The 57158-nt window shown below is 66.0% G+C and carries 55 protein-coding genes and 2 tRNA genes (1 of these 57 running past the window's edge); 21 read left to right on the forward strand and 36 right to left on the reverse strand.

The features are described 5' to 3' along the window. Both ABD53_RS12055 and idi read left to right on the forward strand, forming a co-directional pair. Positions 1-341: undecaprenyl-diphosphate phosphatase (locus ABD53_RS12055; protein WP_047866065.1), on the forward strand; the 341-nt coding region annotated here is incomplete at its 5' end. A gap of 170 nt (positions 342-511) precedes the next feature. Then, complete coding sequence (gene idi / locus ABD53_RS12060) at positions 512-1069, forward strand: isopentenyl-diphosphate Delta-isomerase (RefSeq protein ID WP_047866066.1); 558 nt, start codon at positions 512-514, stop codon at positions 1067-1069. Positions 1070-1104: 35 nt separating this feature from the next. On the opposite strand, the gene ABD53_RS17025 is transcribed toward idi, so the two are convergent. The 10 genes from ABD53_RS17025 to ABD53_RS12100 all read right to left on the reverse strand — a co-directional run bounded on the left by ABD53_RS17025 (position 1105) and on the right by ABD53_RS12100 (position 7411). Next, positions 1105-1296, reverse strand: coding sequence for a P-loop NTPase family protein (locus ABD53_RS17025; protein ID WP_152670759.1), 192 nt, complete (start codon positions 1294-1296; stop codon positions 1105-1107). A 125-nt stretch (positions 1297-1421) separates the two neighbouring features. Continuing rightward, positions 1422-2243, reverse strand: coding sequence for a hypothetical protein (locus tag ABD53_RS12065; RefSeq protein WP_047866067.1), 822 nt, complete (start codon positions 2241-2243; stop codon positions 1422-1424). Between the two features lies 1 nt (position 2244). Continuing rightward, positions 2245-2673: a hypothetical protein gene (locus tag ABD53_RS12070; RefSeq protein WP_047866068.1), complete on the reverse strand. Its 429-nt coding sequence runs from the start codon at positions 2671-2673 to the stop codon at positions 2245-2247. After that, positions 2615-2749: a DUF2256 domain-containing protein gene (locus tag ABD53_RS18025; RefSeq protein WP_407690113.1), complete on the reverse strand. Its 135-nt coding sequence runs from the start codon at positions 2747-2749 to the stop codon at positions 2615-2617. The genes ABD53_RS12070 and ABD53_RS18025 overlap by 59 nt, the downstream gene beginning before the upstream one ends. Positions 2750-2804: 55 nt before the next feature. After that, positions 2805-3233: a single-stranded DNA-binding protein gene (locus tag ABD53_RS12075; protein ID WP_047866069.1), complete on the reverse strand. Its 429-nt coding sequence runs from the start codon at positions 3231-3233 to the stop codon at positions 2805-2807. Between the two features lie 103 nt (positions 3234-3336). Continuing rightward, positions 3337-4251, reverse strand: a complete 915-nt coding sequence (locus tag ABD53_RS12080; protein ID WP_053058016.1) for a ComEC/Rec2 family competence protein — start codon at positions 4249-4251, stop codon at positions 3337-3339. Positions 4252-4312: 61 nt separating this feature from the next. Further along, a complete protein-coding gene (locus ABD53_RS17740) occupies positions 4313-5134 on the reverse strand; it encodes a hypothetical protein (RefSeq protein ID WP_053058017.1) in 822 nt (273 codons plus the stop codon). 41 nt (positions 5135-5175) lie between these two features. Further along, positions 5176-6090, reverse strand: coding sequence for an ATP-binding protein (locus ABD53_RS12090; RefSeq protein WP_084709617.1), 915 nt, complete (start codon positions 6088-6090; stop codon positions 5176-5178). Next, positions 6026-6904, reverse strand: a complete 879-nt coding sequence (locus tag ABD53_RS12095) for a DnaD domain-containing protein (protein WP_047866070.1) — start codon at positions 6902-6904, stop codon at positions 6026-6028. Before ABD53_RS12095 ends, ABD53_RS12090 begins: the two co-directional genes overlap by 65 nt. 114 nt (positions 6905-7018) lie before the next feature. Next, positions 7019-7411, reverse strand: a complete 393-nt coding sequence (locus tag ABD53_RS12100) for a hypothetical protein (protein WP_047866071.1) — start codon at positions 7409-7411, stop codon at positions 7019-7021. Between the two features lie 156 nt (positions 7412-7567). Between ABD53_RS12100 and ABD53_RS12105 the strand changes: the two genes are divergently transcribed. From ABD53_RS12105 to ABD53_RS12115, 3 genes are all read left to right on the forward strand, one after another. Continuing rightward, positions 7568-9028 carry a circularly permuted type 2 ATP-grasp protein gene (locus ABD53_RS12105; RefSeq protein WP_084709618.1) on the forward strand — a complete coding sequence of 487 codons (1461 nt, stop codon included), beginning with the start codon at positions 7568-7570 and terminating at the stop codon, positions 9026-9028. A 23-nt stretch (positions 9029-9051) separates the two neighbouring features. Continuing rightward, complete coding sequence (locus tag ABD53_RS12110) at positions 9052-10032, forward strand: hypothetical protein (RefSeq protein WP_047866073.1); 981 nt, start codon at positions 9052-9054, stop codon at positions 10030-10032. Between the two features lie 157 nt (positions 10033-10189). After that, complete coding sequence (locus tag ABD53_RS12115) at positions 10190-10933, forward strand: SDR family NAD(P)-dependent oxidoreductase (protein WP_047866074.1); 744 nt, start codon at positions 10190-10192, stop codon at positions 10931-10933. Between the two features lie 43 nt (positions 10934-10976). Here the strand turns inward: ABD53_RS12115 and ABD53_RS12120 are convergent, their stop codons facing one another. Next, entirely contained in the window at positions 10977-11882 is a 906-nt protein-coding gene (locus tag ABD53_RS12120; protein WP_047866075.1) for a DUF1385 domain-containing protein, read from the reverse strand. A 243-nt stretch (positions 11883-12125) separates the two neighbouring features. On the opposite strand from ABD53_RS12120, the gene ABD53_RS16075 reads away from it, so the two are divergent. Continuing rightward, complete coding sequence (locus tag ABD53_RS16075) at positions 12126-13250, forward strand: AI-2E family transporter (protein WP_053058019.1); 1125 nt, start codon at positions 12126-12128, stop codon at positions 13248-13250. On the opposite strand, the gene accC is transcribed toward ABD53_RS16075, so the two are convergent. Together accC and accB are read right to left on the reverse strand one after the other, a co-directional pair. Next, on the reverse strand, positions 13207-14601 hold the full coding sequence (gene accC / locus ABD53_RS12130; protein ID WP_047866076.1) for an acetyl-CoA carboxylase biotin carboxylase subunit: 1395 nt from the start codon (positions 14599-14601) through the stop codon (positions 13207-13209). The two genes, ABD53_RS16075 and accC, sit on opposite strands and share 44 nt — an antisense overlap. Before the next feature lie 61 nt (positions 14602-14662). Beyond that, on the reverse strand, positions 14663-15271 hold the full coding sequence (accB, locus tag ABD53_RS12135) for an acetyl-CoA carboxylase biotin carboxyl carrier protein (RefSeq protein WP_200900377.1): 609 nt from the start codon (positions 15269-15271) through the stop codon (positions 14663-14665). 104 nt (positions 15272-15375) lie between these two features. Between accB and mutL the strand changes: the two genes are divergently transcribed. After that, on the forward strand, positions 15376-17268 hold the full coding sequence (gene mutL / locus ABD53_RS12140) for a DNA mismatch repair endonuclease MutL (protein WP_047866077.1): 1893 nt from the start codon (positions 15376-15378) through the stop codon (positions 17266-17268). Between the two features lie 130 nt (positions 17269-17398). On the opposite strand, the gene ABD53_RS17030 is transcribed toward mutL, so the two are convergent. After that, positions 17399-18103: a septal ring lytic transglycosylase RlpA family protein gene (locus ABD53_RS17030; protein WP_152670761.1), complete on the reverse strand. Its 705-nt coding sequence runs from the start codon at positions 18101-18103 to the stop codon at positions 17399-17401. A 612-nt stretch (positions 18104-18715) separates the two neighbouring features. On the opposite strand from ABD53_RS17030, the gene ABD53_RS12150 reads away from it, so the two are divergent. Beyond that, positions 18716-19849 (forward strand): glutamate--cysteine ligase, encoded by a 1134-nt coding sequence (locus tag ABD53_RS12150; RefSeq protein ID WP_053058020.1) that lies wholly within the window; start codon positions 18716-18718, stop codon positions 19847-19849. On the opposite strand, the gene ABD53_RS12155 is transcribed toward ABD53_RS12150, so the two are convergent. The 3 genes from ABD53_RS12155 to ABD53_RS12165 form a co-directional block, all read right to left on the reverse strand. Then, a complete protein-coding gene (locus tag ABD53_RS12155; protein ID WP_047866078.1) occupies positions 19846-20379 on the reverse strand; it encodes a GNAT family N-acetyltransferase in 534 nt (177 codons plus the stop codon). The genes ABD53_RS12150 and ABD53_RS12155 overlap by 4 nt on opposite strands. A 7-nt stretch (positions 20380-20386) precedes the next feature. Continuing rightward, a complete protein-coding gene (locus ABD53_RS12160; RefSeq protein WP_047866079.1) occupies positions 20387-20671 on the reverse strand; it encodes an Lrp/AsnC family transcriptional regulator in 285 nt (94 codons plus the stop codon). A 42-nt stretch (positions 20672-20713) separates the two neighbouring features. Further along, positions 20714-20797: transfer RNA gene (locus ABD53_RS12165), tRNA-Leu, on the reverse strand. Between the two features lie 139 nt (positions 20798-20936). Here ABD53_RS12165 and ABD53_RS16080 point away from each other — a divergent pair. From ABD53_RS16080 to pknB, 6 genes are read left to right on the forward strand one after another with little or no spacing between them, the layout of a single operon-like run. Beyond that, a complete protein-coding gene (locus ABD53_RS16080; protein ID WP_160309689.1) occupies positions 20937-22634 on the forward strand; it encodes a serine/threonine-protein kinase in 1698 nt (565 codons plus the stop codon). A 6-nt stretch (positions 22635-22640) separates the two neighbouring features. Continuing rightward, the gene (locus ABD53_RS12175; protein WP_047866080.1) at positions 22641-23666 is read left to right on the forward strand and encodes an FhaA domain-containing protein; all 1026 of its coding nucleotides are present in this window, start codon (positions 22641-22643) and stop codon (positions 23664-23666) included. Positions 23667-23670: 4 nt separating this feature from the next. Beyond that, positions 23671-24201, forward strand: coding sequence for an FHA domain-containing protein (locus ABD53_RS16085; RefSeq protein ID WP_053058023.1), 531 nt, complete (start codon positions 23671-23673; stop codon positions 24199-24201). 11 nt (positions 24202-24212) lie between these two features. After that, complete coding sequence (locus tag ABD53_RS17525) at positions 24213-25733, forward strand: Stp1/IreP family PP2C-type Ser/Thr phosphatase (protein WP_053058024.1); 1521 nt, start codon at positions 24213-24215, stop codon at positions 25731-25733. A gap of 12 nt (positions 25734-25745) precedes the next feature. After that, positions 25746-27053 carry an FtsW/RodA/SpoVE family cell cycle protein gene (locus ABD53_RS12190; RefSeq protein ID WP_047866081.1) on the forward strand — a complete coding sequence of 436 codons (1308 nt, stop codon included), beginning with the start codon at positions 25746-25748 and terminating at the stop codon, positions 27051-27053. 58 nt (positions 27054-27111) lie between these two features. After that, positions 27112-29652: a Stk1 family PASTA domain-containing Ser/Thr kinase gene (pknB, locus tag ABD53_RS12195; protein ID WP_047866082.1), complete on the forward strand. Its 2541-nt coding sequence runs from the start codon at positions 27112-27114 to the stop codon at positions 29650-29652. 48 nt (positions 29653-29700) lie between these two features. Here the strand turns inward: pknB and ABD53_RS17040 are convergent, their stop codons facing one another. After that, positions 29701-29994, reverse strand: a complete 294-nt coding sequence (locus ABD53_RS17040) for a hypothetical protein (protein ID WP_152670762.1) — start codon at positions 29992-29994, stop codon at positions 29701-29703. 159 nt (positions 29995-30153) lie between these two features. Here ABD53_RS17040 and ABD53_RS12200 point away from each other — a divergent pair, with 159 nt between their 5' ends. The 3 genes from ABD53_RS12200 to ABD53_RS12210 all read left to right on the forward strand — a co-directional run bounded on the left by ABD53_RS12200 (position 30154) and on the right by ABD53_RS12210 (position 34346). Further along, positions 30154-32844: an MBL fold metallo-hydrolase gene (locus ABD53_RS12200; protein WP_047866083.1), complete on the forward strand. Its 2691-nt coding sequence runs from the start codon at positions 30154-30156 to the stop codon at positions 32842-32844. Further along, positions 32844-33200 carry a hypothetical protein gene (locus ABD53_RS12205; RefSeq protein WP_047866084.1) on the forward strand — a complete coding sequence of 119 codons (357 nt, stop codon included), beginning with the start codon at positions 32844-32846 and terminating at the stop codon, positions 33198-33200. The genes ABD53_RS12200 and ABD53_RS12205 overlap by 1 nt, the downstream gene beginning before the upstream one ends. A gap of 309 nt (positions 33201-33509) precedes the next feature. Then, positions 33510-34346, forward strand: coding sequence for a PRC-barrel domain-containing protein (locus ABD53_RS12210; protein WP_047866085.1), 837 nt, complete (start codon positions 33510-33512; stop codon positions 34344-34346). Between the two features lie 238 nt (positions 34347-34584). Here the strand turns inward: ABD53_RS12210 and ABD53_RS12215 are convergent, their stop codons facing one another. Continuing rightward, positions 34585-35214 (reverse strand): hypothetical protein, encoded by a 630-nt coding sequence (locus ABD53_RS12215; protein WP_047866086.1) that lies wholly within the window; start codon positions 35212-35214, stop codon positions 34585-34587. Between the two features lie 3 nt (positions 35215-35217). Continuing rightward, positions 35218-36027 carry an SDR family NAD(P)-dependent oxidoreductase gene (locus tag ABD53_RS12220; protein ID WP_047866087.1) on the reverse strand — a complete coding sequence of 270 codons (810 nt, stop codon included), beginning with the start codon at positions 36025-36027 and terminating at the stop codon, positions 35218-35220. A gap of 32 nt (positions 36028-36059) precedes the next feature. On the opposite strand from ABD53_RS12220, the gene ABD53_RS12225 reads away from it, so the two are divergent. Then, positions 36060-36641 carry a flavoprotein gene (locus tag ABD53_RS12225; RefSeq protein ID WP_047866117.1) on the forward strand — a complete coding sequence of 194 codons (582 nt, stop codon included), beginning with the start codon at positions 36060-36062 and terminating at the stop codon, positions 36639-36641. Here ABD53_RS12225 and ABD53_RS12230 read toward each other — a convergent pair. Continuing rightward, entirely contained in the window at positions 36638-40033 is a 3396-nt protein-coding gene (locus ABD53_RS12230) for a pyruvate carboxylase (protein ID WP_047866088.1), read from the reverse strand. The genes ABD53_RS12225 and ABD53_RS12230 overlap by 4 nt on opposite strands. Positions 40034-40227: 194 nt before the next feature. Beyond that, on the reverse strand, positions 40228-40737 hold the full coding sequence (locus ABD53_RS12235) for an NUDIX hydrolase (protein ID WP_047866089.1): 510 nt from the start codon (positions 40735-40737) through the stop codon (positions 40228-40230). 53 nt (positions 40738-40790) lie between these two features. Between ABD53_RS12235 and ABD53_RS12240 the strand changes: the two genes are divergently transcribed. Continuing rightward, positions 40791-40863, forward strand: a tRNA-Gly gene (locus tag ABD53_RS12240). A 57-nt stretch (positions 40864-40920) separates the two neighbouring features. Next, positions 40921-41337: a hypothetical protein gene (locus tag ABD53_RS12245; RefSeq protein WP_047866090.1), complete on the forward strand. Its 417-nt coding sequence runs from the start codon at positions 40921-40923 to the stop codon at positions 41335-41337. A gap of 47 nt (positions 41338-41384) precedes the next feature. Here ABD53_RS12245 and ABD53_RS12250 read toward each other — a convergent pair whose 3' ends face one another. The 4 genes from ABD53_RS12250 to ABD53_RS12265 all read right to left on the reverse strand — a co-directional run bounded on the left by ABD53_RS12250 (position 41385) and on the right by ABD53_RS12265 (position 45847). After that, entirely contained in the window at positions 41385-42164 is a 780-nt protein-coding gene (locus ABD53_RS12250) for a succinate dehydrogenase/fumarate reductase iron-sulfur subunit (protein WP_047866118.1), read from the reverse strand. Positions 42165-42226: 62 nt separating this feature from the next. Next, complete coding sequence (locus ABD53_RS12255; RefSeq protein WP_053058026.1) at positions 42227-44014, reverse strand: FAD-binding protein; 1788 nt, start codon at positions 44012-44014, stop codon at positions 42227-42229. 47 nt (positions 44015-44061) lie between these two features. Next, positions 44062-44760 (reverse strand): succinate dehydrogenase, encoded by a 699-nt coding sequence (locus ABD53_RS12260; RefSeq protein WP_152670763.1) that lies wholly within the window; start codon positions 44758-44760, stop codon positions 44062-44064. A 682-nt stretch (positions 44761-45442) separates the two neighbouring features. Further along, complete coding sequence (locus ABD53_RS12265) at positions 45443-45847, reverse strand: hypothetical protein (protein ID WP_047866092.1); 405 nt, start codon at positions 45845-45847, stop codon at positions 45443-45445. A gap of 140 nt (positions 45848-45987) precedes the next feature. Between ABD53_RS12265 and ABD53_RS12270 the strand changes: the two genes are divergently transcribed. Further along, positions 45988-46284, forward strand: a complete 297-nt coding sequence (locus ABD53_RS12270) for a hypothetical protein (protein WP_152670764.1) — start codon at positions 45988-45990, stop codon at positions 46282-46284. A gap of 38 nt (positions 46285-46322) precedes the next feature. On the opposite strand, the gene ABD53_RS12275 is transcribed toward ABD53_RS12270, so the two are convergent. From ABD53_RS12275 to dnaA, 10 genes are all read right to left on the reverse strand, one after another. Further along, positions 46323-47603 carry an NYN domain-containing protein gene (locus tag ABD53_RS12275; RefSeq protein WP_084709622.1) on the reverse strand — a complete coding sequence of 427 codons (1281 nt, stop codon included), beginning with the start codon at positions 47601-47603 and terminating at the stop codon, positions 46323-46325. Between the two features lie 134 nt (positions 47604-47737). After that, positions 47738-48226 carry a hypothetical protein gene (locus ABD53_RS12280; RefSeq protein ID WP_152670765.1) on the reverse strand — a complete coding sequence of 163 codons (489 nt, stop codon included), beginning with the start codon at positions 48224-48226 and terminating at the stop codon, positions 47738-47740. Continuing rightward, positions 48219-50822 (reverse strand): DNA gyrase subunit A, encoded by a 2604-nt coding sequence (gyrA, locus tag ABD53_RS12285; RefSeq protein ID WP_047866096.1) that lies wholly within the window; start codon positions 50820-50822, stop codon positions 48219-48221. Before gyrA ends, ABD53_RS12280 begins: the two co-directional genes overlap by 8 nt. Then, positions 50812-51060, reverse strand: coding sequence for an SHOCT domain-containing protein (locus tag ABD53_RS12290; RefSeq protein WP_047866097.1), 249 nt, complete (start codon positions 51058-51060; stop codon positions 50812-50814). The genes gyrA and ABD53_RS12290 overlap by 11 nt, the downstream gene beginning before the upstream one ends. Next, complete coding sequence (locus ABD53_RS12295) at positions 51053-51304, reverse strand: hypothetical protein (RefSeq protein WP_047866098.1); 252 nt, start codon at positions 51302-51304, stop codon at positions 51053-51055. The genes ABD53_RS12290 and ABD53_RS12295 overlap by 8 nt, the downstream gene beginning before the upstream one ends. A gap of 29 nt (positions 51305-51333) precedes the next feature. Continuing rightward, positions 51334-53289, reverse strand: coding sequence for a DNA topoisomerase (ATP-hydrolyzing) subunit B (gene gyrB / locus ABD53_RS12300; RefSeq protein WP_235401578.1), 1956 nt, complete (start codon positions 53287-53289; stop codon positions 51334-51336). Between the two features lie 180 nt (positions 53290-53469). After that, on the reverse strand, positions 53470-54570 hold the full coding sequence (recF, locus tag ABD53_RS12305; protein ID WP_047866100.1) for a DNA replication/repair protein RecF: 1101 nt from the start codon (positions 54568-54570) through the stop codon (positions 53470-53472). Next, positions 54567-54773 carry an RNA-binding S4 domain-containing protein gene (locus tag ABD53_RS12310; protein ID WP_235401580.1) on the reverse strand — a complete coding sequence of 69 codons (207 nt, stop codon included), beginning with the start codon at positions 54771-54773 and terminating at the stop codon, positions 54567-54569. Before ABD53_RS12310 ends, recF begins: the two co-directional genes overlap by 4 nt. 34 nt (positions 54774-54807) lie before the next feature. Beyond that, entirely contained in the window at positions 54808-55998 is a 1191-nt protein-coding gene (gene dnaN / locus ABD53_RS12315; protein ID WP_084709623.1) for a DNA polymerase III subunit beta, read from the reverse strand. A 559-nt stretch (positions 55999-56557) separates the two neighbouring features. Continuing rightward, positions 56558-57158: the end of a chromosomal replication initiator protein DnaA gene (gene dnaA, locus ABD53_RS12320; RefSeq protein ID WP_047866122.1), read on the reverse strand. The gene runs 794 nt beyond the window's last position; only the last 601 of its 1395 coding nucleotides appear in the window; the start codon falls outside the window, past its right edge — the gene reads right to left on this strand; the stop codon is at positions 56558-56560.

Raw genomic sequence — 57158 nt, forward strand, 5'->3', positions numbered from 1 at the left:
CGATCTCGCTGCTGTACGGCGTCTCCCGCTCCGGGGCGACGATAGCCTTCGGCCTCTTCGCGGGCCTCCGGCGCACGGAGGCGGCGCGGTTCTCGTTTCTCCTGAGCATCCCGATAACCGCCGGGGCGATCCTCTCGGAGTTGCCGGGGGTGGCGGGCGCGGGCCTGCCGGAAGGGGCCGCCGGGGCGTACCTGACGGGGCTCGTCTCCTCGGCGGTGACGGCGTACCTCTCGATCAAGCTCCTGCTGGCCTTCTTCGCGCGCTACAGCCTGAAACCTTTCGCCTACTACCTGATAGCGGCGGCGGCCCTGATCGGGCTCGCGCTCCTGCTCGGGCTCTGATCCCGGCTCCCTGGTTCCGGCTCTCCGGCTACGGGCCCCTAATTGTCTCTTATTACAGGAAAGAGGCTCCAGGCCTGACAGAATCTACTTATATAGAGTAGTAACAGACGTAGTAATACAAGAGCCGAGAAGAGCCGAGAAGAGCCGGGCGGAGCACGGAGGTGAGTCACATGATAACCAGTAACCCTAGACGGGCCGGACGGGCCGAAGAGGTGGTGCTGGTGGATGAGGGAGACCGTGAGCTGGGCCCCGCCGGGAAGCTCGCCGCGCACGAGGCCGGCGGCAGCCTCCACCGGGCCTTCTCGGTCTTCGTGTTCGACGCCGGGGGCAGGCTGCTACTTCAGCGGCGGGCGGAGGGCAAGTATCACTTCGGCGGGCTGTGGACCAACACCTGCTGCGGGCACCCGAGGCCCGGAGAGACGGTCGAGGCCGCAGCGGGCCGCAGGCTGTTCGAGGAGATGGGCCTGAGCCTCGAACTCACGCCGGTAACGAGCTTCGTGTACGAAGCCTCGGACCCGGAGAGCGGCCTGACCGAGCGCGAGTACGACCACGTCCTACGTGGTCTCTACGACGACCGCGTAGGCGTACCCGACCCGGATCCGGCAGAGGTCTCGGACTGGGCGTGGATCTCCCGAGAGGAGCTATCCAGGTACCTCGCCGAGAACCCGGGCACATTCACCCCCTGGTTCCCGCTGGCCGTGGCCCAACTCTATGGCGAGGGTATTTAACACAGAGAAGTCTGGTTAGCCCATTCTACCCGGCCCTAAGAGCGCCGGATGCGGGACCGCATTTCGCCGGGCTCGCGGGAGATGTCGTACCCGGTGGCCTCGGCTCGCTTGGCGCTCGAGGCGAGTAGGGTCACGGGCATCTTGACGGTTGCGGTCTTGCCCGCATCGTTCGGCCCGGGGCAACCGTAGGTCTTACCAGGAGCCACCGAGAGAGCAACGCAGGCCACAACACTTCTCGTCCGAGGCGGCGAACGAGTCCCCTCGGCCGGGATAGCGGCACCGACCGCCCCTCCCGCTACTCCGTGGCGGAGCCGTCTCCGGGCTTCTGGTCTCGGATATCCCGGTCCCGCGCTTACCGGACGGTCCCGGGCCTGCGGGTTTTCCTCCGGGTCTCGCGCGTCACGCTGATGAGAACCAGGATCACACAGACCGCCGTTACCGCCGCGGCCCCGGTGGTGAGGACAGAGTCTCCGTACCGTCCCACCATCACGGCGACGAGCGCCCACAGAAACGCGGCCGCGTAGGCCAGGTACCCGAGCCTCGGCCCGATACCGCCCGTTAGCAATACCCCGGATGCCACCAGCCCGCCCAGAAAGAGCAGCAGGCTGCCGAGGGCCGCCTCGAAGAGGCCGCCGTCCAGCACGCCAAGCCCGGCGAGCGTCGAGGCGAACCCCACGAGCGCGGCAGCGGTTACCCACCCGAAGAGAAGTCCTACGGTTGGCGCCACGAGAAGAGCGCCGGAGGGCGCGACGTTTGCGCGGGTGTCCGAGATCTGGCGCTGCACGATCAGATACGCCGCCCCGGAGGTCAGGAAAACTCCCAAGAGCACCACCTGCGCGGCAACGAGCAGCCGCGCGGGAAACAGGATCTCCCACAGCCCGTTCAACAAGAACGCGGCGGCGGTAAACCACCCGATGCGCCGCAGCAGCGGGTCCTCCCGTCTCGCGGGGAACGCCGCGTACACGGCGTAGAGTAGTGAAAGCGCGAAGATCGGGGACCAGATCGCGAACGCGTAGCCCGCCGGCGTCGCGTAGGTTGCGTAATCGTCCGCGACCCGGCCCACGGCGGGCCCGGCGATGGCCGCAGCCACGATCTGGAACAGAGCGCCGGCCACGTTCGCCGCCTGCCGCACCACGTCGGAGGTTTGCCCGTCTCCCGGGCCTCGTCGCGCCACCCTAGGCTCCCCCGCCGCGCACGCGGCTCGTTTTTCGGGCCAGAGCCCTTTTCAGGAAGACTCCGACCATCTCGGGGGCCATCCGGACGCCGCCCCTGCCGGAGCCTGTGGCGGCCACTGCCCGCGCGTCGAGCAGGCCGGAGATCGGCCCGAGAAAGGTCCTGGTCATGGCCTCCGGGTCTCCATCCCGGGACTCGCCAGAGCCCACGGCTCCGGCAACGGTCTCGTGTGCCGAACCGGAGAGCGAGCAACAGCTTCCCTCGGCGAGCGCGACGTGGCCCGCCTCTCTTCGGGAGAGCATCACGGCGCGCATCTCGTTCATCGGACGCCCGAGCTCCTCCTGCACCAGCCGGCGCGCAGCCTCTCCGAGATTACCGGGCTCGCTCTCCAGAGCGGCGGATACGGCGGGCTTCGCGGCGGCAACGGTCACTGCAGTACACGACCGTCTCCCAGTCTCCGGCCCATTTCCTGCGCCAGGAGAAGGGGCGGCCGCACACGGGGCACACCTTGTCCGGCGGGTGCCCTTTTGCCGTGGTCCGGGCCTCCTTGTGTGAGTCAGGGCTAGAAAGGTATGTCGTCGAAGTCCTGCTCGTTGAACTCCACGTTATCCCGGGAGCCCTGGGACTGGCTCTGCTGGCCGCCCTGACCCCCGCCGGAGCCGTCTCCGCTGCCGTCGGAGCGGCCCAGGAACTGGATGTTGTCGGCTACCACGTCTACCTTGTTGCGCTTGGATCCGTCCTGGGCCTCCCAGGAGCGGAACTGGAGACGGCCTTCTATCAGGATGGGGTCGCCTTTTTTCTTGTAGTTGGCAATGGTCTCGCCGAGCTCGCGCCAGGCGCTGATGTCGAAGAAGTCGACCTCTTCGTTCTTGGAGCGTACCCGGTTTACCGCTATGCCGAAGCCGCAGACCGGCACGCCGTTGTTGGTGAACCGGAGCTCCGGGTCCCTGGTTAGGTTGCCCGCGAGTACCACCCTGTTAAAGCTGACCATGCCGCTCCTCCCGCGTCCGAGTGTTTCCGAGCTTAGTATTGTCAGTCTACAGAAACGACGGTGACTCACAAGGGTCAAGGACCCCGGCCGTGGATGGTACGGATCAACCATCCCCGGAGACGGCGACCTCGAGCTCACCCTCGTGCAGGGTGACTATCACGTCGCCCTGCTCGTCCGTGCGGAAAACCTCGGATCCGACCGTCCGCAGCCGGCGCAGGGTCTGGGGGGTGGGGTGGCCGTAGCCGTTATCCTCCCCCACGGAGATGACTGCTACCTGGGGCCGGAAGCGGCTCAGGAACAGCGGGGTGGTGCTGGTGCTGGAGCCGTGGTGGCCCACCTTCAAGACGGCGAGCGGTCCGGTTTCCGGGCCCTGACTCATGTACTCCTCGGCCCTGGCCTCTGCGTCCCCGGTCAGCAGGACCCTGCCCGTCTCCGGGTCCGGGCCGTGCTCTATTAGTGTGGCGACGGAGTTATCGTTGTCCTCGGAGAACCCGCCCTCGGGCGGCGAGAGCACCGTTATCTCGGAGGCTCCCCAGACGAGCTCGTCCCCCGCGCCGACCTCGGTGAGTTCCGCCTCTTCCTCCTCGACGGCCTCGAGGAATGCGGCCTCCAGGGAACCGCCCGGGGATCTGTCGGAGACGTAGACCTCTTGTACCGGCATCGCGCCGAGCACCTCGGGCACGCCACCGATGTGATCGGCGTCCGGGTGGGTCACCACGAGGCCGTCGAGCTCTTCCACCCCGCGGCTACGCAGGAAGTCGACCACCTCCGGCCCCTCCTCCGGACGTCCGGCGTCGATCAGAAAGCTCTCACCACCGCTCTGGACCAGCGTGGATCCACCCTGCCCGACGTCTATGAAGCTGAGTACCAGGGCCCCGGACGGCGGCGGCTCGGCGGTGGCCGGACCTACGGCAAGGGCGCCGCATCCCGACGGCAACCCCAGGAGCGTCACCATGAGGATAACGGCTGCAACTACGCGGGCCAGATGCCCGCGGCGGGCGTACGCGCCGTTGCTCACGGGCTCGCCGTCATCCCAGCGGCCCGGGAGACGCGGGACGCAAGGTCTTCTACCGAGCGTCCTACCGGCCGTCCGCCTCTTCCTTGGGGGTGAGGCGGTCTATCCACTGCTCGGCCTCGTCGCGGGTGAGCTCGGAGAGTGGCTTGCCTATCCTGCTCTCCAGACGCTCCACACCCTTCTCGCCCCGCCACTCCTCTGCGAGGGTCCTGATGAGGTCGATCTGGCTCTTAGGAGCCTTCGTGCCGCCGCGCTCCCGGGTCTGCCCACTGCTCTGGTCGCCGCCATCTTCGACGGGCCTCGGCCCCGGCTTCTCGGGGCTCTGCCCGGAGGTTCCGGCGTCAGAGGCGTCAGGGGCTCCGCCCTCCCCGGTACCCTTTGTGTTGGCGCCCCTCGTCTCCGCGCCTTTCGCCTCTCGCAGGTTTGGTGCCTGGTTGGACGCTTCCTTCTGGGCTCCAGCGTTTTTGGGACTCCTGGGATTCTGGTTATTCTGATGGCTCTGGGCGGGGGCGTCGTCGCCGTCTGAGAGCTCTTCGAGGGCGGTCGCGCCGACGTTTACCGCGTCGCGCAGGGCGCGGGCCTTGGCGCGGGTCTCGGCCATGCGGATGAGGTGCGGCACGATGTTGCGCGAGACGTTCTGCGGGCTGGCGTCGCCGATGCCGGAGAAGGTGCGGAGGCTCGAAGGCTCGCCGGAGCCCTTTCCGCTCTCGGACTCCTCTATCTGCACCGTGGCCTTGACCACCGCGACCTGGCCATTGGTCTCTTCGGGGACCTGGATCAACTCCGTGTCTATGCCGACGAGGCCGCGGCTGTGGGCCTCGTCCAGCAGGCCGGCGAACAGGACGTACTGCTTGCCCTGCCGGGTCATCATGAACTCTTCGCGCATCTAAATCCCCATCTCTTCTGTATCTCTGCTGTATCTCTGCTCTATCTCGTTCCGGAGCCGCGTCCGGCGTCCCGGGCCTGCGTCTCCCGGGAGGTCTTGCGGTAATCGTCACCTTCGAGCTCGACGCCGGTACACATCGAGAAGATGCGCGAGGCCGTGCGTTCGCCGAGCTGGGACGGCAGATCCTTTGGCCGGGTGTTAGAGGTTATGAGCGTCGGCAGCGTCTCCCGGTAGCGGTGGTTGATGATGACGAACAGCCGCTCCTGCACCCAGTGGGTCGCTTTCTCCGATCCGAGGTCGTCCAGTATGAGGAGGTCGGCGTTCTTGACCGCCTCCATCCACTCGTCCAGGTTCTTGGCCGGGTCGTTATAGGCCCCGCGCAGGTTGTCCAGAAGCTCGGGGACGGTCACGAAAAGCGCCGGGACACGCTCGCGCCGGATCAGGTCGTTCATCACCGCGACAGCCAGGTGGGTCTTGCCGGTCCCCACGCCGCCGCCGAAGTACAGGCCGTTCCCGTTCTCGCGGTTCTCTTCCCAGTTGTTCAGGTACTCCTCGACCTTCTCGACGGCCTTGGTGGCGCTGTGGCTGGTGAAGGGCTTGAAGTTACTTAAAGAGTAGCCGCGCATCCTCTTTGAGAGGCCGCTACGGTCCTGGAGGCTCTCGATCTTGGCCTCGCGGCGCATCTTCTCCCACTCGCGCTGCTCGTTCTTCTTCTCGCACTCGGGGGTGCAGGGCTGGTAGTCCCACTCGCCGGTCTTGCCGAACTTGCGCTGCAGCGCCGGGGGAAACTCCACCCACTGGGCCTCTAGCTCCCGGCCGCAGTGCGGGCAGACCTGATCGTCGAGTCGGAGAACGGGGCCGGACTTGCCACGGCCGCCGTAGCTATCCTGACTACTCCCCGAAGAACCACTCGTACCCTTCCTTGAATCCGGCAGCAGGCTGTCTATCCGTTCCATCGCTCACCTCCCTTCCTCTCTGCGGAGTATCGTAGCCTCCAGAGCCCCCAGAGCCCCCAGAACCACCCTCGGCGACGAGGCGGAGCTTGCGGTCCTGCTCGAAGAGCTCCACGTCCGCGACGGTCTTGACGCCACGCTCGACCCACCGCTCCAGGATGGATCGGACGTAGCCCATTTTGCGGGCGTCGCGCTCGGAGGCGATCCTGAGCGCCTCCCGCACCACGTCGGGCTCGACGCCGTCGCGGCCACAGTAGCCGTTTAGGAACTCCAGTATGTGTGGCGCGGGCAGGCTGCCCATGTAACGGAAGTAGTCGTCGGCGGAGACTCCCTCGGGCTCGGCCCTGACGATCTCGATCTCCCTGGCTCCCGGCGCGGCCTCGACTGCACCCGACTCCTCGGGTGCCTCCCGTTCCCTTAGTTCCTGTGGTTCCTGCGATTCTCTCGGCTCTTCTAGCTGTTCTAGCTGCTCTGCCTCCGGCGTCTCCTCGGCTTGCCGGGGTCCATCGGTCGCTCTCCGCGGGCTCCCGGAGCCGGGCGGCAGGGGGTGTACCTCGATCCAACCCTCGTGCCCGGTCGCAAAGCCGTTGTCGAGCAGCGTCTGGAGAGCGTCCCCGGCTCTCTCGGGCGTGGTGCGTAAAAGCTCCGCCATCTCCACCGTCTCGACCGACTCTATACCGGCGTCGGGCAGGGCGCGCAGGAGCTCGTACAGCGCCACGGCCTCCGCCCCCAGCCGCGGCATCCAGCGTATGTACAGCCGCGCCTTCTCGCCCCGCGCACGACGTTCATCCGGGGGTGTGAGCCGAACCCGCTCCATAGCACCCCAGTATAACCGTAGCGGCGGACGCTCTCTATGGGAGATTATCCCGGACGTCCCCGTCTTTCGTCAGGGTTATCAAGGTTTTGCTGGTTTTATTAGGTTTGTTCTCTATTAGGGTTGCTGGTCGCCCGGGGGGCCCTCGAAGAGGTTCTGCTTGCCCTCGGGCGCTCCGGGCACGATCCCCTGCGTGGCCGCCAGGCTCAGGAACGCGGCCAGCAGGCCGAGGACCGCGACCACGAGGCCAAGCCTCCGGGCGCCCATGAAGTAGCCGACCGCGCCGAGCGCGATCCCGATCACCCCGGGGGAGATGCTCGCGACCGATGCGTCCTGTCCCACGAACACTGAGATTATCCCCGCCACCACGACCAGAAGCCCTATAGACGCCGATACCCTGCCCAGCAAGAGCCTGAACTGCTGCCCGCCGCCCTCGGAGCCCGTCGGTGCCGCATCCCGGTCCCTGCGCTCTTTCTGGTTTTCCTGCTCCGAGTCTCGTTTCTCGCCCACTCTAGGCTCCTATCGAAGATGGTGGTCCTTGCGTAGTTTACGTCGTTTGCGCGGTGTGACGGTCGTGTAGGGGTCCTCGGGTAAAGCTCGTCTATCTACCGCTCTACCCGTTGCTATCCGTTGCTATCCGTAACGGCTCTGTATAATCCCGGTCCTATGAGTTCCACTGGTTATCCGAGGTTCGAACGCTCACTGTCGGCCACCAACGAGGTCTTTCTCCCAGATAATAACCCGCGCCCGGTGTACCGCGAGGTGCTCGCGGAGCTCGGGGGTCTGGGCCCCGGGAAATGGCGCGAGCGCCTGGACCTCGCCCACCGCCGGCTCCTGGATGAGCAGCACGCCTTCGGCCTCGCCGACGGCGACATGACCCACCCTACGGACTGGGTTCCGCGCATCATCCCGGCCGAGGACTGGGAGAGGCTCGAAAAGGGCGCCGCCCAGCGACTGCGCGCCATAAACGAGTTTCTGCGGCGGCTGGAGGCCGGGACCGAGGAGATAGTGCCACGGGAGGTACTCGAGACCAGTGTCCTCTATGACACCGGGACGCCGAACCGCTTCGGGCCGGTGCCGGTGCGTCAGATCTCCTTCGACATAGTCGCCGTCGAGGGCGAGAGGGATGAAAGCGGCATCGGCCCCCTGGAGTACCTCGTAATAGAGGAGAACGCGAAGATGCCCGTCGGGCTCGCCCCGATGACCCGCCGCCGCCAGATGACGCGGGACGTGTTCTTCCCCGAGGCCTACGAGAAGCTGCCGGTGCGCTCGCTGGACGGCTGGCTCGCCCGCCTCGGCGACGCCCTGCGCGCCGCCGCCCCACAAGGTAGACCGGAAGAGGCGACGCTCGCGGTGGTTTCCGGCGGGCCGGAGGATCAGTTCTACCTCGACCACCACATCTACGCCGCCGAGATGGGCGCGATTCTGGCCGAGCCGGGGGACCTCGACTTCGACGAGGCCGGGTATCTCGTGCAGCGCGCCACGGGCCGACGGATAGACGTGATCTACGAGCGCGTGGACGAGGACCGGCTCTACTCCGAGCTGCCGCGCCTGCTGAAGAGTCACCTCGAAGGCAAGGTCCACGTGCTCTTCGCCCCGAACTCAGAGGTAATAGACGACAAGGGCGTCTACCCCTTCGTGCCCGAGATGATCCGGCGCTACCTCGGCGAGGAACCGATAATCGGGAACGCCAGGACCTACTCGCTCGCCGTGGAGTCGGACCGCGAGTACGTCATGGACCATTTCGACGAGCTCGTGATAAAGAGCCGCGGAGGCTACGGCGGCAAGGACGTCCTTATAGGACCCTCGGAGCCGCCGGAGACGATACAGAAGTTCCGCCGCCAGGTGGAGGAGAACCCGGTCGAGTACATCGCCCAGGAGCTAATAGACTTCTCGACCCACGTCCTCTGCGAGCCGGGTGATTCGGAAGGTTCGGACAAGGCCGGCCCAGAGCTGCGCGACTCCCACGCGGACTACCGGCTGCTCGGGCTCGCCCCGGACCCGGAGGACCCGTCGGTTGTGGAGGTCGTGCCGGGCTCGCTCTCGCGGGTGGCGGCACCCGGCAAGTACATAGTGAACATCTCCAGCGGCGGCAAGATGAAGGACACCTGGGTGCTCGAAAGGTGAAACAGGAGTAGAGTGTAGGGGCGATGGACTACGGTGCCCTGATCGGTGACTCGCTCCGCCTGACGCTGCGTAACCGCTATCTGTGGTTTTTCGGCTTTTTCGCGGGCGGCACGGGGACGAACCTCGTCTTCCAGGTACCCTCTAACCTCTCCGACTTGCAGAACATGCCGGACGGTCTGGATAGCCTGGACCCTACTCCCGCCCTCGTCTCCCCGGCGCTCCTGCTGCAGACGGGCCCGGGGGGCGTAAACGTGGCGCTGGTGGCCGCGCTGGCGCTGCTGGTTATATTGCTGGTGTTGGCGTTTATCGCGCTCTCCCTGATCTCGCACGCTGGGCTGGTGCGGGGCGCGGCGGCCATCGAGCGTGACGAGGTCTCCGGGGGTAGCCGGTTCGCCGCCACGTGGCGCTCGGGCGTGAACGGCATGTGGCGGGTGCTCGGCTTAGTCGTGCTGCTCTTTCTGCTCGGTCTCGGCATCCTGCTGGCGGCCGGGGTTCCGGCCGGGGTTTGCATCGGCCTCGTCTTCTTGCTCACGCAGTCGGTGGCGGCGCGGGTGGTGGTCACGGTGCTGGTCTCGCTGGTCGTGATGATCCTGCTGGTCGCCATCTTTATCCCGCTCGTCATTATCGGTCAGCTCGCCCTGCGCCGGACCCTCCTCGCCGGAGACGGCATAACGGGCTGCATCGGCGGCGGGTACGGGGTGTTCCGGCGCAACCTGGGCCGCAGCCTCCTGGTGTGGCTCATACAGATCGTGGTCGCGTTCGGCCTCGGCATAGCCCTGCTGATAGCGGCCATTATCGTGGGCGTCGTGCTGTTCTTGCCGACGATGATCCTGGCGTTCGCCGGGCTCACCACCGCCGCCGTCGTCACCGGCGCGGTCGCGGGCTTCCTGCTGCTCGCGCTCTTCATAGTCGCCTCGGGCGCTCTGGGCACCTTCGGCTCGGCCTACTGGACCCTCGCATATCTACGGCTCGAAGCGGCGGAAGCGCACAGCGGAAGCGCATAGCGGCGGGGCCATGGCAGCCTCCTGAGTCTCCCGAGTCTTCTGAACCCCTCGAAGCCGGCAGGGTGGTACAGGATGGTATATTCAGCCGGCCGCAAGATTCCGACGAGGGTCGCGGAAAGTAACCAAAAGTAACAGAGAGTAATGAGGAGAGCCTATTATGGCGAAGCTTGACGGCAAGGTAGCGGTGATCACGGGCGCGTCGAGCGGCATCGGCGAGGCCACGGCGGAGGCGCTCGCCGCCGAGGGAGCGAGCGTGGCGGTCGCGGCCCGCCGCAAGGACCGGCTGGAGAGCCTGTCGCAGCGCATCGAGGGTAACGGCGGTCGGGTGCTCACGGTGGAGTGCGACGTCACCGACGAGGGGCAGGCGCACGACCTGATCCGGCAGGTAGAGCGGGAGCTTGGCCGGGTGGACATCCTGGTAAACAACGCGGGCGTGATGCTGCTCTCCCGGATAGACAAGAGCCTCTCGGACGAGTGGCGTCAGATGTTCGACGTGAACGTGCTCGGCCTCCTGTACGCCACCGACGCCGCCCTGGAGGTGATGAAGCGCCAGCAGAGTGGCCACATCGTGAACATCTCCAGCGTGGCGGGCAGGGTCACCAACCCGAGCAGCGGCGTCTACTCCGGCACCAAGTTCGCCGTCAACGCCATAAGCGACGGGCTGCGCAAGGAGAACGTGGACGATCATCTGCGCGTTACGGTAATAGAGCCCGGCGCGGTCGCCACCGAGCTAACCGAGCACATCTCCGACGACGAGGCGAAGGACGCCATAGAGGGCATGGTCAACCGGATGGACCCGCTACAGAGCGAGGACGTCGCGAACGCCATCGCCTACGCCGTCACCCAGCCGGCCCGGGTAAACGTGGACGAGATCCTCATAAAGCCGACGGATCAGGCATAGAAAGGACTCCGGGGTCGCCCGCTTCTAGCTAAACCGTGGGTAGCTAGAAGCGGGCCGGGATCTGGAGGGTCTTGCCGATCTCGCCGTTCATCTCTCCGGCTTCGGCCTTTACGAGCCTCTGGAGGGACTCCACCGCGACCTCTAGCTCGGCCCGGCGGGGCTCGGAGGTCGTGAAGTAACGCTGCAGGAAGTTTCCGGCGGCTATGGAGGCTCTGGTGTCACCGAGGACGTACCAGGCCTCGGAGATCAGGACGAACTGCAGCACGGCGTACGGCGGCCAGCTAATCACGGGGGCCAGCAGCGAGGCCAGGATTATGTAGATCAGGATATTCGTGCCGCAGCGGGGGTGGATGCGGCCGCTGCGCTTCGCGCCCGGCAAGGTCACCTCGCCGTCGCGCTCGTAGGCGGCGACCGCCTTGTGCTCGGCGCCGTGATAGCGGCCTATGGCGGTGAACTTCATGCCCGCGAAGAGCAGCAGTAGCAGCGGCAGCACGGGGAATGTGGCGAACAGGTTGAGGGCGTCCCCGAAAAGGCCGTCCCCACCGACCCTCCCGCCGAACTCCAGCAGGAGCGTAAAGAGCCACAGCACGAGCAGTGTCAGCAGGAGCGCGATCACCCCGCGCACGGAGCCCACCAGCTGCAGGAGCAGCCGGCCCCAGAAAAAGCCGGATCTCACCAAAGGCCACCGGGAGACGCGCCGCACCAGCGGGGAGCGCGGAGGCCCGGAGCGGGAGTGGTCTATGCGGAGCTCGATCTCGCTCCCGCGACGGTCGGCGACGCTCATGTAACCCGGGCCGAAGAAGTCTATCCCGTGCAGGCGGGCCATGCCTCCGAAGGCCAGCGGCTCCCAGTCTCCGCCCCGGTTATCCCGGGACTCGCCGCCCTCCGGCTCTCCCGTTGCTCCAGAGGCCCTGGACTTCCTCGATGACCGCTCACCCGCGCGGGCCAAGTGCTCTCCTTCTTCTTTGTGGAAGGTTGCTCTACGTCCTGCTCTACCGTACTGCTCTGCGCCTCCGGGTCCGGGCCCGGACAGGGCTAAACGATAGCACGGGATAGCGCGACACCGCGTCCTGGACCTCTTCCGCCCCTACCGTGCCGCTCCAGAGGACCGGGCTTGGGTAGAATATACCCTTGCCACCGCACTTCGGACCCGAGACATCAGGGAGGGACCGTGCAGGAGCCGGCCAGAGGCTTGAAGAACAGGACCGTGTACCTGGCCGTAGCGCTGGCGTTCGCGCTCGCGGTTTTCTCGTACTTCGTGTACGAGATCCGCACCATAGTCCTCGTCCTGCTGCTGACGATGCTGTTCTCGATAATAATCAGCGGGCCGGTAGACTACCTGGCCCACCGGGGCCTGCCGCGCGGTCTAGGCATCCTCGTCGTGCTCGGCGTCCTGGCGGGCGTTTTCTGGCTCGGCGGAGTCGCCGTCGCGCCGGTAGTGGAGCGGCAGGCCCGGGAGCTCGTCCAGAACTTTCCGGCGCTGCTGTCCCAGGCCGAGGGCTTCGCAAACCGGGTGCAAAACTTCTTCGGGGTGGACCTCGGGGGTTTTCTACAGCCGCAACGCCTCTCGGAGACGATCTCCGGCGCGCTCTCCGGCGACACGTTCAACGTGGTGGCGAACATCGGCGGCTCCATAGCCAACGGCCTCTCGCTGGCGCTGGTGGCGCTCATAGGCACTATCTACCTCGTTATACGCCCCGCGCCGCTGGTAAACGGGTTCGTCTCGTTCTTCCCGGCGGAGCGCCGGCCCCGGGTGCGGGAGATCCTGACCAAACTCTACGGCACGGTGCAGCGGTGGTTCCTGGGCCAGTTGACCACGATGGTGCTTATAGGGGTGCTCTCCGCGATCGCTTTTTCCATTATCGGGGTGCCCTTCGCGGTTCTTCTGGGGGTCTTCGGCGGGCTCGTCGCCTTCGTGCCTTTCATAGGTCCGACCATCGCCGTCATACCGGCGATACTCCTGGCCCTGAGCGAGAGCCCGGTGCAGGCGATCTGGGTGCTCGTCGCCTACCTGGCGATACAGGCCGTGGAGTCCAACGTGATACAGCCCATAGTGATGAGTCAGGCGGTCGAGCTCCACCCGGCGGTCGTGGTCTTCGGCCTTCTCATAATGGGCACCCTGTTCGGCTTCGTCGGCCTGCTCTTGGCCGTGCCGCTGGTGGCGGCGATACAGGTGCTAACGCGGGAGCTGTGGGTAAAGCGGATGGACCGGATAGGCACCGACCCGGCTCCCCCCGCCCCCAGGGCCAAACCAAGACACCCGACCAAACGCTTCAGCCGGGCTTGGAGAGCCTTAAAAGGCCTCTTTCGCTCGTAAGCTCCCGGTCGGAGAGAAAGCTCGTGGTCACGCCGCCGCGCCGAAACTCCGCATCCTCCAGGATAGCCAGGTGCAGCGGCAGCGTCGTCTCCAGCCCGGCGACGGCGAACTCGTCCAGGGCCCGCGCCCCGCGCTTTACCGCCGCCTCCCGGCTCGCGGCGTGGACCACGAGCTTCGCCAGTAGCGAGTCGTAGTGCGGCGTGACCTTGTAGCCCGGATACAGATGAGAGTCCACCCGCACCCCGGGGCCGCCCGGCGGGTTGTAGAACTCCACGGGGCCGGTCTGGGGCAGGAAGTTTCTGCGGGGGTCCTCGGCGTTGATCCTGAACTCCATGGCGTGGCCCTCTGAGACGACCTTCCTCCTCTCCGAGAGCCTCTCACCGGCGGCGACCCGGATCTGCTCGGCCACGAGATCCACGCCCGTAACCATCTCCGTGACCGGATGCTCGACCTGCAAGCGCGTGTTCATCTCTATGAAGTAGTACTCGCCGCCCGAGTACACGAACTCCACCGTCCCCGCGCCCTCGTAGCCCAAAGAGTCCACGAGCCGGGCGCTGGCCTCCATCATGCCGCTGCGCGCCTCCTCCGGCAGGCCGGGGGCGGGAGACTCCTCGACGAGCTTCTGGTAGCGGCGCTGCACGGAGCAGTCGCGCTCGGGGAAGGCGGCGGAGTTGCCGTGGGAGTCAGCGAGCACCTGCACCTCGACGTGGCGCAGGCTCTCGAGGTACTTCTCGACGTACACCGACCCGTCGTCGAAGCTCGCCCCGGCCTCCCGGCTCGCCGCGGCGTGGGCGTCGGCGACCTCGGCCTCGCGGTAGACGACCCGCATCCCCTTGCCCCCGCCCCCGGCGCTGGCCTTTATGACCAGCGGGTAGCCGACCTCCGCCCCGACGCGCTTTATCTCGGCCGCGTCGTTACACAGGCCCTCGGAGCCGGGGGTTATGGGCACTCCGGCCGCGCTCGCCACGGAGCGGGCGGTCGCCTTGTCCCCCATGCGCGAGATCGTCTCCGAGGAAGGCCCGATAAACTTTATGTTGCAGGACTCGCAGATCTCGGCGAACCGGGCGTTCTCCGAGAGAAACCCGTAGCCGGGGTGTATCGCGTCCGCCCCGGTGAGCTCCGCGGCGGAGATGATCGCCGGTATGTTCAGGTAGCTAGCCCGCGCCAGCGCCGGCCCGACACACACGGCCTCGTCGGCCAGCAGCCGGTGCAGCGAGTCGGCGTCGGCGGTGGAGTAGACGGCGACGGAGGGTATCCCGAGCTCGCGGCAGGCCCGGATGACGCGCAGCGCGATCTCACCCCTGTTCGCGACGAGCACCTTGCTGATGCCGCCCTCGCGGGACCCGGCCATTAGCGTCTCACCGGCCCGATTCCGCCCTCACCCGGGACCTTCCAGCCCCTCACTCAGATCCTCACTCGGAGTCGGGCTGCAGCGCGAAGAGCGGCTGATCGTACTGCACACCTCCGGTGTTCTCGGCCAGCACCTCCACGACCTCACCGGAGACGTCGGCCGGGATCTCGTTCATCAGCTTCATCGCCTCGACGATGCACAGGGTCTGTCCCTCGCGCACCCTGTCGCCGACCTGCACGTAATCGTCCTCACCGGGGGCGGGGGCCCGGTAGAAGGTCCCCACCAGCGGCGAGCGCACCTCGTGCAGCCCGTCCTGCCCGGCGGCCTCCTCCGTCTCCGCCGGGGCCGGCTCTGGGGCGGCAGTCCGAGCGGCGGGCTGCGCGGGCGGGCCGCCCTCCGGTATCGCGGTCTCCCGGGCGCGAACCGTCACCTCCAGCTCACCCTGACGGACCCGGATCTCACCCACCCCGCTCTCCTGGACGAGCTCGACCAGCCGGCCGACCTCTTCCAGCGGGAGCGCGCTCTCCGGCCCCGGATCTCCGGCATTCTCTCCGGAGGAGCCGCCGTTGCCCGCGTTGTTCACGTTGTCTACGTTATCTACGTTGTTCATGCCGCGCGCCCCGATGCGGGCCCGGCGGTCTCGTGTATCTCGCTCTGCATAGCCCGGCATTGTACACCCACTCTCGCGGCTCGTGGGGGCCGCTGTAAAAGAGGGGCGCCGGGGCGGATGCGCCCTGTGGAACGCGCCGGGCCGCGTGTAGAATCTCTGCGAATATGGCGGACTCTGCGAGCCAAACCACGAACGTCCGGGTCCTCGACCCCCGCGTTGCCCAGCAGGTGGCGGCGGACGAGGTCGTTGACCGTCCGGCCTCGGTGGTAAAGGAGCTCGTCGAGAACGCCCTGGACGCCGGGGCCACGCGGGTAGAGGTGGAGCTCGGCGACGGCGGGACCTCCCACATCCTGGTGCGCGACGACGGCTCCGGCATGAGCGCCGAGGATGCCCGCGCCTCCGTGCTGCGCCACGCCACGAGCAAGATCCAGAATCTCGAAGACCTCGAAGCCGTTACCACGCTGGGCTTTCGCGGCGAGGCCCTGCCATCCATAGCCAGCGTCTCGGCCTTCCGGCTCACGACCTCCACGGGCGAGGGAACCGCGACGAAGGTCACCGTGGACGGCGGCGGACCGGCGGAGGTAACGGGGGCGGCACACCCGAAGGGCACCACCGTCCTCGCCGACCGCCTGCTCTACAACGTCCCGGCCCGCCGGGCGTTCCTGAAGGGCACCCGCGCCGAGCGAGCCGCCATCATAGAGGCCGTTACCCACCTGGCCGTCGCCCATCCGGAGGTGGCGTTCCGGCTTTCGGAGAAGGGCCGGGACTACCTATCCCTCCCGGAGGCCGGGGAGCTACCCGTGAGGCTGGCCCAGATCCACGGCGTCGCAAAGGCCCGGGCCATGCGCGAGGTCCACTACGAGTCCGGGGCCTTCGAGGTGACCGGCTACGCGGCCCTGCCCTCCGTAACAGAGGGCAGCCGCTCGGCCCAGACGGTCGCGGTGAACGGCCGCTGGGTGCGCGGCGAGAGCCTGCAGCGCGGCCTGGACGACGCCTACCGGGCGACGGTGCCCGGCGGACGCTACCCGCCGGTGGCGATCCAGGTCACGGTGGACCCCCGCCGGGTGGACGTGAACGTCCACCCCACCAAGCAGGTGGTCCGCTTCTCCGAAGAGCGTGCCGCCCGGGACGCGGTGGCCGCCGCCGTCCGCGACGCCATAGAGTGGCACCCGGCCGCGCCGGCCACCACGCCGAGCCACCCCGAGCCCCGCTTCCAGCAGGACCGTATCGGGCCCCCGGAGGGTAAAGCGCCCCGCGTCGCGGAGCGCGGAGCAGATTACGGCGCCCAGACCCAGCCGGCAGAGCGCCCGCAGCGGGACCTTGCGGCTTTCCGAGAGAGGATCTCGGACGCCTCCACCCCGCTTTCGGAGCTTTCACGCTCTTCGGAGCCCGGGGCGCGAGAGCCGGAGGCCGGACACGCCGGCGGGCTGCCCGAGCGGGGCGCGTTGCCGCCGCTCGAAGGGTCGCGCGTGATCGGCCAGCTCGCCGCAGGCTACATCCTGCTCGAAGAGCCCGCGGCCCTGTGGATCGTGGACCAGCACGTGGCCCACGAACGCGTCCTGCTCGACCGCCTGAACGACGCCGGCAGCCGGGAAGCCCCGGACCCGGCGGACCCAGACTCGACAGGCCCGGCGACGATGCAGGGGCTCCTGATGCCACACGTCGTCGAGCTCTCGCCCGCCGAGGCGGAACTGGCCGTGGATCACCTCGAAGAGCTGGCCGTCTACGGCTTCGAGGCCGAGCCATTCGGCCCCCGCTCTTACCGCGTTACCGCGATAATCTCCACCCTGGCCGACGCCGACGTGTCCCACGCCTTCAAGGACGCGCTCGCAGCCGTCTCCGGCACCGGCTCCGGACGCCACCGCGAGGACCGCATCCTCGCCACCATCGCCTGCCACTCCGCCGTCAAGATGGGCGACCGGCTCTCACAGGAGGAGATGCAGCGGCTCATCCAGGACTGGCTCACCACCCGCCTCCCGGCTACCTGTCCCCACGGGCGCTCCATCTGCTACCGCACGGATCTCTCAGAGATCGCCCGCAAGCTCGATCGCCACTAGTCCACTGCGGGCGAGAAGGCGCCGGGCCCGGTGCCCGGATGGGACACGAAAGAGCGCGAGCCCGGCGTAGTGCCGACCCCGCGCTCTTCTGGGCGGCCCACTTTATGCGGGCCTCGCCATGATGGATCTACTAGATAAGGCCGGCCGCGGCGTTTGCCCGCTGCTGGGCGATCTCCATGGCCTGCTGATAGGCGGCCTGGTAGCCCTCGGGGCCAACCGGGACCACGACGTTCGAGATGAAGACGCCCGGGCTCTGCTCGAAGACGTTCACGTTGGTGGCCTCGGTGCTCTGCTCCACCTCTTGGCTCAGGTTCTGGACGTCGGAAGCCTGCGGCTGGGCGGCCTGCTGAGGCTCGGCGGCCTGCTGCGGCGCGGCCTCTTCCTGGGCCGGCTCCGGTGCGGGAGCGGGCTCCGGCGTCGGCTCCGGTGCGGGCTCGCTGGTCCCACCACCCTGGCCGAGGACGGTCGCGTCCACGGTGCCAACGCCGACGGCCTTCAGGCCGATGGCATCCGCCGCGGCGGAGGAAAGATCATACTCCGCACCGTTGGCGTACGGACCACGGTCGTTGATGGTGACGGTCGTGCAGCCGTTGAAGCAGACCTCGACCTGCGTGCCAAACGGCAGAGACTTGTGGGCGGCGGTCAGGGCGCCCGGGTTGAACGGCTCACCACTCGCGGTCGGGTTACCGGCGAAACCGGGACCATACCAACTCGCGGTGGTCGGCGCGGCCTCGGCTTTACCGGAAGAAACAACGGCGATGGCCAGCGCAATAAACAGCGCACCCACCATATACAACGCCTTCTTGGCGCGCACTCCTACTACTACGTTCGACATAAGCCCCCCTCCAGAAGCGGCTAACAATTAACAACGGGCAGAAAGTAACAGCACGCCACTGACTTTGCAATCCGATATTACGAAAATTTTACGATTTTGTTGAGATTTCTTTAAGATCAGGCCCTGAACCGCCCCCGAAAGGGTCTTCTAGGACCGTCCAGAAGTCAGGAGGCGACGAGCAGCTAACCATATGTAGCATACATTCCTCTAGCATTCATACTACATTCCGTGCCGCCCGACGGCGATCTTACAAGCCGACCCGGCATCTTGCGAGGTATTACAAGGTTGTGGCCCAGGGGAGCCTGCAACCTCTCTTTTGCGCCGGATTTTCGTGTGTCCCGGTACAATCTCCCGAGTGTAAGAGCCTGGGAGAGCCAATTGCAACGCCGCCGGGGCCTGTTCTGGCTCTAAAGTGTAACAACGGGTAAGATACCGGTCTGCATGTGTAGCACGGTTTACGAGAGCGGCGCTCCAGTGTCCCCTGTATCGCCCCGCGTGCAGACGCGGGGGTGCTCTTCCGGAGATTGGGATGATCCTGCACCGGGGATACAGGCGCTTGGAAGTTTGGAGTATTCTTGATGTTTCCGGGCGTAAACCGGGAGGGAGGGTGCCGTGCCGATACAGTTTAGGGGCGACTGGGAGAGCCGGGGCTACAGCCTGGGCGTCGAGGAGGAGCTGTGCCTCGTGGACGCCACGAGCGGCGAGCTGGTGCCCCGGATAGAAGAGGTGATGTCGCGGCTACCCGGGGAGCTTTCGGAAGCCGTCTCCTACGAGCTCTTCCAGTCGGTGCTGGAGACCAAGACCCCGGCCTGCGCCACGGTCGCGGAGACCGAGCGGCATCTCAGGAGCCTCAGGAACCGGGTGGGGTCGTGGACGGCGGCCTGCGGGGCCTCACTGGCCGCCGTCGGCACCCATCCCTTCTCCCGGTACGCGGAGCAGAAGATCACGGCCCAGGAACGTTACGAGTACGTTATCGAGACGCTGCGGTGGGTGGCAGAGCGGGAGGTGATCTTCGGCCAGCACGTACACGTCGCCGTGCCCGGTCCCGAGGAGGCCATACTCGCCCACAACCGGCTCTCGGAGCAGGCCCCGCTACTCCTGGCGCTCTCGGCAAACTCGCCGTTCTGGCAGGGGATGGACACGGGCTTCGAGTCCTCGCGGGTCAAGATCTTCGAGACCTTCCCCCGGGCGGGGCTGCCGCCGGCCTTCGGCTCCTATGAGGAGTTCGAAGGATACGTGGACCTCATGGTAGAGGCCGGGGCGATGGACGACTACACGTTCTGCTGGTGGGACATCCGGCCCCACCCGAAGATGGGGACCATAGAGCTGCGGATACTGGACGCCCAGACCAGCCTGACCGCCGCCAGCGCCCTGACCGCCCTTACCCAGTGCATGGTCGCCCGGGCGCTCGCCGAAGAAGGTCCCCTGGTCCCTTACGACCGCGAGCTCGCCCAAGAGAACAAGTGGCGTGCCTCCCGCCACGGCCTCGACGCCAGCTTCTTCGACGACAGGCGCCGGGAGAACGTCCCGGCCCGCGAGATGGCCCGGAACCTGGTCGAGGAGCTGCGCCCGGTCTCCCAGGACCTCGGCTGCGAGAACGAGCTGGGAGACGTGCTGGAGATAGTCGAAGGCGGCACCGGCAGCCAGCTGCAGCGCCAGGTCTACGGGCGGAGTGGGGAGCTCCTAGACGTGGTCGCCTACCTCATAGAGGGCACGCGCCCCGCCCTGGCCGGAGAGCCCGGCTAGACCTCCATATATTCCCAGTCCTCATAATCTATGGCGTACCACACCATGTCGTGGCCCCTGAAGCGGACCTCGCCCTGCAAACAGAGCCCAGACTTCTCCATGATCCGCCTGGAAGCCAGATTCTCCGGCTTTACGATACCGATTATCCGCTCTAGTCCTACCTCTCTGAAACCGTAACGGTAGGCCGCCGCCGCTCCCTCGGTCGCGAGCCCCCGACTCCAGTAAGCAGGGTCCAGCAGCCACCCAACCTCCGTCTTGTACTTCCCCTCGGGAAAGTCTTCGTAGTAGTTCAGGCCGATCCTGCCGATAAGCCCGCCGGTGGCCCTGTGCTCAACCGCCCACGGCCCGAATCCCCACTCCTCCCACCGGCGCGTGAAGCTCGCGATCTGCCCCGCGCTCTGCTCGCGAGTCAGTGGGCCGCCGTTACCGCCCAGCAGATACCGCATGGCCTCGGGATCGGCGCAGATACGGGCGTAAGGCTCAAGGTCCTCTTCCCGCCAGGGCCGCAGCCGGAGGCGAGGGGTCTCTATGGCGCGGCTATTCCTCCTCGAAGCCGAGCGACCACACCCGGTCGAGGTCGTAGTTGGAGTAACAGCGGAAGGCGACCATCGTCTCGGTACGGGAGACGCCGGGGACTTGGGCGAGCCTCTCGGGGACCACGTCGGCCAGCCGTTCGAAGTCCGTGAGCCGGACCATCGCCACCAGGTCGTGCGGCCCGGTCACAGAGTAGACCTCCGTTACACCCTCGACCTCCAGCATCGCCTGAGCGGTCTCCTGGACCCGCTCGGACTCGGTCGTTATCAGGACCACCGCCGTGACCAACCGTGCATCCTCCCGCTATCTTCCGTTAATCTCCCCGCGTCGTGGGCGAGGGGGGACTCGAACCCCCATGTCCTCTCGGACACTAGACCCTGAACCTAGCGCGTCTACCAATTCCGCCACTCGCCCGTGGCCCCGCGGATTGTACCAAGCCGGCCGAGGGATAACTAGCTCGTGGCGGGCCTCGGCAGCAGACCTCTGGTAACAAACGGGTAACAAAGTAACCATTTGCCGGAGATCGCCCGTAAAAGCCTATAAAATGCCATTCGTGGCCGAGACACGATACATCGAGGGCCAGGGCAGTTACGAGCTTCTGGAGATGATCGGGCGCGGCGGCTTCGCCAACGTGTGGCTCGCCCGCTCGCTGGGGCTCCCCGGAGGCTCTCCGGGCGGCGAGGACGTCGCGATCAAGATCATACCCGTCGGCAGCATGAAGGAGCGTTCGCGGGCGCTGCGGGAGGGCCAGATCGCGGAGGGCCTCAAGCACCCCAACATCGTCGAGCCGCTGGAAGTGATCGCCGCGGACTACGAGGTCTGCATAATCACGGAGTTCGTGGATGGGCTGCCGCTGGACGTGGCGGCCCGCAGCTACAGCCCGGAAGAGGTGGTGGACGCGCTGGCCCAGATCCTGGAGGCGCTCGACTACGCCCACGGCAAGGGGATAATCCACCGCGACATAAAGCCCCAGAACGCCCTGGTGGACGCCCACGGGCGGGTTAAGATCACGGACTTCGGCATCGCCTACCGGGCCGGGGACACGCGCCTGACCCAGATCGGCTACGCGGTCGGCACCCCGGGCTACATCGCCCCGGAGCTCGTGGAGGGCGGCGAGCCCACGGCGCTCTCGGACATCTACGCCGTCGGGGCGACCGCCCGGTCCATGCTCGCCCACCAGCCGGACGAGCCGCCGCCGGATATCCAGGAGTTCGTGAACCGCGCAACCTCCCCGAACCCGGCGCACCGTCCGCAGAGCGCCGAGGAGGCCCTGCGGCTGCTCACCGGCCAAAGTTTTACGAGATGGCCTCTCATGTCTCCGGAGAGCGGGAAGAGGGGGCTGCTCCGCAAGTTCCGCAGACCTCACAAACCCCGCAACCTCCGCAAAGCGCGCGAGGATGTCTTCACGGACTACGACACGGGAGAGCTGGAGCCCTATGAGGGTTACGAGCCTTACGGGCCGGACTGGCAGGTCCCCAAGCACTACGCGGAGTATGTATCACGCGGGATAAACGGCGTCGTGGCGGGGTGGCTCGGGTACCTCGGCGGCGAGGCGCTCCTGAGCGGCGGCGGGGCCCTCGTGGTCGCCGCGGGCTTCGGGCTCGCCGGGTATTTCCTACCCAGGCTCGGGGCGCTCGGCGTGATCGTGGCCCTGGCGGTCGCGCTTGCGCGGAGCGGGGCGGGCTTTGGTTTCGCCGCGCTGGTGCCGGCAATCGGGGTGATATGGATAGTCTTTGTCCAGGGGAGCATGCGGAGGCTGCCTCTGGGGCCGGTGCTGGCGATTCCGCTGGCTGCGGTCGGGCTCGGCGCCGGGCTGCCGTTGCTGCTCGGGGGTTTGATGCGGCCGCTGGGCGCGGCGGTTTCGGCGGCGGCCGGGGCGGCGACGCTGGCGGGCTACAGCCTGACCAGGGGCGCGGGCAGGCTGGATTACATAGGGATCAGCCTCGGGAAACTTCCGCAGGGGCTTGGCGCGACGCAGCTCGCGGGGCGCACGGAGTTTCTGCTGCTGCAGTACCCCGGTCTGTGGCTGCAGGCGGCGCTGTGGGCGGTAATGGCCGCGCTCGTCTCCGCGGGCGAGAGGCTCGGGCAGTGGCTCGTCGGGGTGATCCTGGCCGTGGCCACCGGAGCCGTGGGCTATGCGGCCTTCGTCTCGGCCTCCCCGGAATCGCTGACGAGGGCTATGGCTTCCATGGGGTTCGCGGCTATAATATATTCCGTAGTAAGGTACTTCGGGTCCGAGTCGAGAGGGTAGCGCTCTTTGGGGTTCTTCAAACAGATAGAGAAGGGCATGGAGTCCATGGTCGAGGGCGTCTTCGGCCGGGCCTTCCGCCGTCAGGTCCACCCCGTCGAGATAGCCAAGGGCCTCACCAAGCAGATGGACGAGGGGCGCATGATCAGCGTCTCCCGCACCTACGCGCCGAACGACTTTACCATCCACCTCTCGTACGAGGACCACGAGTCCATGCAGGCCTACGAACGCTCGTTGCGGGAAGAGCTGATCCAGTACGCCTCTACCCACGCCGAAAGCAAGAGCTACCACCTGATGACGCCCCCTAAAGTCCGCTTCGAGTCCGAGGAGACGCTCAAGTTCGGCGAGTTCGGCGTCACCGCGAAGCTGACGGGCGGCGAAGGCCCGCGCGACCGGGGAGCCCCCTCGGATACCTCGGGCCAGACGCGCATCTTCCGCACCGAAGCACCAGAAGAACCGGAGCCGGAAGGATCAGAGGAGCCCGAAGAGCCGGAGAAGCGGGCGGATCAGAGAGAGACCGAGTACGCCTCGGGTGCAGCCGGGGGGACCGCCTCTATCTCGGCGGAGCAGGCCCGCAGGGAGGGTCTTGCACGGGAGACGGTCACGGTCTCCACCGGGGACGAGACCTACACCCTGGAGGGCAGCGGGCCGTGGACCGTGGGCCGGGCCGAGGACAACGACATCGTCGTCCGGGACCCGAACGTCTCGCGCCGGCACGCCCGGCTGGAGCGCCAGGAGAACGGCTTCGCGGTCGAGGACCTCGGCTCCACCAACGGCACCCTGCTGGACGGAGCCCCGATAGGCCGCGAGCGGATAGACGACGGGGATGAGATCACCTTCGGCCACACCGCCACCACGTTCAACGTGCGCCGGAGCCAGCCCAGGGGCCGGGAGGCGGCTCATCCCGGCGGAGCCGGCGGCTCTGGTAGCTCCTCCGGGCCGGGTGGCATAACCTCGCGCTGGGACCGCGGTTCCTCGGGCTCATCAGGTTCCTCGGAGGCCTCCCGGGGACGCCGGGGGGCAGGAGGGGCCTAGACCCGTGGACATCCAGGTACCCCTGCTGGCCGCAAAGGCCCTGCTCCTGCTGCTTTTGTTCGCCTTCGTCTACGCCGTGGTGCGGCGGGGGGTCGGGGATCTCAAGAAGGTCTCCGAGGAGGATCTCCGCTCACCGGGCTCGGCGCGCTCCGTGGCCGCGCGCCGCAACGGCGGCAATGGTGGTAGCGGCGGTAATGGAGGCTACGGGGGCAACGGCAGGGCCCCCTCGAACGGTCCGGAGACCAGGCTGGTGGTAGAGAAATCCGAGGTGCTGGAGCCCAGGACCCGGTTCCACATAAAGGGCGGGATAACGGTCATAGGGCGCTCACCGGGCTCGGACATCGTCTTGAAGAGCGACGATTTCGCGTCGAGCAGTCACGCCAGGCTTACCCGACACGCCGGCCTTCTGTACGTGGAAGACGCGTACTCGACCAACGGCACCTACGTCAACGACGAGAAGATAGTCGGGGCCACGCCGCTACACCAGGGGGATGAGATCACCGTCGGCTCGACCACCTTCAGGTACGCGGAGTAGGCTTCCCTCTAGTGCTCTCCCTGGACCATTTCGGCCTCACCGACCCGGGCAGGGTGCGCGAGAACAACGAGGACTCCCTGCTCTCGGGTGGAGGCCGGGACCCGGCGCTCTTCGCGGTCGCCGACGGCGTCGGGGGCTTCGAGGCCGGGGAGGTCGCAAGCTCGATGGTCATCGAGTCACTCGAAAATCTGGAGCCCGGAGATCCGCTCCAGCCCGCCATCCGGGAGGCGAACCGCCGCGTCTACTCTGCCGCCCGGGAGAACGAGAAGCTCTCCGGCATGGGGACCACGGTGGTCGCCGCCAGGATCGAGGAGTCCGGAGGCGGCGTAGAGGCGGAGATCGCCCACGTCGGGGACTCCAGGGCTTACCTGCTCCGGGACGGCGAGCTTTCGCCGCTTACGGAGGATCACTCCCTCGTCGCCGAGCTGGTGCGGAGCGGCAGCCTGACCCGGGCACAGGCCTCGGATCACCCGCAGAAGAACCTCATTACCCGGGCGCTGGGGGCAGAGGAAGAGGTGGAGGTGGACTCCGCCCGGTACCGGCTCCGGCGCGGCGACCGGCTCGTGCTCTGCTCCGACGGGCTGCCGGACATGGTCGCGGAGACCAGAATCTCAGAGCTGGCCTCCGGCGGCCCGGGTGGCGATCCGGGGACCGCCGAAGAGTCTGCCCGCAGCCTGCTCTCGGCGGCGCTCTCCTCGGGCGGCAGCGACAACGTCACCGTGGTCGTCGTGGACGTCGAGCAAGAGGCCCGCCGGTCCTCTGCGGCCCAGGAGTCTCCGGAGGCACCCAGCCCGACCAGCGTCGGGACCACCGGCGGAACCCGGGAGCCGGCGACGCCCCCTCCCCCGGACACTCCGGGCGGAGGCGAGCCCACGGAGGAGAGACCTTCCAGGGTCCGGCGGCTCCGGGGTAGAGAAAAGAGAGGCGAGGCCCGGAGAAGACGCAGAAGGTCCGCCATACGAAGCTCGGACGAGACGGGCGGGGACGAGGCACGCTCCGCCGGACAGCGCGGGGGCCGCGGCAGAGAAGGGAGCTACTCCGGGCCCGGCGAGGGGGAGAGCCTGATCCCCGGCGTGTGGGACGGCGTGGCGGTCGAGGAAGAGCCAGAGCCCCGGGAGCCGACGCCGGAGGAGGTCGTCGAGAGATACCGCATCAGGCCCGAGCCGGACGAACGGGAGACCCAGGGTGATCCACGCCGTCGCCAGCGCCGTCGGAAGCGGCTCGCAGCGGGAGGAAAGGCGATATCCGCACTCATCCGGGGGCTCGCGGTGGTCGCCCTCCTCGGGCTGTTGCTCGTGCCGCCGTACCTGTGGTGGAGCACCCGGTACTTCATGGCCTACGAAGAGGGTGAGGTCGTGATCCACCAGGGCGTGCCCTACGATTTCTTGGGCAACGAGCTGAACCGGGTGGACCAGCGCACCGGGGTGAAGGAGTCAGATATAGCGGAGCCCTACCGGGACCAGGTGCAGGATAACAGGTTGTACACTGAAGGTCGGCTCCAGACCGTGCTCGAAGACCTGCAAAAGCAGTAGAAGGAGCGGAACTTGGCGCGCAAAGCAACCATGCCGATGGTACTCGCGCTGCTCACGGTAGCCCTCGGGTTCGCGATCCTGCTCCTCGGCAGGGAAGGCGGGATCGCGAGCCCCCCGTTCGTCTACGGCGGGGCCTACGCCGGGATGATGCTCGGGGTGTACCTGATCGTGCGCCTGTGGCTGCCCTACGCCGACGCGCTACTCATCCCGATAGTCACGTTGCTAACCGGGGTGGGCCTGATAATGATCTACCGCGCGGGATTCACGGAGGGCGTCCCGGCCAGCCTCGCCACCACACAGGTAGTCTGGGTGCTGGTGGGCTGTGTGGTGCTCCTCCTGACCATCTTCCTCTTTCGGAACTACCAGCGTCTTTTGAGCTACAAGTACCTGATCGCGCTCGGAGCGTTCGTGCTCATCGGCCTGACGTTTACCCCGTTCGGGCAGGAGGTCAACGGAGCCAGGCTCTGGGTGGACATAGGGCCGGTCCGGTTCCAGCCTTCGGAGTTCGCCCGCATCGCGCTCGTGATCTTCTTCGCCGGGTACCTGGCCGAGAAGCGCGACGTGATGGCCGCCACCAGCAGGAGCTTTATCGGTATCCCGCTGCCGCCCCTGAAGCACTTCGGGCCCGTGGCGATGGTGTGGGCGGCGTCGCTCGGTCTTTTGGTGTTCGAGAAGGACCTCGGGAGCAGTCTGCTCTTCTTCGTCGTGCCGCTGCTCATGCTCTACGTGGCGACCGGCAAGCTCGCCTACGTCCTGATCGGGAGCCTGCTCTTCGCCGGGGGCGCTGTCGCCGGGTACTTCATGTTCGACCACGTCCAGGTCAGGGTCAGCGCGTGGCTGGACCCGTGGTCCCAGGCGAACGAGGGTGGGTACCAGATTCTGCAGAGCATCTTCGCCATCTCAGAGGGCGGGGTCGCGGGCACCGGGCTCGGCGAGGGGCTCGCGGGACGCATCCCGGAGGTCCAGACGGACTTCATCTTCTCCTCGGTGGCGAGCGAGCTGGGGTTGCTCGGGGCGACGGCGCTACTCATGGCGTTCCTCGTGTTCGCCTACCGGGGCCTGAAGATAGCCCTCTACGCCCCGGACGACGGCTCGAAGCTGCTCGCCGGCGGCCTGACGGTGATGTTCGCCCTGCAGACCTTCATCATCGTGGCCGGGGTGACCAAGCTGATCCCACTCACCGGCATCACGCTACCCTTCGTCTCCTACGGCGGCAGCTCGGTGGTGGGAAACTTCATCCTCACGGGCCTGCTCCTGGTCATCTCAAACAAGGCCGGCCGCAGGATGGCGCTCGGCGAGGAGTGGGAGGGTAGGCCGTGAGAGACGCCAGACTATCAGGGAGAGTGTGGAGACCCGGCCCCGGGTATAATTCTCTGACGTGCCACAGCTAGTAGACAACCGCTACAGGATACTCAGGCCGCTCGGTACGGGCGGGATGGCCGAAGTCTACCTGGCCCACGACGACGTGCTCGACCGGGACGTGGCGCTCAAGATCCTGAGCAACAGCCACGCGGACGACGAGGAGTTCGTCGAGAGGTTCCGGCGCGAAGCCCAGAGCGCCGCCGCACTGACCCACCCCAACATCGTCTCCATCTACGACCGGGGCGAGACAGAGGATGCGGAGAACGGGCAGGACGGTCAGGACGGACAGGGCTCCCGGGGGACGTACTACATCGCAATGGAGTATCTGCCCGGCGGCTCCCTGAAGGACCGCATAAACAGCCGGGGCGCGCTCCCGGCCAGGACGGCCGCCGAGGTGGCGCTCCAGATCGCGGAGGCGCTCAAGGCGGCCCACGAGCGGGACGTGGTCCACCGGGACATAAAGCCCCACAACATCCTGGTTACCGAGACCGGGGACCTCAAGGTCACGGACTTCGGCATAGCCCGGGCGGCGACCTCCTCAACCATGACGCGGACGGGCTCGATCATGGGCACGGCCCACTACATCTCGCCCGAGCAGGCGATGGGAGAGCCCGCCGGGCCCCAGAGCGACCTGTACTCCCTAGGCGTGGTGCTGTACGAGATGCTGACCGGTGAGCTCCCGTTCGACGCCGAGACCCCGATAGGCATCGCCATGAAGCACGTCAACGCGGACCCCGAGCCGCCGAGCGAGCTAGACGACTCCATCCCGGAGGGGCTGGACGCGATCACCTACCGGCTGATGTCCAAGGCCCCGGAGGACCGCTACCCCGACGAGTCCGAGCTGATCCGGGACCTCGAAAACGTCGTGGCGGGCTACCCTCCGGGCGAGGCGACGACGATGGCGCTACCGGCGGTCGCCCCCCCGGTCGGTGGTTACGGGGGTCACGGCGGTAGCGGAGGTAACAACGGAGGCGGGGAGCGTACCCTGGTCTCCGACTGGGGAGGGGCGGGAGGCAGGAGACGCAGCAAGGCTCTGCCCCTGCTGATACTGCTCTTCCTGGCGCTCCTCGCCCTCGCCGGTTGGGCCGCCTACACCGTGGTCCCGCAGGCCGCCCCCACCGCGCAGGTGCCCGGGCTTGAAGGGCTCACCCTGCAAGAGGCGCGGGACCGCGCCGGGGAGGACTTCAACATCGCCGTGTCGGACAGACGGGACAGCCGGGAGCCGGAGGATACGGTACTCGAACAGAGCCCGGCCCGGGGCTCCGAGCAGGAGCAGGGTTCGGAGATCTCGGTCGTCCTCAGCGGCCAGCGGGTGGCCGAGGTGCCGGACGTGGTCGGAGACTCCCGCAACGAGGCCGAGAGCCGGCTCGCCGAAGACGCCTTCGGGGTAGAGGTAGAGAGAGAGGAGAGCTCCGCGGACGAGGAAGGGAACGTGGTTTCCCAGAGCCCCTCGGCCGGCAAAGAGGCGGATTACCAGTCGGACGTCACCATAACGGTGGGGACGGGCCCGGCCCCCGTGGACACGCCGGACCTCTCCGGGATGTCCGTCTCCGAGGCGAGGTCCGCCTTGTCCGACGCCGACCTGGAGCTTGGCGAGAGGAGCGAGGCCGCGAGCGACGAGGTGGCGGAGGGCGACGTCATGGAGCAGAGCCCGGAGGCCGGGTCGGAGGCAGAGCCGGGCAGCGCGGTGGACGTGACCGTCAGCACCGGGCCGGAGGCGGTCTCCGTGCCGAACCTCTACGGCTCGAGCGTGGCGGAGGCGAGATCCCTCCTCTCGGACGCCGGCCTGGAGCTCGGGGAGGTGTCGGAGACGGAGACCGGAGAGCTCGAGGAGGGTCTGATCCTCTCTCAGAGCCAGTCGGGCGGGGCCACCGCCGAGCCCGGCACGGCCATAGACGTGACCGTCAGCGCCGGCCCCGCACCGGTAACCGTCCCGGACGTGCTCGGAGAGCAGGTTATAGACGCCCAGCGGGAGCTCGGGGACCAGGGCTTTGGCTACACCACCCAGGGAGTACAGAGCAGCGAGTCCGCAGGCACCGTGCTCTCGACAGACCCCGGAGCCGGAACCGAGGTGGAGCCCGGCGCCCGGATCGCGATCTCATACAGTCTCGGGGCCCCCGAGCCCGCCCCGGCGCCAGATTCCGCTTCGACGTCAGACCCCGCACCGACGCCAGATCCAGCTTCGACGCCAGCTCCCGCATCACCACAGCCTCAGGTTCCGGAGCCGACTCCCTCTCCCCAGCCCGGTAATCCTGGAGAGACTGCCGGCTCTAGCGGAGACTCGGGACCCAGTGGTGACTCCAGCCCGGGCTACGCATTCGGGGGATCCAGCGACTCCTCGAACAGCGACTCCTCAAGCAGCGACTCCTCAAACAGCAACTCCTCGAACAACGACTCCTCGAACAACGACTTCCCGGACGCAGGACGCGAGTCCGGCAACGTGGGGGCCCCAGGGGCTTCCAGGGGCGGCGAGGTACAGGCCCCGGACATAGAGGAGCCCGAGGCCCCGGACGTAGAGGCTCCGAATGTGGAGGCCCCGGAGGCTCCGGACCTGTAAGACCCGTAGGTACGTAGGTACGTAGATAGCCGGAGCAAGGGCTCCGGTCTAGCGGGCTCCCAGCTCGTTCCTCGCGTAATCCCGGAGCTCTCTGGCCTCCAACGTGCGCGGCGGGGTCACCTCGACGAAGCTGTGTCGGCCTATGGCGTTGTCCCGGAGCCATTCCTCCTCGACCCGCTTGGAGCGGTCCAGATCGTAGCCCGTCTCGTGGTAGGCCACACAGAGGCCCCCGGAGTCCAGCTCCAGGACCAGGATGGGGTGCCGATCCGGCGAGTACGCCCTAACGGTAACGGGCGTCCGTGCATTTTGCGTGTTTCCTTGACTGCGAGGTTCATCTTCCATGCCCGGAGTCTATACGAAAAAGCCCCCTCTCGGGGCTCGTAACGCCCAGCGTCAGCCAGAGGCTATGGGGCGGTCCGGGGTCCCCCTCATGCTAAAATTTGATGTGTATGCAGCTCCCAGATAAAACAGACAAAACTTACATTTTCAGGAGGAGACCCGATGCCAGATCCCAAACCTGGAGACGAGGAGACCGGTGCCGGTAATGCTCGGGAGGAGGTCACCGACGAACTCACCGAGAGGGCCGGGGGGGATTCGAGGGCGGACGAGCCCTCGAGGCTCTCGACCCGGCGCCCGCCGGAGAACCTGCCTGAGGAGCTCGTAAAGCAACGGCTCTCGCGGCTCGACACCCGCCGGGCGCTCGCGGACCTGTGCAAGAGTGTGCCCGGCCTCGACGAGCTGCTCCTGCCCCGGGGCATCCAGGCCGACGCCCTGACCCGCAAGTCCGGCGGCAGCTCACAGCTCCTCAAGAGCCTGACGCGCAGGATCACCCAGGACGCCGCCGCCTGGGGCGCTTTCCGCACCGCCGTCCAGGAGCAGATACCGTCAGAGACCTTCGAGGCGGTCGGGGAGCTGTCCGGGGAAGACGGCCGGAGCCTCGCCGAGCTCTCCGGCTCGCACACGAACGAAGGGTTGCTGCTCGCGGCCGTCGCCGGGGACGGCGACCCGGACGAGGAGACCGTACAGGCGCTCGTCTCCGCCTGGGAGAGCGAGAACCAGCAAGAGAAGAAGAAGGCCTCGGACTCGGCCCGCGTCCGGGAGCTGGAGGACGAGATCGAGAGCCTCAAGAAGGAGCGGGATCAGCTCTCCTTCTCCTCCCGCACCTCGAAAGAGCAGACCGAATCCCTGCGCCAGGAGGTCGAGGTGCTCAGGGGTGAGCGCGAGGAGGCGGCCTCCCGGGTGAAAAAGGCCGAGGAAGGCGCGGCGGCGGCCAGAGACTCCGAGAAAGAGCTGGAGTCTCGCGTCTCGGAGCTCGGCTCCCGGAACACGGAGCTAGAACGCGCCCTGGAGGGCGAGCGCGACGCCTACGCCAAGGCCGCCGAACGAGTAGAGCAGATGCACGAAGAGCTCGGCGGGGTGATCTCGGAACGCGACCGGGTACGGGAGGCGCTGGATAACGCCCGCTTTACGGACCAGGGGTTCGGGGACCTGCTCGTCCGCTCGGTAAAGAACGAGGTCGCCTCACTCCCGGACTCCGTGCAATCAGCCGCCCGTACAGCCCGGCTCATGGAGTTCATGGGCAACGTGCTCCAGGCCCACTCCGACCTCCGCGGCGAGACCCCCGGGACGGGCGCTACGGCCTCCGGCGGCCGCCCGGACGAGCAGCCCGGAGGCCGCACCGGCACCAGGAGCAGGGAGAGCGGAGAGGGTAAGGAGAGCGGGCAGGGCGGAGACTCCGAAGACTCGGAGCACTCGCAAGCCGGCTGGTCATCCGGCATAGGTGCTAACACAGAGCCCGGCACGGAGGCCGGGATAGACCTGCTGGTCCGGCTCGACGCCCAGGAGCCGCGTGGCCCCGGGTCCGCCACCGAGCCAGAGCCGGGCGTGGCCACGAAGACCACGAGCGCGGTCCCCAAGCCGAGGCCCATGCTCTCGTTCAAGGCCCTCGGAGGGGCGGGTGAGATCGGCGGTTCGAGCCACCTGCTGGACTTCGGCGACTCCCGCGTACTGGTGGACGCCGGGATCAAACCCGACGGCCGCAGCCCACAGACCCCGGACTTCGCCTCGCTCGACCGCCTCGACGCCGCCGTCATAACCCACGCCCACCTGGACCACTGCGGTGCACTGCCGCGCCTGTTTCGGGACAGACCCGGCCTGCCGGTGTACTGCACACCACCCTCGGCAAAGCTCATAGTCGCCGCGCTGAACGACCACGCGGCGATGGGCGGAAGCCTGCCCGGCGGCGTCCCCATAAGCGAGGTGCGCAAGAACCTGATCCCCGTGCCGTTCGGCAAGCCGTTCAAGGCGGGTAATGCTCGCGTCACCTTCACCGAGAGCGGTCACATCCTGGGTGCGGCGAGCGTCTTGCTGGAGTCGGGCTCGGCCACGACCTTCCACACCGGCGACATCTGCCTGGAGGATCACCTCTCCATCCCGTCGGCCAACCTGCCAGACGTGAGCGACATAGACCTGCTCGTCATGGAGGCGACCCTGGCAGACCAGCGGCCACAGCCCTTCAACGAGTCCGTCCGCACGATGGTGGACGTCATAAACGAGACCACGATGGGCAACGAGGGATCGGTCCTGATCCCGACCTACGCGCTTGGTCAGGCGCAGGAGATACTGCTCGGACTCAAGCACTACGGTCGGGAGTACGGCCTGGACCGGGAGGTGTTCATCTACGTGGACGGCTCGGTCGTCACGACTTCGGAGCGACTCTACGCCGAGCAGCTCGCGTACATGAAGCCCTACCTCCAGCAGTCCGACCCGCGTGAGGTGTTCTTCTCGGACAACATCCGGGCCGTCTCGAACGACGACGAGACCCGCGAGCGCATCCTCGGCAACCCCTGCGCCATCGTCGCCTCGCCGGTAACGATGCAGGGCGGGGCGAGCGCGTTCTACCGCAAGCGCCTCGAAGGCTCGCCGGATAACGCCGTGATCCTGCCGTCCAACGCAGCCGCCGCTTATGCAAACGACACGAACGGCGACGCAAAGTGGCGCGTCGAGCGGGTAAACTTCGCCGCCCACTGCACCAAGGAGGACCTGATGAGCATCACCGAGCGGCTGACGCCGCGTCAGATCATCCTGGTCCACGGCTCAAAGCGCAAGATCTCCGACCTCGCCCACCGGCTCTCGCCTTCCCACAAGATCCACACCCCCGGCGTCGGCGAGACGGTACGCACGGTGCTCTAATGCCCGAGGAAAGGGCAGAAGGTATCACCACTCTCCCGGAGGTCACGCCCCTGGAGGACGCTCGCCCGGAACGTCCGGCGGACGCGGTCGGTATCGGCGAGTTCTGGTACGAGCCCGCAATCTGGGAGGCCCCGGTCTCCCCCGCCGCCCGCGTCCTGTACGCCGGGCTGTGCTCGTTCGTGCCGAATGGCAAGATCAACCGCAGAGACCTCCGAAACACCCTCGAAGGAACCCCGGACCCCGAGATACAGGCCACCCTGGACGAGCTGGTGCAGGAGAGCCTCCTGCAAAGCGCGCAACTACGCCGCGGCCACGCCTTCTACGGCGGTTACGTCGTAAACCCGGTATCTTCCTAGCAGCCCCGAGCCGCCCCGGCGGACGAACGCGGCGAAAAGCTCATCCGGGAGCCGCCGATACAAACCCCGGGCTCCGGAGCCTGGGGTACGCTTTCCGCATGTCACTCGCGTCAGCCCGGCTCGCCCCCGGCAGGAGGCAAACCTAACCCCGGTCCCCCGGTCCTCGGTCCGAGAGGCTTTGGGGTAAAAGGTATAGAATGTGTAAACTACCGCACAATACGCTCGGGCTCGTGCGGGCGGCTCCAGTGGGATGCGTAGTCCGACGCGCCGTAAAGAACGCTCTATGAAGCTCTACGAAAGGAGATGCCAGTGGGATACAGGGGGCGTGATGAGGATTCCGGTAAGCTCTCGGCGGAGTGCAGAGGCTACGAGCTGCGCGACCGGGAAGGAGAGAAGGTCGGCAAGATAGACGAGGTCTTCGTGGACGAGGACGACCGGCCGGAGTACCTCGGCGTGAAGCTTGGGCTACTGGGCGGCAAGCTCACCCTCATACCAGCGGGCCTCGCCCAGGCCGACGACGAGCGCCGGCTGATCTCGGTCTCCGAGTCCAGGGAGCGCATAAAGGACGCCCCGAGCCTGGGCTCCAACGAGGAGGTCACCGCCGAGCGAGAGCGCGTCGTCCGGGACTACTTCGGCCTGGACGCCAGCCCGGACTCCGGCTCCTCGTCGGACGAGCAGCGAAGCCGGGAGGAAGATACCTCCGAGATCCCTACCGGGCACCGCCAGGACCCGGAGAGCCGGGACACTGGCTCCGGCGACGAACGGCCCGACGAGACCAAAGAGACGGGCGACGAGGACGGCTTCACCGGCGAGAGGCAGCCCTGGAGCGACTCCGACGACTCTTCCACGGGCTCGACCGAGTCAACCGGAGAGATGGGCGCAGCCGCCGGCTCCGGAAGCCGGGAGCGGGAGCACTCCAATCACTCTAAAAGTGCCGGCGAAGAGCGCCAGGGCCGGGGCTCGGAAACTGGCTCTGAGCCCGGCCCCGGAGCCGGCTCCCCGGAGACCATGCGGGTCTCTGTCTGGCGCGAGAAGGCCCGAGCCGAGAAGATACTGGGAGAAGACGGCAACGAAGAGGTGCGCGTCCGCAAGGAGTGGGTCGAGGAAGAGGAGACCATAGAGGTCGAGGACCACCGCCGGGGATAGCAAACCTCCCGGAAGAAGCGTAAGGGTCCGGCAAACGGCCCTGCGATGGAAATGAGAAAACGATCACCAATCTCCCGGCACGGACAAAACACATCCTTGACGCCGGCACATATGTGCTATATAAATATAGTCAATCCGGCAACCGAATACCCCTTTGATTCTCCTTTCCCTTTCCCACCTTTTCGGGAGCCGGATCATTACCCCGAGCCCCGACCGCTCCCCCGGTCGGGGCTCTTTTCTATCGCGGGAGTCGCAGGTTCTTGGGGAAGCTTTCTTGTGAGGCGAGGTCTTCGAGGGAGTACCCGCTCTCCGGCGACCACGCGACGCCCGCGCCGCCGGTCAGGGCCGCCAGGTCCACTAGCCGGCCCACGATGCGCAGGCAGAAGCCGTGCAGGATCTCGTCGGAGTCGTGGGTCTTGCCCCGGGCGTGCTCCACGAAGACGCCTTTCGTCTTCCACACCCCGTCCCGGTATACGGCGAACGTCTGGCATGGTCCCTCTTCGACGATACTAGAGAAGCCCAGGATGCGCCCCGAGTAACCGGAAGGGTCCAGGCTGTAGTGACTGAGTCCCTCGTGCATCAGGTCCTCGTCGGTCTCGGCGGCCGCACCGGGTAGCACGCCGAAGGTGAGTGAGGCCCCGGTTCTCTCCCCGGCAATCACGCGCAGGTTCAGAAGTCCCGACTCCTCGGTGGTCTCCGCCTCGAACCCGGCCTCCCGCGCCAGAGAGGCGACGTACCCGAGCCCGGAGAAGAGACGTCTGGAGAAGGCCCGGACAGCCTCCTCCGACTCCCGCGACAGCGCAAGCGAGCGGTCCGCCTCCTCCCGGTAGCGGCGTAATCTGGTAAGCGCGGCGTCCTCGAAGCCCAAGGGCTACTCCTCCGAATCTTCCGCCCAGGAGCGCAGCGCGAGATCCAGGGCGCCCGGGGCCAGGGTCGCGGCGGCTGAGAAGGCGCGGTCCCCGAGCGTGACGTATACGTCCCGGCCCCCACGCTCGGCGGCGCGGGCTATCTTCACGGCGACCTTCTCCGCGGGCACGCCTTTCGGACGCCAGCCGCGCTTCTCGTCCTTCGTGCGGCGGGAGTTATCCCGGAAGGCGGTCCGGGTGGTGCCCGGGTAGACGCTCGTCACGGTGACGCCGCGAGAGGAGATCTCGACGCGCAGGGCCTCGGAGAGCGCGTTCAGGGCGGTCTTCGAGGAGCAGTAGCCCCCGACCTTCGGGATCGCCCGCAGCCCGACGATAGAGGAGACGTTGATGATCCTGCCCCCGCGCCGCATGTGGGGCAGCGCGGCCTGCAGACAGCGCAGCGGGCCGAGTACGTTTACCTCGTACACGTAGCGCAGGTCGTCGGCCCGAAGCTCTGCGACCCGCCCGGAGAGCCCTAGACCGGCGTTGTTCACCAGCACGTCTACCCCGCCGAGCCCGGCGGCGCGCCCGACCAGCGCCCGCACCGACTCCTCGTCGGTCACGTCGGTCGGCACCGGGAGGGCGTGGCCTCCGCGGCTCTGGATCTCCCGGGCCAGCCCTTCGAGCCTTTCGGCGTCGCGGGCCGCCAGCACGACCGCCGCGCCCCGGCCCGCGAGCTCGCGCGCGGTGGCCTCCCCGATGCCGCTGGAGGCCCCGGTAACGATTGCAACCCTGTTCTCAAGCGTCTTGTTCGTCTCATTCTTCTCATCAAACATGGGCGGTATCTTAACGGGTATATACTGCGACCGTGGAAGACCCGAGAGAAGAGCAGAGAGCAGAACGCGTAATCGTCGGGGTCACCGGCAGCATCGCGGCGTACAAGACGCCCGGAGTGATCCGGCGCGTCAGAGAGTCCGGCCGGGAGGTACGCGTGATCTCGACCGACGCCGCCCTCCGGTTCGTCCCCGAGGAGACGCTCGCCATAGCCGCCGGAGGAAGCATACACACCGAGAGGAGCTGGTGGGAGAACTCGGGCCGGGTCGAGCACGTAAGCCTCGCCCGCTGGGCCGACCTCCTGCTCGTCGCCCCGGCCGCCGCCGACGCCCTGGCGCGGACCGCGATAGGCCTCGGCGACGACCTCCTCTCCGCCACCGTACTCGCCGGCACGCGCCGCGTGATCTGGGCCCCGGCGATGAACCCCGAGATGTGGCAGAGTCCCGCCACCCGGCGCAACGTCGAGACGCTAGAGGGCTGGGGGCACCAGTTCGTGGGCCCGGCAGAAGGTGAGATGGCCTCCGCAGAGGAGCTACCGGGAGTAGGACGCCTCGCCGACGAGGCCGAGATACTCGCTGCGGTAGAGGCGGCGCTGGCCGAGGATATCCCGGGCTAGGAGAGCACCAGCAACAGGTCGCCGGGCTCGACGCGGGTGCCGCTTGAGGCGGCGAGGCGCTCCACGGCCCCCGTTGACTGGGCCGTTATGGAGGACTCCATCTTCATGGCCTCGATGGTACCGATCTTCTGCCCCGCCTCGACCTCCTCACCTTTCTCGACCGAGATCGTGACGACTCCGGTCATGGGCGCGGCGACGTGGCTGGAGTTGGTGGTGTCCGCCTTCTCCTGGCGCGGCACCTCGGGCTCCAGCGAGCGGTCGAGGGCATCTATGGGCCGGGGCTGACCGTTGAGGGTACAGAGCACGGTGCGGATGCCGCCCTCGTCGGCCTCGGTAACGGCGTCGAGCTCTATGTACAGCCGCACGCCGGGCTCGAGATCCACCGCAAGCTCCTCCTGACGCTCCAGGCCGTAGAAGAACGCCTTCGTGGGCACCACCGATACGTCGCCGTGGCGAGACTTCGAGGCTTCGAAGTCCTTCGTGGGGCCGGGTAGCAGCATACGGTTCAGCGCCTCGCGCCGTCGGGCCCCGCCCGCGGCGAGCGACTCGCGATCCTCGCGATTTTCGGCGGTTAGCTCGTCTTCACTCTCCCCGGCACCGTAAGCCTCCAACGCCCGGCTGCGGAACGGCTCGGGCCAGCCGCCGGGGGGCACGCCGAGCTCGCCGCGCAGGAAGCCGATCACGCTATCCGGCAGGTCGTATCCGCCGGGGTTTTTCTCCAGATCTTCGAGGTCTATATCCGCCGAGAGCAGGTACAGCGCGAGATCCCCGACGACCTTGCTCGTGGGCGTGACCTTTACGATATGCCCGAGCAGGTCGTCGCAGCGGGCGTAGAGGCGCTCGACCTCCTCGAAGCGTTCCGAGAGCCCGAGGGCGGCCGCCTGCTGCCGGAGGTTGGAGAGCTGGCCGCCCGGGATCTCGTGCCGGTACACCGTACCCGTAGGCGCGCGCAGACCGGTCTCGAACGGTTTGTAGAGCGTGCGTACCGTCTCCCAGTACGGCTCCAGGTCGCCCAGGGCGTGCATCGAGAGCCCGGTCTCGCGCCCGGTGTTGTCGGTGGCGGCTACTATCGCCGCAAGAGAAGGCTGGCTGGTCATGCCGGCCATCGGGGCCGCCGCGCCGTCCACCGCGTCGACCCCGGCCTCCAGCGCGACCAGGTAGGTTGCGAGCTGCCCTCCGGCGGTGTCGTGGGTGTGCAGGTGGACCGGCAAGTCGAACCTCTCGCGCAACGCCCCGACGAGGGTGCTCGCGGCCGGGGCACGCAGCAGACCGGCCATATCCTTGATACACAGCACGTGTGACCCGGCCTCGACGAGCTCTTCGGCCAGGCGCAGGTAGTAGTCCAGGGTGTAGAGCGTCTCGGAGGGATCGGAGAGGTCGCCGGTGTAGCAGAGCACGCCCTCGGCCACGGCTCCCGTCTCTCGCACGGCCTCGATGGCGGGGCGCATCTGCTCGACGTCATTCAGCGCGTCGAAGACACGGAAGATGTCTATGCCGGTCTCGTTGGCCTCGGCAACGAAGGCGCGCACGGCCTCGTCTGGAGCGGCGGTGTAGCCGACGGTGTTGCGCCCGCGCAGCAGCATCTGCAGGCAGACGTTCGGGAGCGCCTCCCGGAGCCGGGCGAGCCGCTGCCACGGGTCCTCTTGGAGAAATCTCAGGGCAACGTCGAAGGTCGCCCCGCCCCACACCTCGGCGGAGAAGAGCCCGGACATGTTACGGGCGACGTGCGGTGCGACGGCGAGCATGTCGAAGGAGCGCATCCGGGTGGCGAACAGCGACTGGTGGGCGTCGCGCATCGTGGTGTCGGTGACCTTGAGGTCTTTCGCCTCGCGCAGCCAGCGGGCGAAGCCTTCGGGGCCGAGATCTCCGAGCCTCTGGCGCGTACCGGCGGGAGGCGGCTCGTCGGTGTTCTGTAGCCTGGGCAGCTTGGTGCGCGGGTCAGGGACCGCTGGAGGCGGACCTTGGGGCCTGTTTACCGTGGTATCGGCGAGCAGGTCCAGGATGCGGCTGGCCCGGTCGGCGCCGGTGGAGACGGCGGTCAGATGAGGCCGCTCGTCTATGAACGAGGTGGTCGTGTTTCCAGAGAGGAAATCCGGGTCGGCGAGCACGGCGCGCAGGAAGGCGACGTTGGTGGATACGCCCCGCACCCGGAACTCCGCCAGCGAGCGCCGGGCACGGCTGGCAGCGGACGTGAGGTCCGCGCCGCGGGCGGTCAGCTTTACGAGCAGGGAATCGAAGTAGGGGCTTATCTCGGCCCCGGTGTAGACGCTGCCGCCGTCGAGACGGATGCCGGCGCCGCCGGGAGATCGGTAGGCGGAGATCCTGCCCGTATCCGGCCGGAAGCCGCTTGCCGGATCCTCGGTGGTTACCCGGCACTGCAGGGCCGCGCCGCGTTGCCGGATCTTCCCTTGCGTGAGATCCATCCCGGACAGCGTCTCGCCGCCGGAGATGCGGAGCTGGGCGTGGACGAGGTCCACGTCGGTGGTCTCCTCGGTGACGGTGTGCTCGACCTGGATGCGGGGGTTCATCTCGATGAAGGCGTGGGTCCCGTCCTCGCCGACGAGGAACTCCACCGTGCCGGCGTTCTTGTACCCAACCGCCTCCCCAAAGCGCACGGCGTCGGCGCAGAGTCGGTCGCGCAAGTCGGGATCGAGGTTCGGGGCGGGGGCGAGCTCCAGCACCTTCTGGTGGCGGCGCTGCACGGAGCAGTCCCGCTCGTACAGGTGTACGACCTCACCGGTTCCGTCGGCCAGGATCTGGACCTCTATGTGCCGGGGCCTCTCCAGGGCCTGCTCCAGAAACACGGTCGGGTCTCCGAACGCTCCCTCGGCCTCGCGCATCGCGGTCTCGACCGCGCTCTCCAGGTCCTCCTCGCGCTCGACCCGGCGCATGCCACGTCCACCGCCCCCGGCGGCGGCCTTTACGAAGACGGGGTAGCCGATCTCCTCCGCCGCCTCCAGCGCCTTCCGCGGCTCATCCAGCGACTCTGAAGCCCCCGGTACCGGGATGCCGGCCTTCTCGGCGGCCCGGCGGGCCGAGATCTTATCCCCCGTGAGCGCCAGCACGTCCGGCGGCGGCCCCACGAAGGTGATTCCGGCCTCCTCGCACGCCCGCGCAAGCTCCGCGCTCTCTGACAGGAGGCCGTATCCGGGGTAGATGGAGTCCGCCCCGACCTTCTTCGCGGTCTCGACCAGCAACCGCGCGTCGAGATAGGCCCGTACAGGATGGCCGGGCTCCCCGATTTCGTACGCCTCGTCAGCCTTTTGGCGGTGCAGCGAGTCGCGGTCGTCCGGCGTGTACACCGCCACCGCCCGGATACCGAGCTCGTAGGCGGCCCGGAAGGCCCGAACCGCGATCTCACCCCGGTTCGCTACCAGTACCTTCTCTAACATCGCCTACCCCCAGTGGCCTGACCCATACGTGACCGCCCGATCCGCGAAGCGCCCATGAAATCCATGAAGACTGTACACGCACCGTTATCCGAGACTCTCATGACCCCATTATGGACCAGAGCCCGCCAGCACTTCCAGTCTCCACATATATTCGCCCGGCACAGACCGGGGCCAAGCCTCGGTATCGTCGTAGTCTATCTTCTGAGATAGTCCTTCAGGGCGTGCTCCGTGCTCGGGAAGGCCAGCTCGGGCCACGGCAGATCCTCACGGGCAAAGCTCCTTACGTCCAGCGTCTCGTCGAGGGGGGACGGCTTGCCGCCCACGACTCTGGCGGCGTAGACGGCTATGGCGGGTACCGAGTCCTGATAGGAGTACAGCCCGACGATACTCTCGATCTCGAGCTCGACCCCGCACTCCTCCAGCGCCTCACGAGCGGCGGCGACCTCGGACCTCTCGCCGAGCTCGACGAACCCGCCGGGGAACGTCCACTTACCATAGCCGGGCTGTATGGAGCGTTGGATCAGGACTATCCCACCGTCCAGCTCGAAGATAGCACTCGCAACCAGCTTGGGCCCCTGATAAAACACGAACCCACACTCGCCGCACACCAGCCGCTCCGGCTCCCCGGCCTTCACGACCCGCTCCTCCAGAGGGCCGCCACACCGGGGGCAGAACTCGTACTCGTAAGGGTTGCGCGGGTTCAACGAGACTCCAGACTATGAGCGAGATGGCGGGCGTGGTAGAATTTACCTCGTTCGCGGACGTAGCTCAGTTGGCAGAGCGCCAGCTTCCCAAGCTGGAGGTCGCGGGTTCGACCCCCGTCGTCCGCTCTCTTTTTGGCGGATAGCAGCCTGTCCCCCGTCTTCAAAGTAACGTAGAATACTTTTATGGACGAAGGCAGCGGGAGACTAGGTAGACCGGAGAGGTCGCTACGACGCTTCGCCCGCACGCCGGGTAGCATCTCGAAGGGATACAGGAACCTTTTAATCGTAGTCGGAGTCTTTCTCATCGCCATCAGCGTGTATAGCCTGTTCTTTTCCAGCGGGGCCGATCTCATATATAGTATTGGTGGAGCCTTGCTAGGCTTGTCTTTCGTCGTGTGGTTCGGCGGAGGGGATATAGAGGGCCGACTGGGTTCGTTGTCCCGCTTCTCCTGCCTGCTACTGTGGCCCGCCACGATATTGTTCCTGGCAACCGCCAACTACATGTGGATGGGCACCGGGTATCTAATATTCCTGGCTCTGGTCGGGGCCGCTTTCCTCCTGGTTTGGTGGTTTTTAAAGAGGTCGAGCGCCGGGTCCTGATCCCCGACGCTCGATAAGGGCTCGATAAAGCCTTCTAAACGCAGGCTCTAGCTCCCGTTGACCGAACCGTTACTTGCGCCGTTCTTGCGGCCCCGGATCTTGCGCATCAGCCACTTTGCCGGGTCATAGTACTCGTCGGCGACGCGCTCCTTTAGCGGGATGATGGAGTTGTCGGTTATCTTGATCCCGACCGGGCACACCTCCGTGCAGCACTTGGTGATGTTGCAGTACTGAATGCCGCCCCGGTCCTCCTTGAGGTAGCGCAGCCGGTCCCGGTCGTCCATCGGGTGCATCTGCAGCCACTGGTTGCGCACGAAGAAGCGCGGCCCGGCGAACACGTCGTGCTTCTCGTGGGTGCGCAACACGTGGCACACGTCCTGGCACATGAAGCACTCGATGCATTTCTTGGGCTCGTACAGCCGCTCGACGTCCTCCTCGTACATGGTGAACGGGGCCTGCTGCTCGCTGTGGAACGGGATCGTCGAGCGCGAGACCTCGTAGTTCCAGGACACGTCGGAGACGAGATCTTTTATGATCGGCCACGCCTTGAGAGGCTGGACGTTTATCTCCCGACCCTCGTACTCCTCGATGCGCGTCTTGCAGAGCAGCTTCGGGACGCCGTTGATCTCGGCGCTGCAAGAGCCACAGTGCGCCGCCTTGCAGTTCCAGCGTACCGCGAGGTCGCTCTCCTGCTCGGCCTGGATGTTCAGGATCGCGTCCAGGACGACCATCCCGGTGACCATCGGGGTCTCGTACTCGACAAACTCCCCGTTCTCGCCGTCGCCCCGGTAGACCTTGAGCCGCGCAGCGCTCCCGTCCGCGGTCATGCTTGCCGTCGAGCCGTTACCGCTGGCGCCATTGGTGCTGTTGGTGCTGTTGGCACCTTCTGTCATACCTTGGCCTCCTCTTTGAACAGCCCGGAGAGGTGCTCGGGCATCGGCGCGATCTCCCGCGACTCGATGCCGACCTCGCCCTGGCCGTCCTTGCTGACGATAAAGTTGACGTGGCCGAGCTCCTCATCCATGTCCGGATGGTCGAGCCGCCACTGGGCCCCGCGGCACTCCCGGCGCTCGAGCGCGGTGCGCAGGATGATCTCCGAGATCTGCACCAGGTACCGCACGTCCTGGGCGGCGTGCCAGCCGGGGTTGAAGAGCCTGGAGCCCTGCACCCGGATGTTCTCCAGCCGGTCCTTGAGAGCCAGGATCTTGCCGAGCCCCTCCTTGAGGTCCTCCTCCGTGCGCATGATGTTCGCGTGGTCCATCATCGCCTTCTGCAGCTCCTGCTGGATGAGGTACGGGCTCTCGCCGGTCTCGCCGGTCTCAATGGGCTTCAGCACCCGCTCGATCTCGCGCTCTATCTCCGAGCCCTCAACCTCCAGCGAATGGCTGCCCTCGTTCACGTACTCGATAGCGCCAATGCCGGCGCGCCTGCCGAATACGAGAAGGTCAGACAACGAGTTGCCGCCGAGGCGGTTCGCCCCGTGCAGCCCACCCGCGACCTCGCCGGCGGCGAAGAGGCCGGGTACGGTGGAGGCGCAATTCTCGGGCTCGACCTTCACGCCGCCCATCGTGTAATGGACGGTCGGGAAGACCTCCATCGGCTCCTTGGAGATGTCTATGTCGGCGAGCTTGAGGAACTGCTCGTGCATCGTCGGCAGCTTCTTCATAATGCCGTCGTAGCCGAGGTGGGTGATGTCCAGGTACACGCCGCCGTGTGGAGAGCCGCGGCCCTCCTGAACCTCGGTATAGTTGGCCCGGGCCACGACGTCGCGCGAGGAGAGCTCCATGCGCTGCTCGTCGTAGCGGGCCATGTACCGCTCGCCCTTGGAGTTCTTGAGGATACCGCCCTCGCCGCGAACGCCCTCGGTCACGAGCAGCCCGGCGACTCCCGGCGGCCACACCATGCCCGTCGGGTGGAACTGCATCATCTCCATGTCCACGAGGTCCGCGCCCGCGTCATAGGAGAGCACGACGCCGTCTCCGGTCCCCTCCCAGGAGTTTGAGGTGACCTCGAAGATCCTGCCCCATCCCCCGGTCGCCATCACCACGGCCTTTGCCTTGATGTAGATGAACTTGCCCGACTCGCGGGTGTAAGCCAGCGCCCCCACGACCTTGCCGTCCTTCTTGAACAGCCGGGTGACCGTGGTCTCCATGTACACCTTGGCGTCGGTGGCGAGCGTCTTCTCCTGCATGGTCCGGATCAGCTCCAGGCCGGTGCGGTCGCCGACGTGGCACAGGCGGCGATAGGTGTGGGCACCGAACGGACGCTGGCTTATCTTGCCCTCCGGCGTGCGCTGGAACAGCGCGCCCCACTGCTCCAGCTCGTACACCCGGTCGGGCGACTCCTTGGCGTGAAGCTCGGCCATGCGCCAGTTGTTGATGAACTTCCCGCTCTTCATGGTGTCCATGAAGTGGGTCTTCCAGGAGTCCTCGGGGTCCACGTTACCGACGGCGGCGGCCATGCCGCCCTCCGCCATTACGGTGTGGGCCTTGCCCAGGAGGCTCTTGCTCACGACGCCGACCGAGAGTCCGGCCTCCGAGGCCTCGACCGCGGCCCGCAGCCCGGCTCCACCGGCCCCGATGACGAGTACGTCGTGCTCCTGGACCTCGTACTTCTCGGATGAGCCGTTGCGCTGGGCGCTGGCTCCGTTGCTTCCGTTATGTCCGTTCGTGTCCATGAAGATCTACCTCTCCGCTCTGCGGTTCCTTGAGTACCCTACAGTAGCTACAGTATCTGGAAGTCGGTTATTATCCCGGCCTGTATCAATCTTATGTATATGTCGGCTATTAACAGTGAAAACAAGCTGTACCAGGCCCAGTTGGCGTGGGTCTTGTTGATCTTGCTCACGCCGTTGTAGGTCTTGCGCCTGAGCCTCTTTATGGCCCCACCGCCGTTGCTCGACGGCCGGCCGTTCACGCATGAGTTACAGTCCTTGTTACCCCCCACCAGATGCCGGAAAGAGTGACAGGAGAAGGTGTAGGCGCTCACCAGCACGATGTTCACGAGCAGTATGATCGTGCCGACCGTTATCCCGAACGCCCCGCCCGGGAAGAACGCCAGCGCCGCCTCATACCACAGGAAGGCGACCACGATGATCGAGGCGTATAGGAAGTAGCGGTGGATGTTGTTCAGCACGAACAGCGCCGTCTCGCCGTTATACTGCTTGCGCGGCTCGTGCTGCTGAGCCGTCTCCGAGCAGTTCGGCGGGTCCCAGAAGAAGGAGCGGTAGTACGCCTTGCGATAGTAGTAACAGGTCGCCCGGAACCCGAGCGGTATCCAGAGCACCAGCATCGGCGCGGTAACGAAGCCCGGCATCCAACCCGGCAGCCCGACCTGCGGTGAGTAGAACGGCGAGAGTAACGCCTGCCCTCCTTCACCGTTGGGGAAGAAGAAGACTATGATCATGGAATATAGACCAAACAAGATGAGCGCCGTAGAGACAGTGATCGGCCCCGCCCACCAGGGCAGCTTCTTCGTAGCAGCGGATATGCTCGCCAAACCTTACTCCCTCTCTAAGACCTCATCGACGAAAAACCCGGGTTTCCTCGACCCTATCTGATCGGGAGTATAGGGGATTCGGGGGTACCATTTTGTGAACCGATTCTTTCGTGCCCGCACCTCCCGGGATGCGCATGGACATGGTTCCGGGGCCGTCCCATAAGCCGGATTCTGCTCTATCCCGTCATCCATCTCCCGGAGGGCTATCCTCCGGGGCTCCCCCTGCGGGGAGCCGCACCTACCAGCCCCGGGCCTCTCGGCTCCGGGACAATTTGGCTTGCTCGCACCGGTAGTTTACCTGGCCGGTCCCTGTGACGAGCCTGGGCTCGCCTCGGGATACCGCCGGTGGGCTCTTACCCCACCCTTTCAGCCATCACCTGTGCCGGAAGCGGAGGCTTTGCCTCCGACCGGCCATCGGCTGGTCTACTCTCTGCTGCACTTGACGTGACGGCGGGCTTACGCCGCCCTTACGGGCTTCCGCCGTCCCCCGGGTTGTTAACCCGGGCGGCCTCTGTACCGCTCTCTACGAGTCCGGACTTTGCTCTACGCCCACGGTCTCTGGGACCGGGCGCAGCGACGGGCCGGACGGCCCCGGAACCTCCTGATTCTATCTTACCGGCGGGTCGTCTGGGTCTTTGCTCCCGGAGACATCCTTGCGCGGGACCAGCACGATCTTCTCGGGGAGGAGGTGCAGGTCTAAGAGGGCTACGGATCCCCACCCCTTGCGCCAGCGAGGCTCCTCCCCCACCGCCGGGTCGAACCATATACCCGTCCTTTCGCCCCTCTCGATCACGCCTTCGTAGAGCACGCAGTCCTCCGGCTCCGGGGGAATCTCGGGTGGCGGGCCGGGGGCGTGCGTGCGGTAGATGGCGTTCCGGGATCTAAAAGACTGTACCGACGACGGGGTGGTGCCCAGGGCGCTCGCGATCCAGTCGTCGCTCCGGCCCTCTCCGACCCAGCGCCGAATGTCCTCCGTGAAACGTCTGAGAGAGACCCTCTGCTTTATGCCCATCGCCGCGGCACCTCCGTTTGGCTTGTAATTATACTACCGGAGATGCATGTTTCTCAAACCCGTCGCGGATTCGTGATCCCATTCGCTGAAGGACGGCTACCGCGCGTGGTGGCTCGCGGCGGTTATTGTAGACTCGGGACATGGATCTTGAGGCGCTTTTGAGGCTCGGCATAGACGTTCTGCGTCAGGTGCCCCTGATCATGATCTTCTACATACCGGCGTTGTTCGGTATGGCGATCCTGCGCGAGCAGGGCGAGAACTACAAGGTAAAAGCCGGCCTCATGCTCGCTCTGGGTTTCGGTGCGATTCTCGTCGTCCACCTCGTGCTGCGTCTCGTCTCCGTCGAGCAGGTCCTTGCGACCTTGGGTATCTCCCTCCTTCAGATGGCAGTGGCGCTCGGGCTCGCCGCCGTGACCGTATACAAGCTGGCCGACTAGCACCCTACTCGATACAGCGCCGGGGCACCCGGCACGTGCTAGCCCTGGCCGCTGTCCAGCAGGTTCTCGACCTCTTTCATCTCCCGGTTCAGGGCGTAGAAGGTCATCTTCGCCTTCGACTGCTCGTAGGGCTTCCGCCGGGAGGTGCTCAGATAATCGGCGTCGAGCATAGCGGCGATGACCTCTCCGATCTCCTCCCGGCTCATCTCAAGATCGCCGCGCTCTTCCAGCTCCCGGATGCCGGAGAAGATCTCGACGAACGACGCCGGCTGCCGCAGACCGGCGATGGTCTGGCACACGGTCTTCAGCTCGTAGGGCGTGAGATCCTCGGTCAGGTCGAAGGCTTCTTTAGCATCTTTAACTTCTCTAGTATCCCTAGTGTCCTTAGGCTCCCTGGACTCCGGGCTCTTGGACGAGGGCTCCCGGGAGCCCGAGGAGTGTCCGTTCTCGCTCCCGGATGGGGAAGCCGAGACGGGGGTCTCTGGTATCTGCTCTTCCGGCTTTGGCTCCTCGGAGGCGAGGTCCGACTCCTGCGGCCTCGGCAGCTCCTCGTCCGGCAGGTAGACCTGCAGCTCGAAGTCCTGGTCCACCGTGTTCACCAGGTTGCGGCGCTCGGCCTCCACCACGAAATCCTTGAACTTCTTGAAGCCCTGGTTGCGCTCGTCGAAGGAGCCGAGCTGCACGATCATCTGCTGCTTGACCTGTCCGAGCACCCGCGTGTTGCCCCGCTTCTTTAGCGTCTCGACAGCTCGTACCAGTTCCTGATAAGGGTCGGCCTTCTCCTTCTTCGGTGCCCGGTCCCGCTCGCGGGCGGCCCGGTCCTCCTCTATCAAGGAGGCGTAGGAGATGAACTCGTCGGCGGACTCTATGAGATGGTAGCTGGTCGCCTCCGAGACCCCGATCACGACCACCTTCTTGCCCCGGCTCCGCAAGAGGCTCACCAGCGGGATAAAGTCCCCGTCGCCGGTGACCAGCACGTAGGTGTCTACCTGCGGATGGTCGTGCAGAAAGTCCGAGCACTCGACCGCGAGCATCACGTCTATGGAGTTCGTGCGGCGCTTTGAGGACTTGCCGCCGGGGAAATACCGGGCCGAGATGTAGCGCGGCGAGATGCCGTTGGAGTACAGCGTCGGCGGCGCGTTGCGGTAATCGGCATCGGTCCAGTCGGCGTAGGCGTTGGAGGAGACTATGCGCCCGTACTCGTGCGCCTTCTCCAGTATGGCGGAGACGTTCGGCTTCGTGCCGTACTCTGTGACCGTGGAGATGTAGATGTTCTCCCAGTCCATGAAAATTGCCAGATCTTCCTGTGCTTCAGGCATCCTCGTCCTTCACGTTTTTGTCTCGTAACAAGCGAAAGGGGGAGGCGCGTGTCACGCCTCCCCCTCCCGCTGCGTCGTTTTCCGGGTCATTTTTGTGATCTTTGCGCTTCATCGATCCGTAGTTCTCTTTGGTCTCAGACGCTGTACTGGCTCTGTACCCGCACGGCGGTCTGGGCGAGGGTCTCGTCGTCGAGAACCGCCTCGATCCACAGCACGCGCTCGCCGCCGGCGACGTCGGCGGGCAGCTCGAACCTCACTATTAGAGTGGCGGGCTCCTCGGCCCCGGCGAGCGTCACCCGATACTCCTCGGATTCCTGGAGGATGCCGCCATCCCCGTCAGAGAGTATGAACCGCGACCACCGCTCTTCCCCGGCGGCGTGCTCGCAGCCCTCGAACTTGGCATACACGACGAAAGAGGTCTCCTCGGCCGCCTCTGTACCCTCGGCCGAGACCCGCAGCTCGTCCAGGACCCCGAAGAGCGTGATCTTCCCGTCCATCTCCGTGGCGGCCTCCGAGAGCACGAGCGCCGTACACTCGACGACGCCCTCGCAGCCCTCCTCCGCCTCCTCGGAGAACTCAGAGAAATCGTCTTCCGGGAAGTAGTCTCCTCCTGGCCTACTCATCGGTGGCCCCACCTCCATTCTCCGAAAGCTCCGAGGGCTCCGGGGCGCCTTCCTGGCCGTCCACCGTCGCCACCGTCGGCGGCGCGGCTTCGGCGGCCACCTCGTCGCCCACGAGCTCCTCCAGGGAGAGCTCGTCGTCGGACTCCTGACCGGCGCTGTCGCGGGAGGATACGACGGAGGCCAGCGCGCTCACCGAGTCGCCGTTTCTCAGGTTCATCACCCGCACTCCCTGGGCGGTCCGGCCCTGCTGGGAGACGGTCTCCGCGCCGAGCCGGATGGTGGTCCCGAGGTTCGAGACTATGACGAGCTCGTGCATCTCGGGGTTCACCACCCGCACCCCGGCGAGCTTGCCGCGCTCGCCGTCGGTCTTCATCGCGATCACACCCTGCCCGCCCCGGCCCTGGGCCCGGAACTGCGAGAGCGGGGTGCGCTTGCCGAAGCCCTTCTCAGTGATCATGAACAGATCCAGCTCGTCCGAGACGGTGTCCATGGAGAGCACCGCGTCGCCGTCGCGGAACTTTATGCCCCGCACGCCGCCGGTGGCCCGGCCCTGGGCGCGGGCGTCGTCCTGCCTGAAGCGCAGGGATTGTCCGTTCCGGGTGACGAGGATCACCTCCTCGTCCTCGGAGACCTGCCGGACCGAGATCAGCTCGTCGTCCTCGGCGAGGTTTATGGCGATGATGCCCTCGTTCTTCAGGGGCGTGTTGTAGTCGCCGAACCTAGTCTTCTTCACGATGCCGCCGCGGGTGGCGAACATCAGGTAGTCGGACTCGTTGAACTCTTTGGTCGCGATCACGGTCGCTATCCGCTCGTCTCCGGCCAGCGGCAACAGGTTCGCTATGTGACGGCCCTTGGCGGTGCGGCTCATCCTGGGTAGCTGGTGCACCTTCAGGCGGTAGACCTTGCCCTTGTTGGTAAAGAACAGCATGTAGTGGTGGGTGGTGGTCACGAAGAGGTGATCTATGTAGTCCCCCTCCTTGAGCTCCATACCGGAGACACCCATGCCACCCCGGCCCTGCTTGCGGAAGGAGTTGACGGGCACGCTCTTGAGGTAGCCGCCGTTTGAGATGGAGATGACCATCTCCTCCTCGGCGATGAGGTCCTCTATCTCGAAGTCCACGCTCTCGTCCACCGTAAGCTGGGTGCGGCGTTCGTCAGCGTGGGCGGCCTTCACCTCGGCCAGCTCTTCCTTGATGACGCCGTAGACCTTGTCGTCATTGGCGAGCAGGCTTTCGAGGTACTCGATCTTCTCCTTGAGGTCCTTGTACTCCTGCTCCACCTTCTGACGCTCCATCGAGGTCAGCCGCTGCAGCCGGAGGTCCAGTATGGCCTGCGCCTGACGCTCGGAGAGCTCGAACTTCTGCATCAGGCTCGTGCGGGCGCTCGCCACCTCCCGGGAGGCGCGGATGGTCGCCACCACCTCGTCCAGGTTATCCAACGCGATCACGAGCCCTTCGAGAATGTGGGCGCGCTCGCGGGCCTTGTTCAGCTCGTACTGGGTGCGGCGCGTGATCACGTCGAACTGGTGCGAGACGTAGTGCTCCAGCACCTTCTTGTACGACATCGTCCGGGGCACCCCGTCGACGAGCGCCACGAGGTTTACGCCGAAGCTCTGCTGTAGCTGGGTATGCTTGTACAGGTTGTTGAGGACGACCTTCGGGACGGCCTCCTTCTTCAGCTCGATGATGATGCGCATCCCGGTGCGGTCCGACTCGTCGCGCAGGTCGGAGATGTCCTGGAGCTTGCGCTCCTTTACCAGCTCGGCGATCTTCTGCATCAGGTGCGCCTTGTTGACCTGGTACGGGATCTCGGTGAACACGATCTGTGTCCGGTTGCCCTTGATGCTCTCCGTGTGGGCCTTGGCCTGCACCCGCACCGAGCCGCGCCCGGTGGCTATAGCCTCCCTGAGGCCGCGGGTACCGACGATTACGCCCCCGGTCGGGAAGTCCGGCCCCTTGATGCGCCGCAGTATCCCGTCCTCGTCGAGCTCCGGGTCATCTATGAGGGCGGTGGTGGCGTCTATGACCTCGCCGAGGTTGTGCGGCGGGATCTTGGTCGCCATCCCGACGGCGATGCCTTCCGAACCGTTGACAAGCAGGTTCGGGTACCGCGCCGGCAAGACCACGGGCTCGCGCTGGGACTCGTCGAAGTTGGGCACGAAGTCCACCGTGTCCGAGGCGATGTCCCGCAGCATCTCCGTCGCTAGCCGGGTCATACGAACTTCCGTGTAGCGCATGGCCGCGGCGTTATCTCCGTCCACGGAGCCGAAGTTGCCCTGGCCGTCGGCGAGCCGGTGGCGCATCGAGAAGTCCTGGGCCAGCCGCACCAGCGTGTCGTAGACGGCGGAGTCGCCGTGGGGATGATACTTACCTATGACTTCACCTACCACGGTCGCTGACTTGCGGTAGGGGCGGTTGGGCTGTAGGCCGAGCTCGCTCATGGCGTACAGGACTCGCCGGTGCACCGGCTTGAGGCCGTCGCGCACGTCCGGCAGGGCACGCGAGACGATAACGCTCATCGCGTAGGAGAGGAAGGAGTCCTTGATCTCCTCCTCTATCGAGTGGGGCCTTATATTACCCGCGAAGCTATCTAGCATTCTGATCCTCTGTCATCTTCGTTATATCTTCCCTGGCCTCCAGGTACTCCTCTTGCAAGACTTCACCCTCCGCGTACCGGCTATCCAACTCTTCTGGGGCCGGAGGGCGCCTCCCGGAATCTTCCATCAGCCTCCTGATCCTCCTCTTGCGCCGCTGGATCACCGGATAGAAGATGAAGAGCACGCCCATCAACACCACGAAGGTCAGTAGCTCCCAGAAGAAGAGGCTCTCAAGCACTGTACTGCCTGCCCAGAGCTCTCGCGTCCTCTTCCTTCGAGATCTCCCCTCTCACCGTCAGGTACTCGTCTCGCGAGAGCCTGCCTTCGGAGTAGCGCCGCTCCAGCTCTTCCCTGGAGATCGGCTCCGCCTTTACCGCCGCCTGGTCGTGTCGCTTGAGGGACCGGCGCACGATCAGGACCAGCGCCACGAGCGGCAGCAGATACAGGAGGATGAGGGCAAGATCTGTAGGCCCGATGCCCATCTTACGTCGCTGGCCGCCTCAAGCCGTCGCTACGCATCCAGGTTCTTGACCTCGCGGGCGTTGGCCTCGATAAACTCCCGGCGCGGCTCGACCTTGTCGCCCATCAGCGCCGTGAACAGCTCGTCGGCCACAGCCGCCGAGTCCACCGTAACCTGCAGCAGCGTGCGCTTCTCGGGCTCCATCGTCGTCTCCCAGAGCTGCTGCGGGTTCATCTCGCCAAGACCCTTGAACCGGGAGAAGGTGGCGTTGCCGTTTATCCCCAGGCGCTCCACCGTCTCCTGGTACTCGCGGTCGTTGTAGACGTAGTGCTCCTTGCGGTTGTGCACGATCTTGTACAACGGCGGCAGCGCGATGTACACGTACCCGGCCTCGATAAGCTCGGGCATGTTGCGGTACAGGAAGGTCAGCGCCAGCGTGCGGATGTGGCTGCCGTCCACGTCGGCGTCGGTCATCAGCACGATGCGGTTGTAGCGGCAGTCGGCGAGGTTGAAGCTCTCCCCCACCCCCGCGCCTATGGCCGAGATCATGGCCTGTATCTCCGCGTTCGAGAGGACCTTGTTCATGTTGGCCTTCTCGACGTTCAGGATCTTGCCCCTGAGCGGAAGTATAGCCTGGAAGTTCCTGTCGCGGCCCTGTTTGGCCGAACCGCCGGCACTGTCTCCCTCGACGATGAACAGCTCGCTGCGCGAGGGGTCCTTGGAGGTGCAGTCGGCGAGCTTGCCCGGAAGTGTGGAAGACTCCAGGTAGCCCTTGCGGATGGTGTCGCGCACCTTGCGGGCGGCCTGCCGCGCCCGGGCGGCCTGCAGCGACTTGTTGATGATCGCCTTCGCCTCCGACGGCCTCTCTTCCATGAACTCGGCGAGGTAGCGGTTCACGCTACTCTCCACGAGCGTCTTGACCTCGGTGTTGCCGAGCTTGGTCTTTGTCTGCCCCTCGAACTGGGGCTCTGAGAGCTTGACGCTTATCACGGCGGCGAGACCCTCGCGGATGTCGTCGCCGGTGAGGTTGTCTTCCTTCTCCTTGATCAGACCCTTCTGGCGCGCGTAGTCGTTTATGGTGCGCGTGAGCGCCCCCCGGAAGCCGGACATGTGCGTCCCGCCCTCGTGGGTGTTGATGTTGTTGGCGAAGGTAAACACGGAGTCCTGGAAGCCCGAGTTCCACTGCAGCGCCACCTCGACCTCACCGGCGTCGGTATCGTGTTCGAGGTACATGATGGACTTGTGGACCGGGTCCTTGGCCTCGTTGATGTGCTCGACGAAGTCCCGGATACCGCCCTCGTAGCAGTAGCTGACGTACAGATCCTCGTCCCGCTCGTCGTCGAGCGAGATCTTGAGTCCCTTGTTCAGGAACGCCGACTCCCGGAACCTGCGCGAGAGCGTGTCGAAGGAGAGCTCGGTGGTCTCGGTGAAAATTTCCGGGTCCGGGCTGAACCGGATCGTGGTGCCGGTCCCCTCACCCTTGGCGAGCTTGCGCTGCGCCTCCATATCACCCACCGGGAAGCCTCGCTCGTAACGCTGGGCGTATAGGTTGCCGTCGCGCCGGATCTCGATCTCCAGCCACTCGCTCAAGGCGTTCACCACCGACGCCCCGACGCCGTGCAGCCCGCCGGATACCTTGTAGCCCGAGCCGTCAAACTTGCCGCCGGCGTGCAGCGTGGTCATGATGACCTCGGTGGCCGACTTACCATACTTGGCCATCTCGCCGACCGGCATCCCGCGTCCGTCGTCGGAGACGCTCACGGTATCGTCTGGGTGGACGGTCACGGAGATCTCGTCGCAGTATCCGGCGAGCGCCTCGTCTATGGAGTTGTCCACGATCTCCCACACCAGGTGGTGCAGACCGCGCGGCCCCGTGGAGCCGATGTACATCCCCGGACGCCGCTTTACGGCTTCGAGGCCCTCGAGGACCTGGATCGAACTCGCGTCGTAAGAGCCTCCGGCACTCCCGGAACCACTCGTATTCTTGGACACGGAATCAGTCGCCAAGTAACCGCCCCTCTCTAGCATGATCGGCATGCCGACCGGCGGAATCGCCCAACAAGATCGGAATCACCACATTAGTTTGCACTTGCAGATTGTAACACAAGCCGTACTTTTTCCAACCGGTGCGTCGTGGGCTTTGGCCTTTATCTACGCGGCTTTTCCCGGCGCGAATGCCCCCTCCGATCAGGCCGCCGACACCGCGCCTTCCACGACACGGACGACCCGCGCCCGATCCAGCAGCCCGGCCCCGAAGTAGTCGAGGTTGGTGGTGGAGATGACGGCCTGATTGCTCCGCAGGAAATACTCGGCGAGCAGCTCGCGGCGGCGCTCGTCCAGTTCGCTCATCACGTCGTCGAAGAGCATCACCGGATCGGCCCCCGTCTCGCGGCGCACGTAGTCCCTGGCGGCGAACTTCAGCGCCAGAGTGGCGAGCCGCTGCTGGCCCTGCGAGCCGTAGGTCGTGAGGTTCACCCCGTCGAGCAACGCGGCGAAGTCGTCCCTGTGGGGCCCGACGGAGGTGGTGCCCCGCTCTATGTCGGCGCCACGCGCCTCCATGAGCTTCTCCTCGTAGTCTTCCGGGGTCGCGCTACTCGAATACTCCAGGCCGGCCTTCTGTGGGCCATACAGGGCCCTTAAAGACGATCCGAATAGCTCTCCCAGAGGCTCCACGGCCCGGGCGCGGCCTTCGAGGACGGTGGTGCCGAGCTCTATGACCTTCGCGTCCCAGGTGGAGAGGGTCTTTTCGGAGGAGAACCCATCCCGGATGCGGCGCAGGAGTTGATTGCGCTGGGCCACGGCTTTCGCGTAGTCGGCGGCGGCCCGGGCGTAGGACGGGCGCAGGGTGGATAGGAGACCGTCGAGGAACTCGCGGCGGTCGGCCGGGGCGTCCTTGATCACCCGGAGGTCGTCGGGGAAGAAGTTCACGACCCGCACCCCGGTGCCTCCGGCGGCGTAGGCCGCGAGGGACTCCGCCGACGCGCCATCCACCGTGAGCCTTTTCTTCTGGCCCGGTGCGTAGCCGACGGCGACGGACCTCTCGCCGTCACCTTCCAATGTCACCCGCATCTCTGCCCGGGCGAACTCCTGGCCCCAGCGCACGATCTCCGGATCGTTGGGGGTGCGGGGGCTGGATCCGGTCGCGGCGAAAGAGAGCCCTTCGAGGAGGTTCGTCTTGCCCTGGGCGTTGTCGCCCACGACGACGTTCAAGCCTGGAGAAAGCAACACCGTGGCGTCGGCGTAGTTGCGGAAGTTGATCAGGCGCAGCGCCCGCAGGTATGAGCTCAAACGATCTCCACCCGTTCGAGGCCGTCGTAGGTCTCCACCTCCACGATGTCGCCGGTTCTCAACCGGCGGCCGCGCCTCGTCTCCGGCTCGCCGTTCACGAGCACCGCGCCGTCCTGGATCAGGAGCTTCGCCTCTCCCCCGCTACCCACGAGATCGGCGGCCTTTAGCGCCTGCCCGAGCGACATGCCGGCGGATACCTCCAAGCCGATTCCGTCCCCTACCTTTCCCTGATCTTCCCTACTCGCCGTAGGGATCGCGCATCGGCATGATCAGGTACAGAAAGTCCTTCTCCTCACCCGGCGAAGGGGTTCCGTTGCCGTTCTCCCCACCGGAGCCCTTGCTCTCCCCCGGCACGATCAGGCCGGGCTTTAGCGACTCGTTGAGCCTGAAGACCACGTCGTCGGTGTCCACCGCGGTGACGCCGTCTATGAGGTATCCGGGGTTGAACGAGATGCGGAAATCGTCCGTATTCTCGGACCGTGCAGCGAGCTTCTCCCGCGCCTCGCCGACCTCCTGGCTCTTGACCAGCACCTCGACCGCGCCGTCGGAGAAGTACAGACTCACGGGCACCGGCGGCGTCTGGCGCTGGGCGAACAGGTTGACCCGGCGCAGCGTGGCCATGAGCTCCTCGCGGGAGACCGCCACGTCGCGCTCGAAGCTTTCGGGCAAGAGCCGCCGGTACTCCGGGAAGTTTCCGTCTATGAGCCGGGTTCCCAGCAGCACGTCCCCGATACGGAACAGAGCCTGGTTCTCCGAGATGGAGACCTCCACGTTCTCCTCGTCCGATCCAGAGAAGATCCTGCCGACCTCCTGCATCGCCCGCGCCGGGATGATCGCCTCCGAAGGCGGGCTCCCGCCAAAGGTCGTCGCCAGCTCACTCTCCTTGATCGAGAGCCGGTAAGAGTCCGTGGTAACCATCCGCACCCGGCTCTCCTCGAAGCTGATGAGGATGCCCATGAGCACCGGCCGGGTCTCGTCCCTGGAGTAAGACTTCGATACCTTCTCCACGGTGTCCACGAGCACCTCGCCCGACATCGCGAACGCTCCCTCGGTGTCGAACTGGGGTAGCTGGGGAAACTCGTCGGCGGCGTAGGCCCGGATCTGGTACTCGCTCTCCCCGGCGGTGAGCCTCACCGTGCCCTCGGCTTCGCTGTACTCGATCGTCAGCTCACCCTTCGGCAACGACCGCACGATGTCGTTGAAGATCCTGGCCGGAACGACCACCCGGCCATCCTCCCCCACCTCCGCTGGCGAGGAGGTCTGGATCGATAGCTCCACGTCCGTCGCCGAAAGACGTACCACGCCCTCCCCGGAGTCCGCCTCTAGGAGTATCCCGCTGAGTACCTGCACCGTCGAACGGGCGGACACTCCTCGGGACGCCAGAGCCAGCTTTTTACTAAAGATATCCGTGTTGCAAACAGCCCTCATTCAGTCCTCCCTCTCGCCTTAGTATTAGTATTTAAAACCTTAATTCATTATCGTAGTAGTAGTAATAGGCCCTGTGGATATGTGGATAACTCGAATTATCCTCTTTACATAAGCCCAAAACCTTGAACTGCTCGTGTGGATAAGTCTGTGGATAACTCCCCAAACCCTGTGGACAAAATGTGGATAAGTGCCGAGTTATCCACAGCACAGACTTATCCACAAAATTATCCACAGACTTATCCACAGATTTTACCCCTCTTATCCACAGACTTATCCACAAGATATATGTGTGTCTCCGTATCTAAACTGCAATGATCGTCTTCCTGCGACAACTTTATCCACAGTTTGCCAAACTTATCCACAAAAACTGTGGATAAAGTACCCGAGGTGTGGATAAAAAGGAAAGGCTTATCCACAGGCCAGGGAGGTGCTGTGGACAGATTGTGGATAAGTCTGTGGATAACTCCCGACCGAAAGTTACAAAGTGCCCTCCCTGGGTATAGGGATAAGCTGGATAAAACGCACGCCGGAGGAGTATCAGGGAAGGACGTACGGGTGGTTATCGTTTGCTCTTTACGTGGTACGTGATCTCGTGAATCTGGTTGAAGGCGTCGCGGTCCTTGTTTATGAGGTTGGCTATCTTGGCGGTGGCGTGCATTACGGTGGAGTGGTCTCTTCCGCCGAACGCTTTTCCTATCTTTGGCAGGGATTCGTCTGTAAGCTCGCGGCAGAGATACATGGCGACCTGGCGCGGGTAGGCGAATGGCCGGGTGCGGCTCGTGCCTGTAAGGTCCGGCTTTGAGATGCCGAAGTAGCGGCAGACCTCGTGCTGGATCAGCTCCACCGGTATCTCGCGGTAGGCGGAGTCGGTAAGGATGTCCTTGAGGACCTCTTCCGCGAGCTCGACGCTCAGGTTGCGGCCGTAGAGCGAGGAGTAGGCGAGAATGCGCACCAGGGCGCCTTCGAGCTCGCGGATATTGGTGGACACCTTGGATGCGATGAAGGTCAGGACCTCGTCGTCTACCTCCAGGCTGTCGGCTATCGCTTTCTTGCGCAGGATGGCGATCCTGGTCTCCAGGTCCGGTGGCTGGATGTCCGTTACGAGCCCCCACTCGAAGCGGCTCACCAGCCTGTCTTCCAGGGTCTTGATGTACTTGGGG

The organism is Rubrobacter aplysinae, from assembly GCF_001029505.1.
GTDB classification, from domain to species: Bacteria; Actinomycetota; Rubrobacteria; order Rubrobacterales; family Rubrobacteraceae; genus Rubrobacter_A; species Rubrobacter_A aplysinae.

Excerpts from the sequence above, each read along its gene's own strand:
- ABD53_RS12280 (WP_152670765.1), bottom strand. The coding sequence starts at position 48,226 with ATGAGTAGGCCAGGAGGAGACTACTTCCCGGAAGACGATTTCTCTGAG.
- ABD53_RS12205 (WP_047866084.1), top strand. The coding sequence starts at position 32,844 with ATGCCCGAGGAAAGGGCAGAAGGTATCACCACTCTCCCGGAGGTCACG.
- ABD53_RS17030 (WP_152670761.1), bottom strand. The coding sequence starts at position 18,103 with ATGTCGAACGTAGTAGTAGGAGTGCGCGCCAAGAAGGCGTTGTATATG.
- ABD53_RS12295 (WP_047866098.1), bottom strand. The coding sequence starts at position 51,304 with ATGGGCATCGGGCCTACAGATCTTGCCCTCATCCTCCTGTATCTGCTG.
- gyrA (WP_047866096.1), bottom strand. The coding sequence starts at position 50,822 with ATGCTAGATAGCTTCGCGGGTAATATAAGGCCCCACTCGATAGAGGAG.
- ABD53_RS12255 (WP_053058026.1), bottom strand. The coding sequence starts at position 44,014 with ATGGACACGAACGGACATAACGGAAGCAACGGAGCCAGCGCCCAGCGC.
- idi (WP_047866066.1), top strand. The coding sequence starts at position 512 with ATGATAACCAGTAACCCTAGACGGGCCGGACGGGCCGAAGAGGTGGTG.
- accC (WP_047866076.1), bottom strand. The coding sequence starts at position 14,601 with ATGGCCGGGTCCCGCGAGGGCGGCATCAGCAAGGTGCTCGTCGCGAAC.
- ABD53_RS12095 (WP_047866070.1), bottom strand. The coding sequence starts at position 6,904 with ATGGAGCGGGTTCGGCTCACACCCCCGGATGAACGTCGTGCGCGGGGC.
- dnaN (WP_084709623.1), bottom strand. The coding sequence starts at position 55,998 with ATGAGGGCTGTTTGCAACACGGATATCTTTAGTAAAAAGCTGGCTCTG.
- ABD53_RS12110 (WP_047866073.1), top strand. The coding sequence starts at position 9,052 with ATGGACTACGGTGCCCTGATCGGTGACTCGCTCCGCCTGACGCTGCGT.
- ABD53_RS12105 (WP_084709618.1), top strand. The coding sequence starts at position 7,568 with ATGAGTTCCACTGGTTATCCGAGGTTCGAACGCTCACTGTCGGCCACC.
- ABD53_RS12200 (WP_047866083.1), top strand. The coding sequence starts at position 30,154 with ATGCCAGATCCCAAACCTGGAGACGAGGAGACCGGTGCCGGTAATGCT.
- ABD53_RS12090 (WP_084709617.1), bottom strand. The coding sequence starts at position 6,090 with ATGGAACGGATAGACAGCCTGCTGCCGGATTCAAGGAAGGGTACGAGT.
- mutL (WP_047866077.1), top strand. The coding sequence starts at position 15,376 with ATGGCGGACTCTGCGAGCCAAACCACGAACGTCCGGGTCCTCGACCCC.
- accB (WP_200900377.1), bottom strand. The coding sequence starts at position 15,271 with ATGCCGGGCTATGCAGAGCGAGATACACGAGACCGCCGGGCCCGCATC.
- ABD53_RS12250 (WP_047866118.1), bottom strand. The coding sequence starts at position 42,164 with ATGACCGCGGACGGGAGCGCTGCGCGGCTCAAGGTCTACCGGGGCGAC.
- ABD53_RS17040 (WP_152670762.1), bottom strand. The coding sequence starts at position 29,994 with ATGGAAGATGAACCTCGCAGTCAAGGAAACACGCAAAATGCACGGACG.
- ABD53_RS12075 (WP_047866069.1), bottom strand. The coding sequence starts at position 3,233 with ATGGTCAGCTTTAACAGGGTGGTACTCGCGGGCAACCTAACCAGGGAC.
- ABD53_RS12115 (WP_047866074.1), top strand. The coding sequence starts at position 10,190 with ATGGCGAAGCTTGACGGCAAGGTAGCGGTGATCACGGGCGCGTCGAGC.
- ABD53_RS12270 (WP_152670764.1), top strand. The coding sequence starts at position 45,988 with ATGGATCTTGAGGCGCTTTTGAGGCTCGGCATAGACGTTCTGCGTCAG.
- ABD53_RS12275 (WP_084709622.1), bottom strand. The coding sequence starts at position 47,603 with ATGCCTGAAGCACAGGAAGATCTGGCAATTTTCATGGACTGGGAGAAC.
- ABD53_RS12220 (WP_047866087.1), bottom strand. The coding sequence starts at position 36,027 with ATGTTTGATGAGAAGAATGAGACGAACAAGACGCTTGAGAACAGGGTT.
- ABD53_RS17740 (WP_053058017.1), bottom strand. The coding sequence starts at position 5,134 with ATGCGCGAAGAGTTCATGATGACCCGGCAGGGCAAGCAGTACGTCCTG.
- ABD53_RS12245 (WP_047866090.1), top strand. The coding sequence starts at position 40,921 with ATGGACGAAGGCAGCGGGAGACTAGGTAGACCGGAGAGGTCGCTACGA.
- ABD53_RS12265 (WP_047866092.1), bottom strand. The coding sequence starts at position 45,847 with ATGGGCATAAAGCAGAGGGTCTCTCTCAGACGTTTCACGGAGGACATT.
- ABD53_RS12230 (WP_047866088.1), bottom strand. The coding sequence starts at position 40,033 with ATGTTAGAGAAGGTACTGGTAGCGAACCGGGGTGAGATCGCGGTTCGG.